Origin of the sequence: Sneathiella glossodoripedis JCM 23214, from assembly GCF_000616095.1 — a bacterium.
Classification (GTDB): Bacteria; Pseudomonadota; Alphaproteobacteria; order Sneathiellales; family Sneathiellaceae; genus Sneathiella; species Sneathiella glossodoripedis.
The window spans coordinates 1-57,394 of sequence record NZ_BAMS01000003.1 but is presented as its reverse complement, the minus strand read 5'-3'; the positions used below and the strand labels follow the sequence as shown (position 1 = coordinate 57,394).

Sequence of the window (57,394 nt, the reverse complement as noted above, 5' to 3'; positions counted from 1 at the left end):
TTTGTGAGCAATCCGGCGCCAATTGGTTGGTTGCGCAGTAAGCTCCTGTCCGGTGAGATACTGCTCTGAAAACACATCATACAAGCGAAATTGCACTTTGATCTGTCCATCTGGCAATGCCTGAACACGCCCAATAGCCAAGCCTTGCGCATCAATTTTTCGCCAGTTCGAAAAGACGGGAATAGCGTTAATGTCAGATGTTTTTTCAAGAAAGGCCTTCGGATTTATGGGCTTGAACAAGCCTGACCGCTCAAGATCGGCCCGAATGACATCGGAAATTTTCTGCCCGACAATGGTTGCAACCTCTGTTTCGCTATAGAAATTGGTAATTGCAATCGGAAGCGGCTGAATATTGCCTTGCGTAATATCGATAACAAGCTCGGATCTGGCGGGGCCTGTCGCCATCACCACCAGAAGAACTGCCATAACCCAAAATCTTGCAGTCATGGCCAGATCGCTTATCCGTCGTTTCATTGTCCAAACATCTCCCTTGGATCAAAGTTTAATGTTATCTCGCGCCAACGATCATATTTGTCAATCGGCAAGCTGTAGGACTGACACTGCAGCACTGCCCGAACCGCACTCTCAGCCGCAATTTTTTCAAACCGTGTCCTGAAGGATGTTGGCCTTATGACCTCGGGTGTCCCCTGCACCTTACCTTCACGGTTCAATTCGATTTTCACCGTCACAATCAGATCCTCTGCATTGACACTGCCCGTTGGCGGGTTCCAGCATTTCTGAACCTGACGCTTGAACGCATCTTTTTCACTCAAGCTCAAAGGAAGCGACAAATCCCCCCCTCTGGTCGACGAGTTCGGCACTTTCTCAGCAGATTGAGACTTTTTTGTGTCACTCTGCTCAGGCGCCTTTGGTGCAGCTTCCTTCTTTTTCTTGTCCAACAGCGCGGAAATCCGGCTCAAGTCGAATTTTTTCTCTTCTTTCTTGGGCTTTTCTACAACCTTCTTCTCCGGCTTTGGCTCCGGCTTGGGTGCAGGTTTGGGTTTTGGCTTCAAGCGCGGCGTTGGGACCTCACTTGGCTTATCCTCTACTTTTGGAGCTGGCTCCGGTTCCGGTTCTGGCTCCGGAGCAGGTTCAGGCTCTGGTTCAGGTTCGGGCTCTGGTGGCGGCGGTGGTGTCGGGGCTGGCTCTGGCTTGGGCGGCTCTGGTGGTGTTGGCGCGGGCTCCGGTTTAGGCTCTGGCTCTGGCTTTGGCTCTGGCTTGGGTTCCGGTTCAGGCTCCGGTTTTTTCTCTTCTTCAGGCTCAGGCGCAGGTTTCGGAAGATTGGTGATATCCGCGATCTCGACAATATCAACTTCAATGATGGTGCTCTCTTCAAGGATCTCAGGATCCCTGAAAATTGGCAAACCGGTATACATCAGGATCATTATGATCAGATGTATGGCTGCTGATATGAGCGCGGAAACCTTCATGTGCAAACTGCTTCCTGCCTATTTGCTCTGCTCTTTTGGCGTATATTTCGGCAAGCCTGCGGAAACCATTGCAACACGGGTAAAGCCGGCGTCATGGATTTCCCCCATAACCTGCAACACCCGGCCATAATTGACATCCCTGTCACCGCGCACAAAAATGCGCTGGTCCTGCTTGGCTCCCGTTACGGCTTGTAATTTCTCAACAAGTCCATCAACACCAATCTCAACATCTTCCAGATAAACACGCCCCTCGCGATCCACACTGATAACAAGCGGTTCGTCATTTCCCTGTACGGTTTTGGATTTTGTCTCGGGCAGTTCCAGTGGCACACCGACCGTCAAAAGCGGCGCTGTCACCATAAACACAATCAACAGCACCAGCATCACATCGACAAATGGCGTCACATTGATTTCCGACATGGACTGATGACGCCGCTTGCGGCCCTTACCCGTAAAAGCGTTGTAATCGTTGCTATTCATGACGATTACCCAAGGTCCAGTTGCCGGGACAGGATCGCGGAAAATTCGCCTGCAAATCCTTCAAGGCGGGTAATGATCCGCTGCAGATCATTGGTGAACTTGTTATAGGCAATCACAGCCGGAATAGCAGCGACCAGCCCCAATGCGGTCGCAAACAGTGCCTCAGCAATACCCGGGGCAACGACAGCCAGGCTGGTGTCTTTGGTCGCGGCAATCGCCTGGAAACTGTTCATGATCCCCCAGACAGTTCCAAACAGCCCCAAAAACGTGGCCGTTGAACCCACTGTCGCCAAAAACCCCATATATTTTTCCAAACGCTCGACCTCACGATCAATGGCAACGCGCATCACCTGATGAATGCGGGCCTGCAAACCGGTGTGAGCGTGAACATCAATGCCGTTTTCAGTTGATCTTAGCCACTCGCGCATGGCTGTCGAAAACAGCATTGCAAGCGGGTTGTCCGGGCTAGAGCCAACACGCTTGTACAAATCTTCAAGATTGCCACCCGACCAGAAATCCTGCTCGAAATCATCTGAATCAGCAGTTACGCGCCGGAAGCGAATGATTTTGTCGATAATAATGGCCCAGCTCCAGAATGACGCCAGAATAAGCGTGATCATAACAAGCTGTACAACAATGTCCGCCTGCAGGAAGAGATCAAACATCGACAAATCGTGACTTAAGGCTCCCAGTTGTCCACCAACAGTTACTGCGTTTTCTTCCATTCTTACACCGTTGCTCCTGACCTGTTCACTAGTGAGGCAAAACTATCTTTGATTTGAGGCAAAAAACGGGCAGGTCGTCCGTTTTTCTGCAAGCACGCGACACGCACCCTGCTTTTTATCAGCAACTCTTCCCCTCTGAAGATATCCTGCTGCAATCGCAAGGAAGCGGATTTGAGCTCCAGCAAAGTTGTGCGAACCCGAAGGGTCTCGTCCAGATGGGCGGGTTTTAAAAATTCGATCGCACTATCGCGAACCACAAAATTCTGACCATGCTCCGTCATCATTTTCGGCTGATCAATGCCGATCCCGCGCAGCAGATCACTTCGCGCACGTTCCGTAAATTTCAGATAATTGGCGTGATAAACAATTCCGCCCGCGTCCGTATCTTCCCAATAAATCTGCACAGGAAAAACATGGCAAGTCTCGCCCTCTTCGGTCACATCAAAGTGACCCAGCATGTGCTGCTTATTCGTCACCCGGCAACCCTTTCATCATATCCAGTTGCCGGGAAATTTCCTTGGGAAAGAAAAGGCCCAGATGATCAAATGCCGCTTTGGTGAGCAAGCGCCCGCGCGGCGTCCGTTGCAACAACCCCTGCTGAATAAGATAGGGCTCGATAATATCCTCAATGGCGTCGCGTGGCTCTGACAGGGATGCTGAAAGCGTCTCCACTCCGACAGGCCCGCCTGAAAAATCCTCGGCAATTTTGCGAAGATAGCGCCGATCCATGGCATCCAACCCCCGCGCATCCACTTCCAGACGGTTAAGCGCCCTGTCCGCTTCACGCGCTGTAACCACCGCATGGCCTTCTACCGCGGAAAAATCCCGAACCCGCCGAAGCAACCTTCCTGCCACCCTTGGCGTGCCACGGCTACGCCGCGCAATTTCTGCCGCACCGTCTTCACTAAGCTCGAATCCCAGCACGCGCGCACCGCGAGAGACAATCAGTTGTAATTCGTCCGGCTCATAGAAATTCATCCGAAGCGGAATACCAAAGCGTTCGCGAAGTGGTGTTGTGATTAACCCCGAACGTGTTGTCGCCCCAACCAGAGTAAAGGGGGGCAGATCGATCCGCACGGATCTCGCCGCTGGTCCCTCCCCGATGATCAGATCAAGATGAAAATCCTCCATCGCCGGGTATAGAATTTCTTCTACCGCCGGTGACAGACGATGAATTTCATCAATAAACAGAACATCATTTTCTTCAAGATTTGTGAGCAAGGCTGCAAGATCACCCGCCTTGGTGATCACAGGCCCCGCGGTCGCCCTGAAATTCACGCCAAGTTCGCGCGCAACAATCTGCGATAGGGTCGTCTTACCAAGCCCGGTGGTCCGAAAAACATAACATGATCCAACGCATCCCCACGCGCTTTCGCAGCCTGAATAAAAACGTTCAGATTTTCACGCACCTGTCGCTGCCCGATGAAATCACCCAAGACCTGAGGGCGCAAATGACGCTCGTTATCATCCAGATCCTGCTGCAACGACGATACAAGTCTGTCTTCTGTCATGCGGCCAGCTCCTTAAGGCCTTCAGTAATCAACTGCTCAACCGTTGCCTCTGCTCCCAGCTTTCGTCCCGCCGTCGCAACGGCCCCAAAAGCATCAGCGCGATTATATCCCAAATTCACAAGTGCGGACACCGCATCCCCGGCTGCTCCATGATTTGGGGATGCCTGTGCTTTCGCGCTACTCTTTGCGGCACCCTCGGTAAAGGCAGCCGCTCCCAGATCCATTTTGGCAACCTTGTCTTTAAGCTCCGCTGTGATCCGCCCGGCAACCTTGGGGCCGATCCCGCTGACACGGGTGAGCGCGGTCTTATCGGCCGACGCAACGATCTGTGTCAGTTCCTCTCCAGAATAAATGGACAGAATGGCCAGGGCGACTTTGGCACCTACGCCCTGTACGGTCTGCAAAAGTGTGAACCAGGCTTTCTCTGAAGACGTCTGAAAACCATAAAGGTGAATATGATCTTCGCGCACATGGGTCTCAACCTGAACGGAGACGGCCTCCCCTGTCGCTGGCAGATTTCTCAGCATCCGTGCCGAGGCATATATCAAATACCCCACACCGCCCACATCCAGAATGAACCAGTCTTCTCCGGCACTGTCGAGTATTCCGCTCAGTTTTGCAATCAATGAGACCCCCCGGCCATAAATGTGGCCCCCTTTAAAGCCCGATTGGATCCTGCATAATGGGCGTGACAAATCGCAACGGCCAGCGCATCAGCGGCATGCTCATTACTGATTTTGCATTTGGGCAGCAGCATGCCAACCATAACATGGATTTGTTCTTTGCCCGCATGCCCTGCACCAACAACAGATTTCTTGATTTTATTGGGTGCATATTCTGTAACCGGCAGGTTATGAAGCGCCGGTACCAGCAACGAAACCCCGCGCGCCTGCCCAAGCTTCAGGGTAGAAACCGGGTTTTTATTGACGAACGTCTCTTCAACAGCCGCCTCATCAGGTTGCCAGTCACCAATGACCTTCTCCAACCCTTCATATAGCTGAACCAACCGCTTTGACAGATCGAGGGATGCATCCGACGTTATGGCACCATTGGCAAGATGGCGAAGAGAATTTCCCTCCGCCTCAATTATGCCCCAACCCGTATTTCTCAGCCCGGGATCCAGGCCCAACAAACGCATCCTGGCTACCCTTTACTCTCTTAATCGCCCAGTTTTTCCATCACATCATCTGGAATATCAAAATTGGCGAATACCCGCTGCACATCATCATTATCTTCAAGCGCGTCCACCAGCTTGAAAACGGATGAGGCCTTGTCCTCGGTCTCAACTTCTACCGTCACATTTGGCTTCCAGACGATACCGGCTTCCTGCGGAGTGCCAAACTGTTCTTCAAGTGAGCTCTGCACATCGTTAAAATCCTCGCGTGAGCAAGTGATCTCGTGAGCATCATCGCTACTTTCTACATTTTCCGCACCGGCTTCCAGCGCCGCTTCAAAAATTGCATCCGCTTCAATTTCTTCTGCGGTGTAGATGATCTGGCCGACCTGATCAAACATGAACCCAACAGCACCCGTTTCCGCCAGCGATCCGCCGGATTTTGAAAACGCGGCTCTCACCTCAGCAGCTGTCCGGTTTTTGTTATCTGTCAGCGCTTCCACAATCATTGCAACGCCGCCGGGGCCATATCCCTCATAACGGATTTCGTCATAATTGCCGCCTTCTGTATCACCTGCGGCCCGCTTGATTGCCCGGTCGATATTGTCTTTGGGCATATTGTCTGATCGCGCTGCTGCGATAGCAGTTCTCAAGCGAGGGTTCATATCCGGATCAGGCAATCCAGTTTTCGCCGCAACTGTCAGCTCGCGAATATGCTTGGCGAAAATCTTCGCTCTTTTTTTATCCTGCGCACCCTTGCGGTGCATAATGTTCTTAAACTGTGAATGTCCAGCCATAGTCTTCTCTTAAACACTGGGGCAACTCGCGCCCCTCCTCGTCACCGGCTTTCCCAAACAGGGAAAGATCAGCGCTACAAAACGATCCAGCACCATATTTAGCGCATAGTTAACGCTTGCCCAAGCCCTGAATGACAATCCGGCAAATTAATTGAATGTTAAACGCTTTGACTAACAGGAAGTGAGCTATCTGTCTATTCTTGTCCGTTGCAACAGCTCTGTGAATTCTTTCAGCACACTGGCATTTCCAGCCCCACCGCCTGCCTGCTCCTTTAGTGCCGCCATGAAATCCACCGACATAATGGATGATTTGGCAAAGGCACGCAGTCGGTTTGTCACTTCGGGCTCACTGAATGCGCCCTCCATTACCAGACGCAGAAGCTGCAAACCTCGTTCTATCTGGTTTGGCACATCCCGAACAAATTGCCCCTCCAGACCTTTTCCCTCATAAATCTGCAAGCCAATTTCATCCAGTTGCAGTGCCATTCGGCTCGCGAAGAAATCCTGAAATCCCGCCCGGCGAATTTTCCGCTGTAAAGACGACAGCTTCTTTAAAGTCAGCACATTGTCCGCACCGCTATCAATTATCTGCTGCACACTATAAGGCGCCTCGATTATCGGCAGTATGTAATTGGCGATTGTCCGCATATTGGCGTTACCGATTAGCCTGACGCGATATCGGCAAGTCGGTCCACCCGATCCAGCGGCTCATCAAAACCCGCCAGAAACTCCGCGATGCTGGTACTGCCGGTCAGCCGCTCGCACCTGACTTTAAGCGCATCAGCGATTTCCTGCCCACCGATGTGAGAGCCATCTTTAAGCGTCATCCGTTCCAGTATCCGTTTATGATACATAACGCTCTTGAACGGGTCATTTCGAACAAAAGAGGCATTCCCCTTGATGGTGGTTGTCACTTTGTGAACCAAAGCCTGTTGCGTCTGCGCTAACTGCCGCCGTTTGAGCAGCTCAACAATCCGCGGTAATTTGGGATGGCTATCTGCGGTCGGCTTCGCTTCACCCAGCGCCACATCCAGAATACGCAATATCCCCTCACCAAGATTTTCACTGTCGCCTGTCAAAGTCTTGACGCGATCAGTTCCGTGCAGGAAATCGGCCAGAAATTTGTCCAAAAAACCCAACACATCCGGATCATCATTATCCTCGATAAGCTGCAGAATTTTTTCAAATTTCTCATCCAGCGATTTCAGGGGGTGAAGGTAGCGGCAAAAGGCGGTCATAAAGGCGCCTTCTATATCTTTTGTCTCTTTCGCCGCTTCAAACAGCTCCTCAAGATTGTCATCCTCAATGATAATGAAATCATCTTTCTGACGCTGATTTTTCAGCTCTTTGAGCACCTCATTTACATAGGAATACAGCTCAAGCACTCGCTCATTTACTTTTTGGCCGGTTTTGGGAATCTGTGAAATGGCAACTTTTTGTACAGCCCCTTGCAAAATCTGCCCTGCATCATTCAGGCGTTGCAAATTCTCGGCATGATATAAAAGTTCAAGCGGCAATATCCTCCAGCCACCGAGCGGGTTCTTTAACAGATTATACATCGCCCGTCGGGATCGCAGTCGGTACAGATCTGATGCCTGTTTGCAGATGGGTTGAATCAGCTCAATGTCTGAATTGCCAGATTTTTGGCGGGTTACGCTCCCCGTCAAAATACACTTCCTTATCCTTGAACCCCGGCTCCTCGCCCTCATAGGACACTTCCAGAACCTTCACAGCTTTCAGGGATAATTCTTTAAAAAGGCTGGATGCGCTATCGATTGCACTTTGCTTATCGTCGCAGACACGTTGCACAGTCCAGGAACTGGACTGCCGACCGAGGACTTCATAATGTGAGCCTGACTGGGGCAAAATTCTCTCCGGTGGAGTACATAATACTATAGGTTTAAGAATTTTATAGGTCAGTACCGTTAAAAAAATACAAACAAGATATACTAATTTAGATAAAATTTATTGTAATTTTGTTCGGGTTTGATGCAAACGCCCCCCGACCCGCACAGGCTCAATCCGCTTCGCAAGGCCAGTATTGTCGTCACTTTCAATAAAAATACCGCATAATGTTCCCGGCCCCAGCGCAGGGTTAAAGCGGCTTGACGAAATTTTTTTGGTAAAGCGGCGCAAGGGCTCTTCTTTATCCATACCGATGACCGAATTGTAATCCCCGCACATGCCTGCATCCGTCTGATAAGCAGTGCCGCCGGGAAGGATCATCGCATCCGCTGTCGGCACATGCTGATGGCTCCCCACAACGGCTGTGGCCCTGCCGTCGCAATAATGCCCCATGGCCATTTTCTCTGACGTCGCTTCCGCGTGAATATCAACCAGAATAAAATCGTATTTCTGACCCAGCTTGCCAGAATTGAGCATTCTGTCGACACCGCTAAAGGGATCATCCAGCGGGTCCATGAACACACGCCCCATCACCTGCACAATCAAGATTGTCTTGCCCGCCGGCGTTTTATAAACCGCGGCGCCGCGTCCTGGTGTTCCCTCAGGATAATTGACCGGCCGGACAATCCGTTTGTCCTCGGCCATGAATGTCATGATCTCTTTCTGATCGAAGCTGTGATTACCCAAAACGATACAATCAACACCGGCCTCAAAAAAACCCTCACAGATTTTTTCCGTAATCCCAAATCCGGACGCCGCATTTTCACCATTTACCACAACAAAATCCAGCGCCATGGATTTTCGCAGCAAAGGCACCTGCTCCATGACAACTTCTCTGCCAGAGCGACCAACCACATCACCGCAATACAGAACTCTCACGTAAACTTCCTCACTTTTTCTTCTGTGATGACACAGTCCAGTCTTTGATCATGCTGATCTGTCACGACTTCTTCCACTCTTTGCCCTTCATAGGCATAACCGATGGCGATGCAGGTTTTGAGTTGCCGCAATTTTTCGAGGGTCCGGTCATAAAATCCCCCGCCATATCCCATACGGAAGCCCTGCTCATCGAATGCAAGCAGGGGCGTAACCACAATATCGGGCAAAAGCTCCCCGCGATTTGCCAGCGGGACCCGCGTTCCAAAACCGCCTGCCTCTAGTGGGTCACCACATGAAAAGGCCCGAAATATCAATGCCTGATCTTGTTTGAGAATAACCGGAAGCGCGCAAGTCGCTCCTATTGCTTCAAGTTTGCGAAACAGCGGCCCTGTTCTGATTTCGCTGCCAATGGGCAGATAGACGGACACAACCATTGAAGAGGTCACTGCAATGGCATCACAGAAATTTTGCGCGGCCATCTCTGCCGCCTCTGCGGGCGACAATCCGTTACGCGTCTCAAGGGCTGCCCGTCGCTGCGCCTGCTTTCTGTCATCAATTGTCTGCAAGCTCACCTCGCATCATAAAGTGCTGAACCACTATAAGCCGTCGATCGTATGAAATCTCTGTGGCCTGACAAGTCAGGTGGGAGCCGATGTGATAGAACCACGGTTCAGTCAGGGATTAGCCCCCTGGATTTCGTTATTGGCCCCAGGATATCTAAGATCTGACGCGCCGAGCAGAACAGCGACGTTTACTTAAGCCTTTTCAAGTCGATCTGCAATAGCTTCAAGCTGCTTTGCAAGATTTTCTCCATCAATTGACAATCCGCCCGGTGCGTCCTTGGCGCCATCCTTGCCTTCTCTGAGCTCGTCTATCGTCTCATAGGCCTGCGACAGATCATCGGCAATCAACAAAGAGGCCATCAACAGAAGCTGTGCTTCGTTGGCGCTTCCCGCCATACCGCTTAGCTCTTTGACCTTCTTGTCCACATACTCTGACAGATACAGCAGGTGATCTTCTTCACCGTCATCGCAAATAATCGGATAGGGGCGCCCGTTTATCTTGACCGTAACACTTGCCATTCTCTATTGCTCCAGCATGCCGCTAATATCTGCAATGGTCTTGTCAAGGCGGGACGATGCCGCATCTGTTGCCTGTTTGAGTCCATTATAGGACGCAGTCAGCTCAAGCAATTCCTGACGCAGCAACTGGTTTTCAACCCGCAAACTGTCCATTTCCGCTTTCAACACAGGATCGTCACCCGCAATCAGACTCGTCTGCGCAGGTCGTTCACTAAGCGCAGTGGACAGATTATGCAATCGTTGCAATGCAGCCTCAATTCGTGATTCGGTATTTTCGTCTTTACTCATGCCAATATAGCCCCAATTGCTGATTAAGACGTCATTTGCTTCTCTTACGGACAATAAGACCAGCACACAATATGCGTCAACCGAAATGCAAAACGGGAATTTATGTGAATTATCGCATTTGTGACCACTAAGATGTTGACGTCTCGACTATTGGACGGCATCTTCCGTCCCGATTTCAGTGCTCGTCAACAGCTTGCATTCGGGTTTGATACCCAAAACACAGTCACAAAGGCTTTCGCCCGGTATGTGTGTGCCTGTTGAAGAGCGGTTACGTTTGATACCCACTGGGGCACCAGCACGAGGCACCGTATCTGTACAGAAATGTACCCGGTTTTAAACGGTCCAGACAGTATCGCTGGTGGATAGCAAAGAGTCGAATATGAGCGAAAATGGCGCAGACAAATCGCCTGTCAATTCCAAACACACAGATATGGCAAATGCAATCCGTGCATTATCAATGGATGCAGTCCAGCAGGCAAATTCCGGTCACCCCGGCATGCCAATGGGCATGGCAGATGTCGCAACCGTCCTGTTCTCAAAATTTTTAAAATTTGATCCGTCAAAACCAAACTGGCCTGATCGGGACCGGTTTGTGCTTTCTGCCGGTCATGGCTCCATGCTGCTGTACTCCCTTCTGTATCTCACCGGATACAAGGATATGACGATCGAACAGATCCGCAACTTCCGTCAACTGGGTGCAATCACAGCTGGACATCCTGAATACGGACATGCCTCCGGTATCGAAACAACGACCGGCCCTCTGGGTCAGGGTCTGGCGACAGCCGTTGGTATGGCACTTGCCGAACGTATGCACAGCGAACGCTTTAAAAATCTAGTGGATCACTACACCTACGTTATTGCTGGTGATGGCTGCCTGATGGAAGGCATCAGTCACGAAGCTGCATCCTTTGCCGGCCATCTGGGTCTTGGTAAACTGATCGTCCTTTGGGATGACAATGAAATCAGCATCGACGGCAAGACTGACCTTTCCGTTTCTGATAACCAGCTCAAACGTTTTGAAGCCATGGGTTGGGATACCTTCTCAGCAGATGGACACGACCCTGAAGCCATCGAAAAAGCGATTGAAGCGGCCCGCAAGACCAATAAACCATCTCTGATTGCCTGCAAGACAACAATTGGTTTTGGCGCACCTAACAAACAAGGAACATCCGGTGTTCACGGTGCACCACTCGGGGACGAAGAAATCGCGCTTGCCCGCAAAGAACTTGGCTGGCCACACGCGCCATTTGAAGTGCCTGCAACCATCCTTGACCGTTGGCGCACCGTTGGCACCAAGGGTGCCCGCCTTTCAGCGGAATGGGAAAAGACGCTGGCCTCTGCTGATGCTGACGAGAAGGCTGCATTTGAAGCATCGCTTTCAGGTGAATTGCCCTCAACACTCGACGAAGCTTTGAAAAACTACCGCAAAAAGCTGACCGAAGATGCCCCTGCTTGGGCAACCCGTAAGTCAAGTCAGGAAGCGCTCAAAGTCATTAACGAAATTGTCCCCAACACGGTGGGTGGCTCAGCCGATCTGACTGGCTCCAACCTGACGAAGACCGATCATACTCTGCCCATTGGCAAAGGAGATTTCTCGGGTCGCTACGTCTATTACGGGGTTCGTGAATTTGGCATGGCTGCCATTATGAACGGGATTGCTCTGCACAAAGGATTTATCCCCTATGGCGGCACATTCATGGTCTTTACCGACTATGCGCGCGCTGCAATTCGCCTCTCCGCACTGATGGAACAGCGTGTCATCTATGTGATGACACATGATTCAATCGGGCTGGGCGAAGATGGACCAACCCACCAACCGGTTGAACATCTTGCCTCACTTCGGGCAATGCCGAACGTTAATGTATTCCGCCCCGCAGATGCGGTTGAAACAGCAGAATGCTGGGAACTCGCGCTGAAAGCCAGAAAAACACCGTCTGTCCTCTCCCTCAGCCGTCAGGGATTGCCAACAGTGCGCACTGAACAGAGCGAGGAAAACAAATCCGCTCGCGGTGCTTATGAACTCTCCGCCGCCAGTAGCGATGCGCAGGTCACAGTGTTCGCTACCGGATCGGAAGTGGCCATCGCACTGGAAGCACAGAAAATGCTGGAAAGCGAAGGCATTGGAACCCGTGTCGTCTCAGTCCCTTGCTGGGAACTGTTTGCGAAACAGGATAGCAGCTACCGCAAGGAAATTATTGGGGCAAAAACCGCCCGTGTCGCGATTGAGGCTGCCTGCTCTTTTGGCTGGCAGAGATTCATTGGCGAAAAAGGAAGGTTTGTTGGCCTCGACAGTTTTGGCGCATCTGCACCTGCTGACGAGCTATACACGCATTTTGGTATCACAAGTGAAGCCGTCGTCGCAGCGGCTAAAAAACAGCTTTAATACAGCGATATAAATTACTGGACAGTGAGGGTCCCCCTCCTGCAAGAGTTATAGGAGCATAAAGAAGATGACAGTTCGTGTTGCAATTAACGGGTTTGGTCGCATTGGCCGTAATGTTTTGAGGTCAATTTACGAATCCGGCCGTACAGATGTGAAAGTCGTCGGCATCAACGATCTGGGTTCCGTAGAAGCCAACGCACATCTGCTGAAATATGACAGCGTTCATGGTCCCTTTCCTGGTGATGTCAAAACAACGGAAAATGCGATCATTGTAAATGGTGATGCCATTCGCGTAACTGCAGAACGCAACCCTGCAGACCTGCCATGGGGCGAACTGGAAGTAGACATCGCCTATGAATGTACAGGTATTTTCACGCATGCTGACAAAGCAAAAGCACATATCGATGCAGGCGCTAAAAAAGTTCTGATTTCCGCTCCTGGAACAGAAGTTGACCTGACTGTCGTTTATGGTGTGAACCATGACAAGCTCGAAGCTGGACATAAAATCGTATCAAACGCGTCCTGCACAACAAACTGCCTGGCACCCGTTGCGCAGGTTCTCAATGAAGCGATTGGTCTGGAACATGGCTTCATGACAACTGTCCATGCGTATACAGGCGATCAGCCGGTACTGGATACCCTGCACAAAGACCTGCGCCGCGCACGTGCAGCAGCAACGTCAATCATCCCGACATCTACCGGTGCCGCCAAGGCCGTTGGCCTGGTTCTGCCTGAACTCGCTGGCAAACTTGACGGAACTTCCGTTCGTGTGCCGACACCGAATGTCTCCATGATCGATCTGACATTTGTTGCCAGCCGTGCAACAACTGCCGAAGAAGTCAATGCTGCAATTGTTGAGGCAGCAAACGGTCGTCTCAAAGGTGTCCTTGCTGTTTGTGACGAACCTCTCGTTTCCATCGACTTCAACCACAACCCGGCAAGTTCCACATTTGATGTTACTCAGACACAGGTCGTGGAAGGTACATTCGTTCGCGTTCTTAGCTGGTACGACAACGAATGGGGCTTCTCAAACCGCATGAGCGACACTGCTGTTGCAATGGCAAACCTTGGCTAACCCCTGATCGGAGAGACATACGAATGGCTGGGTACAAAAATCTGGATGCTTTAGAGGCAAAAGATAAAACTGTTTTGGTACGGGTGGATCTAAACGTTCCCATGAAAGATGGAAACGTCTCCGACTTTACCCGAATTCAAAGAGTGGCTCCCACCATTCGTGAACTCTCCAAATCCGGCGCCAAAGTGGTGCTTTTGAGTCACTTTGGCCGCCCCAAGGGTCAGATCGTCCCTGAAATGTCTCTGGAACCGGTCGCCAATGCGCTGGCTTCCGAACTTGCAATGGATGTCGCCTTTGCCAGTGACTGCATCGGAAGCGGTGCCGCTGATACAATCTCATCCCTTGAAGGCGGTGACGTTGCATTGCTTGAAAATGTGCGTTTTCACGCCGGCGAAGAAAAAAACGATCCTGAATTTGCAGCAGAGCTTGCCAAACTGGGTGACATTTACGTCAATGACGCCTTTTCATGCTCTCATCGCGCTCATGCCTCAACAGAGGCACTGGCCCGCCTGCTGCCTGCTTATGCCGGTCGTAATATGGAAGCTGAATTAAGTGCCCTTGAAGCGGCCCTTGGCGCTCCAAAACGTCCAGTGATGGCAATTGTTGGTGGGGCAAAGATCTCTACTAAACTTGATCTTCTTTTCAACCTGATCGAAAAAGTCGATACACTCGTCATCGGTGGTGGTATGGCAAATACCTTCCTGAATGCGCGTGGAATTGATGTCGGCGCCTCCCTTTGTGAACATGATCTGGCTGATACGGCCCGTGAAATCCTGAGCAAGGCAGAACGGGTTGGCTGTGAAGTCCTGCTGCAGGAAGACGCGGTTCTCGCCAAAGAATTCAAAGCTGATGCCGAAAATCGCACCGCTCCGGTCACGGATGTTGCCAGCGATGAAATGATGCTCGATATCGGTGCCAAATCTGCGGCGCAACTAAAAGAAAAACTTGCGACCTGTAAGACACTGATCTGGAACGGGCCACTCGGCGCTTTTGAAATCTCTCCCTTCGGCGAAGGTACATTCAGCGTAGCGCGTGAAGCTGCCCAATTGACCAAATCAGGTGCTCTGATTACTGTAGCGGGGGGCGGTGATACGGTTGCCGCGCTTGCCAATGCCGGTGTCAGCGAAGAATTCACGTATATTTCGACTGCTGGCGGTGCGTTTCTGGAATGGATGGAAGGCAAGGAACTACCCGGCGTAAAAGCATTAACAACTTGAAGACCACCAGTAAGGGCCTGAACCGATGAGCGAAATTTCCATGGAACAAATTGCGAGCCAGCTCGTAGCCAAAGGCAAAGGCATTCTGGCAGCTGACGAAAGTACTGGCACGATTACCAAACGCTTTGATTCCATTGGTGTTCAAAGTACCGAGGAAACAAGACGCGACTATCGGGAACTGCTCTTCACCGCTGATGGAATTTCCAATTATATCAGCGGTGTTATTTTATATGATGAAACCATCCGGCAAACCGCATCCAACGGAATTACGCTTGCGCAAATCCTGACCGATCAGGGAATCATCCCCGGGATCAAGGTGGACAAAGGCGCCAAAGCACTCGCCTTTTCAGAAGGGGAGTTGGTAACCGAAGGACTGGATGGCCTGCGCGAAAGACTGGCTGAATACAGATCTCTCGGCGCCCGCTTTGCAAAATGGCGCGCTGTTATCAGGATCGGCGATGCCGCGCCCAGCCAGTATTGCATCGATACAAATGCCCATGCCCTGGCGCGCTACGCAGCGCTTTGTCAGGAAGCGGACATTGTCCCCATAGTAGAGCCTGAGGTTCTTATGGATGGTGATCATACCATTGACGAATGTTACGCGGTTACTGAAACAACACTTAAAACCGTGTTTGATGAGCTCTACAAGCAACGTGTGGTCCTGGAGCAGATGCTGCTTAAACCGAACATGGTTGTCTCTGGTATGGATTGTCCGGAACAGGCTGGCCCGGATGAGGTTGCAGCGAAAACCATTTATTGTTTTGAACAGACGGTTCCACTGGCAGTCCCTGGTATCGCCTTCTTATCAGGCGGACAGAGTGAAGCTCAGGCGACGCTTAATCTCAACACCATGAATGATGGCCATTCTCACCCATGGGAGCTGACCTATTCCTTTGGCCGTGCCTTGCAGGCATCAGCCTTGCGGGCATGGGGAGGCAAAGCGGACAACAAAAAGGCTGCGCAGGACGCCTTTATCCGCCGTGCACGTCTGACCAGCGAAGCCAGAGACGGAAATTACTCTGCGCTTGACGAAAACAGCTAAGTACAAGAGATACCTTATCCATGACCGGGGCTACCGAAGCAGAAAAATACCGCACCCGCCTGTATCTGATTTCTCCGCCGCGCATTGAGACCAGTTTTAAAGACGATGTTCTCAAAGCACTCGATGGCGGCGATGTTGCCTGTTTTCAGCTCCGTCTGAAAGACCTGCCACGTGATGACATCATGCGGGCCTGTGAGTTGTTAATGCCCTCTGTTCAGGATCGTGGCGTTGCCTTTATTGTAAACGATGACCCTCAAATCGCCCGCGAGGTTGGCGCCGATGGCGTGCATGTGGGACAGGATGACACTCCCTATAAAGAGGCCCGCGCAATTGTCGGGGATGATGCCATCGTTGGCGTGACCTGCCATAACTCCAGGCATCTGGCGATGGTCGCGGCTGAAAATGGCGCTGACTATGTCGCTTTCGGCGCGTTCTACCCGACAAGCACGAAGGATGCAAAAACCTCCGCTGAGCCGGAATTGCTGCAATGGTGGAGCTCTCTTGCCGAGACACCTGTGGTCGCAATTGGCGGGATAACAGTTGACAATGCCGCACTACTGGTTAAAAGCGGTGCAGACTTTTTAGCCGTATCCGCTGGCGTATGGAAATACGAAGGGGGCCCGGTTCTTGCGGTGAAAGAGCTAAACAAGGTCATTGATATGACCATGGCAAGCTGATAGGTTCCGCCAACCATATTTTGATATTCGAATAGACGATGGATAGCCATGAAGATTAACGGCAATGCAATTCGCCCCGGCAATGTGATCGAACACAAGAACGGCCTGTGGGTCGCAGTGAAAATTCAGCACACCCAACCCGGTAAAGGCGGTGCCTATCTGCAGGTGGAACTGAAAAACCTGCGCGATGGAACAAAGCTGAATGAACGCTTCCGCTCTTCTGAAACAGTGGAACGCGCCCGCCTTGAACAGAAACCCTATCAATTCCTGTTCGAAGATGGCGAACTTCTGACCTTTATGGATACAGAAACCTATGAGCAGGTCTCCCTCTCCAAGGATCTGGTCGGAGACAAAGCCGCTTTTCTGAAAGATGGCATGGATCTGGAAATCGAATTTTACGAAGAAGAACCTCTGAACCTGCTCCTGCCCGAACATGTTACCTTCGAAATCACCGAAACTGAACCGACTGTAAAAGGTCAGACCGCCGCATCTTCCTACAAGCCTGCAATTTTGGAAAATGGGATGCGCATCATGGTGCCACCCTTTTGCAATACCGGCGAGAAAATCGTGGTCAACACCGAAACATCTGAATATGCAAAGCGGGCTGAATAGTCCGCTGCCAGCTCCCCCAACTCAAGTAATCAGGTAAAAAACATGGCCCGCAAATCCGCACTCATCAATGTAATGGAAACAGCCGCTCGAAAGGCTGCCCGCAAGCTCGTCCGCGACTTTAACGAGGTTGAGCAGCTTCAGGTCTCTCGCAAGGGGCCCGCTGATTTCGTCAGCAACGCGGATTTGAGTGCGGAAAAGACACTGCGCGAAGAACTGAGCCGCGCCCGCCCCAATTTCGGCTTCAAGCTCGAAGAAGGCGGTGTGGTTCCTGCGCAGGATGGCAGTCATTACTGGGTCATCGATCCGCTTGATGGAACGACAAACTTTCTGCATGGGCTGCCGCATTTTGCCATTTCGATTGCACTGATGGAAGGCGACAGCATTATCGCCGGTCTTATTCTCGACCCGTTAAAGGACGAGTTATTCTGGGCCAGCCGCGGTGAAGGCGCCTTTGTCAATGACCACCGCCTGCGCGTCTCTAACCGCAACAGGCTTGCCGATTGTGTCTTTGCAACAGGCATTCCCTTTGTTGGAAAGCCCGGCCACGAACAGTTTCTCAAAGAAGCAAACGAGGTTATGGCCGTCTCCGCAGGTATTCGTCGCTTTGGCGCGGCCTCTCTGGATCTGGCATATGTGGCTGCGGGCCGCTATGACGGCTATTGGGAGCGGGGTCTGTCTGAATGGGACTTGGCCGCCGGTATCATCATCGTGCGTGAAGCTGGTGGATTTGTCAGCCAGATCGATGGCGGAGAGAAAATCCTTGAAAAAGGCGATGTTCTGGCAACCAATTCAAACATTAACCAGCAATTATCGGAAGTTTTGCGCAAAGCTCGCCGCAAGCGCGACTGAGGACAAACTCTTAAATCCTTGATTTACACTAAAAACTTGTTGCATCCCCCCTGCTAAGTTATTCTTTTGCGGACATGGTTTCGGCTGCCATTTTTATGCCCGGTTTGCGGCTCAATAATGGTTCAGCTAAAACCTGTTTGAAAATGCTGATGCCTGCATTACATCAGTGCATTAGCTGACAACCACGCAAGTCTGGTTCAAGTGGGGGGTAAGAGTAATGGCACGGAATAAACAGCGAATTCGAACGACTGACCGTCAGAGGATCGGATCGGCAATCGCCCTGTCCCTGGCGCTTACATCTTTCAGCCCAATGGCATTTTCACAAACTGTTATCGTCGGCGGTGGAAATGCTGCACCGGTTACGGTCAATATGAACGGCGTGAACAACATGCAGCAATATGTGCTGCATCCGCGTCAGTCTCCCTTTACCAAAAGTGCTACGCCCGCCCAGCCACAGGCGAGCGTTGATTATAGCAAACCTGCTGAAATCCGGTATGGGGATGAAGTCATTAAGCTGGTTCCCCCGGGCAGCCAGCCCAAAAGACAGGCGGCTCCAGCCCCAGCGAAACCCAAGGTAACAAAACCCAAACCTGCGATTGCCGCAACACCAGAGCCTAAAAAAATAACCGCTGAAAAACAGCCCTCCCCTGTAACAGAGGCACCCAAGGAGAACAAAGCCGCACAGAAGGCTGAGGCCCCTGCGCCCGCTCCTGCACCCGCTCCGGCCGCCCCCACTGCTGCAAAAGCCGCAGAAAAAACAGCTACGGAATCTGCGAAAAATGTCGCCGCCGCGCCCAGCACTCCAGCACCGGCCAAATCAGCAGCAAAACCTAAAGAGGCTGCAAAACCACAAACTACTGCCGCTCCCGCAGCAGCGCCAAAACCAGCCCCTAAAGAAGAGCCTGCCTCCGCTGCAGCTTCCACAAAGCCAGCGGAGACAGCCTCAAATGCCGCTGCTCCGGCAGAGTTGAAACCTGCGGAAAAAGCGCAGAAAGAAACCGCAAAAGAAGAAACGGCTCCTCGTGAAAAAGATATGCAGGTTGCTGCCCTGCCCAAAGAGCAAACCACTAAACCCGCAGCTAAAAAGCCGGTCATAGAGCCAATTGCGAAAGCTGATGACAACACCATCAACCGCATCCTCTTTGACGAGGGAGAGACACAACTTCCCTCATCTGCGGTGGCAAAACTGGAAACTATCGCCAAATCCATGAATACCGACAGCGATCGCATTCAACTGGTGGCCTATGCCAATGCCAGCAGTAATGGCACCGCACGGCGACTGTCACTCGGGCGGGCTCTCATGATCCGCTCGAAATTGATGGAAATGGGGGTTCCCAACAATAAAATCGAGGTCAGGGCCCTTGGCCGGCCCGAAGATGACTCACCTGCCGATCGCGTAGACCTTAAACTGGTGGCCAGATAATCATGACAACACTTCCCGGTATTTCAACCAATAGCGGGCTTGATGCCCCAAAGATCAAAAAACCTCGGCGGCACCTGATCAGAATGGTCATATTTCTGGCTATCGTCGCTGGCATCGCAGCTTTTCTGTTTCAGCCAGCACGGTCCGCCTTTGAAGCAAACCCGTATCTCAATGGTCTGATCCTCGCGGTTCTGCTGTTTGGTATCGTATTTATCTTCCGTCAGGTTTTCATGCTGAATGCGGAAATCGACTGGACAGAAAATCTCAAACGCAATGAAAGCGGCATTTCCCTCCAGTCCGGTCCCAACCTGCTCTCGCCACTGGCAACAATCATTCGCGACAGCAACGGTCCGCTGCGGATGACCGCCATTACCATGAACACCATTCTCGACAGCATCAGCGCGCGGCTGGACGAAGGGCGGGACATTTCACGCTATCTGATCAATGTCCTCGTATTCCTGGGGCTGCTTGGAACCTTCTGGGGCCTGCTCGAAACCGTAGGCTCTGTTGGCGATGCTATCACCACTCTGAATGTGGGCAGCAGCGATTTCTCAAAAGTTTTTGATGAACTGAAAGTCGGTCTGGAAAAACCTCTGGCGGGTATGGCTGTTGCCTTTTCATCCTCCCTGTTCGGTCTGTCAGGCTCTTTGATACTGGGTTTTCTGGATATGCAGGCCGCCCAGTCCCAGAACCGATTTTATACGGATCTGGAAGAGTGGCTGACATCCGTAACCAAATTCACCACTGCTGGCCCCGCAGCCATTTCTGATGGCGAACAGAGCGTTCCAGCCTATGTCAGTGCCTTGCTGGAGCAAACAGCGGAAAGTCTCGATTCCCTCCAGCGGACCCTCTCGCGCAACGAAGAGCGACGCCATAGCGGGGAAAGCGCCATGATCAGTGTCAGTGAGAAGCTCGCTGCACTGACCGACCAGATGCGGGCGGAGCAGGATCTGATGGTCAAGCTTGTCGAAGGTCAGATGGAGCTGAAACCGGTACTGCAACGCATGGCTCAGGTTCAGGAACAGGGCGGCCTTGATCAGGCATCGCGGAACCACCTGCGTAATCTGGATGTGTATTTGGCTCGTCTGCTCGAAGACGTGGCAGATGGCCGAAATCAGGTCATTCAGGAAATTCGCAGTGACATCAAACTGCTCACGCGTACCATCGCAACCATTGCCGAAGAAGACCGGCGCAAGTAACTGACGGCTTAAGGGGTAGAGCATGGCACGCAAACGCAGTGGACAGCGCGCAGGGTACGAAATCTGGCCGGGTTTTGTGGATGCGCTCACGACCTTGCTGCTGGTAATCATCTTTTTGCTTGTCGTTTTTGTGCTGGCTCAGTTTTTCCTCTCACAAGCTCTCTCAGGCAGGGATGCGGCTCTTGAAAAGCTCAATGCCCAGGTTGAGGAACTGGCGGACCTTCTCGCCCTTGAAAAACAGTCCAATACGGAATTGCGTCAGGATATTGTCAATCTCACGGCTTCCTTACAGGAATCCAACAAGGAACGCGATACCGCCATTATTCAGCTCGATACCTTGACCACTCGCGCACAAGAGGCGGAGAACGAGCGTGACGAACTTGTTCTGCTCCTTCGCAAGCAGGAGGAAAAAACCGCCGCCAGCGAAGAGGCACTGAAAGCCGCAGAAGAAAAAATCAAGACAGAACAGGATAAAATCGCTGTCAATCTCAAGGAAATTGAAAGCCTGAAACGCGACATCGAAGCGCTCAAGAAAGTCCGCGAGGAACTGGAGGCAGAGGTTGGCACTCTCGCCAGCAAGTTGGAAGATAAAGACACCCAGATCGGGGACTTGCGCGATCGCAGCAAGGAGCTGGAAGCAAAACTCTCAGAGCAGGAGGAGAGAACCTCCCTCGCGCAAAAGGACATCGAAGAGCGTGATATCCAGCTCTCGGAGCTACAGGCCCTGTATCTGCAAACACAGGATCAATTAACCGCTGAGGAAAAAATCTCGGCGGAGGCCAAAGCACAGGTTGCGGCGTTGAACGCGCAACTATCCGCATTGCGTCTTCAACTGGCTCGTATCGAAGAAGCTCTCGAAATTTCCGAAGCCAAGGACAAAGAACAGAAGGCCCAGATCGCCGATCTCGGTAGGCGCCTCAATCAGGCCCTCGCTCAAAAAGTACAGGAACTTCAGCAATACAGGTCAGACTTTTTTGGGCAGCTTCGCGAAGTCCTGAAAGACAAGCCCGGTATCAGCATTGTCGGGGATCGATTTGTTTTCCAATCTGAAGTCCTCTTCGGTCTGGGCGAAGCTGAGCTTGGCAAACAGGGCCGTGAAAGCATGCAGGCCTTCGCTCAAACCCTGCTTGATATCGCAAAAGATATTCCCGATGAAATCGATTGGGTATTGCGTGTCGATGGTCATACCGACAAACAGCCCATTAATACAGCCCGCTTCCCATCAAACTGGGAACTATCCATGGCGCGGGCGTTATCGGTTACCAAATACCTGATTGCCCGTGGCATCCCCCCGCACAGGCTGGCCCCCACCGGGTTTGGAGAGTTCCAGCCGCTGGACCCACGGGACGATGAGATTGCCTACCTGCGCAATCGACGAATTGAACTCAAACTGACGGAAAAATAGAGCCTGGGGGCGCACGCCCCTAGCGACTGCAATCAAGGATTTTATTCTCAAAGGGTGCACCGACTAGAAACCGATCGCCTATCGGGGCCACAACAGATGCGCCAGAAATCAAATCCCCCGCATCGCGCATCAGATCCTTGATCACATATTGCTGCGCAGCCCCGCGCTCCAGCGTCATCAGATAGCTGGGTGACAGCTTGCCCGCATCACCGCGATGCCCATACAGGCTCAATAGTTGTGGATGCCCAGCTATCCATAGCTGGCCCTCTTCATCCACATTGATATTATCCGGTGCCGCCTGCAGCGGAATTTCACCTTGCAATGTCAATTCACCATTTTCGCTGTTTCGCTCAAAAACCGAAATCTGACGCGATAACGTTTCAGCGACAAAAACCAGATTTCCATCTCGCGAACGTGCAATGCCATTGGCAAAGGCAAGACCGCTTGCCACCGCCCGATAATCCTGCCCGTCAAAATACCCGACTTCCGATACAGGTAACGCCAGAATTTTTTGTAAGTCCGCCCCTATCCCGCCAGCAAAAGCGAAATCATTGGTCACATAAAACTGCGCCGGGCCGGTCGCCACGATATTGCTCGGGCTGATACCAACCTCCACGGTCTTGATCTGATCAAGCGCACCCTGTTCCCACCGATAAATGATCACCTTTGCCGGTTTTTCATCAAAGGGAACATCATGCGTTCTGTTAATCACAAACAGAAATCCCGATCCATTTTCATCTGGATAGTAGGATAGCCCGGCGGGCCGAAAATCTGCACTCGCGTGAGGTGTTAAATTGACCGGCTCCAGTGCCGGATTTTTCAAATCATACAGATAAATGGCACCGCGCCCCTGCCTGTCACCTTCTGTCGTCATTCGGCGCTGAACAGATGAGATGAAAGCAACACTCGATTGCGGATCAATAATAATATCTTCCGCCCCTGCCAAGCCTTCAATGGCAACACAATGTCCTGTAAAGCCCACTTCAAAAGTATCGAACTGCCCGGTTGAGACAAGCACATAAACTGCGAAGCCAACGCCGACAAACAGAAGGGCCATAAATGTAAAAAACAGACGCTGTATCAAGTTCATCTATGCCCACCCTGTTTTATCAGGACACCGCCAATGCCTCGCGGCCCGTATCGAATTGCAGTTTCGCTAGTTTTGCATACAAGCTGTCTTCCTGCATCAGCTCTTCATGTGTACCTTGGGCAACAATCTTGCCATTATCAATAACGATGATGCGATCCGCGCTCAATACGGTGGCGAGACGATGGGCAATCACAAGTGTCGTCCGGCCTTTCATCAAATTGACAAGCGCGCCTTGCACCGCATGTTCACTTTCCGCATCCAGCGCAGATGTTGCCTCATCCAGCAGCAGAATTTGGGGGTCCCGCAAAATTGCCCGCGCAATGGCGATCCGTTGTTTTTGCCCCCCCGACAAGGTTATCCCACGCTCGCCAAACTGGGTATCAAGCCCATGTGGCAATTGCTCGATGAAATCCATTGCCGCCGCTGATTTTGCCGCCTCTATAACCTCAGCCTCTGTGGCGTCTGGCCGCCCATACAGAATATTGTTACGTGCCGTATCCGCAAAAATAACAGGATCCTGTGGCACCAGTCCCGTCAGAGCTCGTACCTCAGTAGGGCTCGCTTTCGCAATATCCACACCGTTGATTTCAATATGTCCGCTTTGGGGATCATAAAACCGCAACAGCAACTGAAACACCGTGGTCTTTCCTGCCCCGCTGGGTCCCACAAGGGCCACCGTCTCCCCGGGAGCTATATCAAGCGTAAATTCCTCAAGCGCAGGTAAATTCTCCCGCGTGGGATAGTGAAAGCCGACATTTTTAAAAGCAATCCCACTGACCAGTTTAGTGCCGACAACTTGCGGATTTTCAGGCGCCGTAATCTGTGGTTTCTGGTTAAGCAGCTCCATCAAGCGCTCTGATGCGCCCGCTGCGCGTTGCAGCTCACCCCAGATTTCACTCAGGCTGCCCATGGATCCCGCCACAACGATCGCGTAAAACACAAACGATCCAAGTGTTCCGGGTGACATCTTGCCATTGACCACATCTGTTGCCCCGCTCCAGAGGACAAAATCAATGGCACCAAACACCAGAAGAATCACAATGGCCGTCAACCAGGCCCGCGCCCGAATGCGTTTGATGGCAATGCGAAAACTCTCTTCCACACTTTCGCTGAAGGTTTTTCGGTCCAGCTCTTCATGAGTATATGCCTGACTTGTCTGAATTGCGCGAAGCGTCTCGTCCGCGGTTGAGCTGACCCGTGCGATACTGTCCTGATTAACGGTGCTCAGCTTTCGCACCTTGCGGCCAAAAACAATGATGGGCAATACGATAAAGGGCACGACCAGCAGGACCATACCAGCCAGTTTCGGACTGGTATAAATAAGCAGCGCCAGCCCCCCTACGAAAGAGAGAATATTTCGCAGCGCAACTGAAACGGATGATCCGATCACTGTCTGGATCAGTGTGGTATCCGTTGTCAGGCGCGATAGAACCTCGCCCGTGCGCGTCATTTCAAAAAAGGCAGGATTAAGTTTTAGAATATGACTGAACACCGCTGAGCGAATATCCGATATGACCCGCTCGCCAATCCAGGAAACAAGATAATATCGGGCGAAAGAAGCAAAGGCGAGCCCGACAACGACGACCATCAATCCCAGAAAATACTGATTCAGATTTTCCGACCCCGCTGAAAATCCATGATCCAGAAGAAGGCGGATCGCCTGCCCGATCAGCAACAGACTGGCGGATGCGATAACCAGCGCTATCATCGCCCCTGCAAACTGCAGTTTATAGGGCTTTACGAATCGATACAGGTCCAGAAGTCTGGTAAAGTCAGGCTTTTCCTTGCCTTTTCTCTCCTGCGATGGTTCTTTATCAAGCTGCGTATCAGTCACTCTATTACTTTCAACACGAATTCTTCTGCCCCCGGTTTTAAGGAAATTCATGCTTTCTACAAGAAAATTCGCAAAAAACTATATCTTTGCTTGCCATGGGGGCGATCCTTTAATATAAGGCCCGCTTAGTGAATTCCAGCATCCCCGAGAGGGTAGAGGCGACTATGAAAAAAGATATACATCCAAATTACGACATCCTCACTGTTGAACTGACAGATGGATCAACATTTGAAACACGCTCTACATATGAAGGCGACGTTCTGAAGCTGGACATTGACGTGAAAACACACCCCGCATGGACAGGTGGTACGCAGCGTATTCGTGAAGACGGTCGTGTTGCCAAGTTTAACAAGCGTTTCTCAAACTTTGGCCTGAAATAAGCCAGTTTGACTTGAACGATATCAGGCGCTCTTTCGGGGCGCCTTTTTCATGCGTGATTTTCAAGAGCAGGGCTGACCTCAAACTCCCCGCGCATCCTTAGCCGGCACGGTATTTTTCTATCGCCAGCTGATCCAGCCTTAAAATACGCCGATACAGGGATTCGCTTCTCTCCAGCAACGAGACAAGACCCGGCGGCAACAACTCCAGATTACTGACCTGCTCATCAGGCAGACAGGTTTCCTGAAACTGTAAATGGCATTCCTCTGCCTGTGCTTCTTCAGCGGTAATTTCGCCCTCTGTGACGGCTCTTTGAAACATCAACCATGACATGCATTCGGTCAATCGTGTCGTAAGACGGAGCGATTCTGTCGCATAGCAGAAGCTGGCTTCGCTGGGCAGCTTGCGAACGGCGGCCTTTCCCGGCCCCAACAGATATTCTCTTGCCTCGACCACCATTAACAGGGCCTCGTCATAGGTTCTGGAGAAAAAAATCGCTCCCTCGACGTTGGCTTCTTGCTCACTTCGCCCTGTACTCATAGCCATCCTTCTGTTGTTCATTGTTCTAAATAATCTAAAATTGTTAATTTTCTCTCATAGCAACTTGAAAGCTTTTTTGCACTTCTTACATATGGCGTATCGAAGGCCTGCAATTGGCTTCGATATCACATGGTTCGGCCCGAAAACGGGGGAACCCACAGATATATTGCTCTGAAGGAGGATATTAAAATGCGTACTTTTGATTTTACACCCGTATTGCGTCCAACGATTGGTTACGGCACATTTGGCCGTCTCTTCAACGAATTGGAACGCGCTTCAACAGATTCAAGCCAACCCAGCTATGACGTGAAGAAATCCGCGGACGATAAATATGAGATCGTGATCGCGGCTCCGGGTTTTGGCGAAGATGACATTGAAATCACTTTGACCCAGAACACCCTCGCCATCACAGCCAAATCCGAAGCTGAGGACAGCTCAGAAAATGGCAATGTGGAATATCTGCATCGCGGATTGACAAACCTGTCACTGGATTACCGCTTTGATCTGAGCGACAACATCAAGGTGATGGGCGCTGAAATGGATAAGGGCCTTCTGAAAATTTCTCTTCAAAAAGAAATTCCCGAAGCCCTGAAACCCCAAACAATCAAGATTGGCAAACCAGGCAATCTGATCGAAGGCAAAGCTGCCTGATCACGCCATTACCTCGCTCAAGGCCTTAAAAAGGCCCCACAACCCCCGCTCCCCCCAGCGGGGGTTGTTTTATGTGCACATGGCAGCCTTATGATTATGCCTGATAGGCGGTAATCATCTTGCGGATGCTGTCCGGGACGCTATGTGTTTTATGGGTGCTTTGATGGGTATTCACCCACACGATTTCACCGGTCGCATAGCGGGTTTCTGACGCTTTATCGAATATGGCCAGCTCAAACGTCAGCGAACTGTTCCCTAATTTGGCGCATCTGCAGCCAACCTCAAATTCGGTATCGAACAGCAGCGGTTTTTCATAATTGACCAGGGATTTAACCAGGTGGAAATCACAGCCGGTCTCACGCGGATAGGCCACATAATCGAACCCCATATCGCGAAAATATTCCGTGATCGCCACATCGAAATAGGTGAGATAATGGGCATTGAAGACAACCCCCTGCCCGTCAATTTCCGCATATCTCACCCGAAATCCAAACAGAAAGGGAAAATCAGCTTTTGTTGTCATTATTCTTATCCTTTTTTCTGATGTAACTCGGCCCGCCAGTCAGGTTGGTCAATTGCAAATACCCGTTTGATCCTGTCGCAGTTCAGTCGTGAATTAGCCGGTCTTTTTGCGGGGACCGGATAGGCGGATGTGGGAATGGGCAAGAGTTCTACGGCTTCATCTTTCAAAATTTCACAGGCAAATTCATACCAGGATACAAAGGGCGCGCCCGTAAAATGATAAATACCATATTCGTTGAAATCGGGCGTCTGCAGCTTTTGAGCAATTGTCAGCAGGGCTGATGCAATATGCCGCGCAGGTGTCGGGCCGCCCACCTGATCGTCCACAACAGAAATCTGCGATCTCTCCTTCGCCAGACGGCGCATAGTCGCAGCGAAATTAGTCTTTCCGCCGAACACCCAAGCGGTGCGCAAAATAATGTGCCGAGCCCAAAGCTGCGCGATGGCAACCTCCCCGCCACGTTTGCTTTTTCCGTAAACGCTTAAAGGGGCGCAAGGATCGCTTTCCACATATGGCTCACTCTTTTGGCCATCAAAGACAAAATCCGTCGAAATATGAATAAGCGGAATATCAGCCTTTGCGGCTGCACCGGCCAGATACCCGCACGCCTTCGCATTGATTGCCTCGGCCAGCAAAACGTCTTCCTCCGCCCGGTCAACGGCTGTATAGGCCGCCGCATTGACGATACAGTGCGGCTCATGCTGCTCTATCTGCCGCTCGATGCTCGCCTTATCAGTAATATCAAGCTGGGCGCGATCACAGGCGATCACCTCTATTCCCTCAGTGCTTTTGGCGGCGCGCACGACTTCCTGCCCGACCTGCCCGCCGGCACCTGTCAATAAAATCCTCAAGTGTCGTCTCCGCTCAATCCGCGGCGATCCAGTGCGGCGCCCTTGCCAACCGCATCTACCCAGTCCAGATTTTCCAGATACCAGCTCACTGTCTTTTTGAGCCCCTCCTCCAGAGTGACAGACTGCCGCCAACCCAGCTCATTCTCGATTTTGCTGCAATCCACGGCATAGCGCGCATCATGACCGGGGCGATCCGTCACATATTCGATCAGCCGCTCATGCGGTGCTTTTTTCGGAAATGCTTCATCCAGTATCCGGCAAACAGCCTTGACCATATAAATATTGGTCTGCTCGGCGCGACCACCGATCATATAAGTCTCACCAACGCGTCCTTTTTCCACCACCATTTGCAGTGCCCGGGCATGGTCATCCACATATAACCAGTCCCGCACATTAAGCCCGTTTCCATAAACGGGAAGTGCCCGCCCCTGAAGGGCATTGAGGATAATCACCGGAAGCAGCTTTTCTGGAAACTGGTAGGGCCCGTAATTATTCGAACAATTAGTGACCAGTACCGGAAGCCCATAGGTGCGCTGCCACGCCCGCGCCAGATGGTCCGATCCCGCCTTGCTGGCCGAGTAAGGTGAGCTTGGCTCATACGGGCTTGTTTCGCTGAACAGTCCCTCGCTACCCAACTCTCCGTACACTTCGTCGGTTGAAATATGTAAAAACCGAAACGCATCCTTGGCTGTTGGCTCCAGATCCCGCCAGAATTCCAATGCCGCCTGCAGCATGGTAAAGGTCCCGACCAGATTGGTCTGAATGAAGTCAGCCGGCCCGTCGATGGAGCGATCCACATGGCTCTCCGCCGCCAGATGGTAGACGGCGCGCGGCCTGTAGGTGCTGAACAGCGCGGTAACTGCCGCCATATCGCAAATATCCACCTGTTCAAACACATGATTGCCTGCGCCCTTGATCACGTTCAGATTTTCAAGACTGCCCGCGTAAGTGAGCTTGTCGATGGTCACCACCCGCTCATCCGTATTTTGCACCAGATCGCGCACCAGCGCCGATCCAATAAACCCGGCACCTCCTGTTACAAAAACAGTCATGAATTGTCTCCATAGTCAAATAGCTGATGCTGATCTTTCAGCCGTGGCAAAACCTTATCCTTGTCAGACAGCTTGGCTTCCTCGGCTGTGATTTTCCAGTCGATTTGCAAATCCGGATCGTTCCAGATAATGCCGGCTTCATGGGCGGGGCTATAGTCATTATCCACCTTGTAGAGGAATTCCACATCCGCGCTTAATGTCACGTACCCATGGGCAAATCCGGCAGGAACCCACAATTGTCGCCAGTTTTCTGCAGAAAGTTCCACAGCCACATGCTGCCCAAAAGTGGGCGAGCCGCGACGAATATCCACCGCCACGTCCAGAACAGCACCCCGGGTCACCCGCACCAGCTTGCCTTGCGCATATTCACCGCATTGATAATGCAATCCGCGAACGGTTCCGCGTGCCGCGCTAAAGGCATGATTGTCCTGCACGAAATCGGCAGCGATCCCCGCCTCCGCCAGCGCCTTTTTGTTCCAGGTTTCCGAAAAAAAACCCCGGTGATCCCCAAACTTGCCCGGCTCCATGATCTTTACATCCTTGATTGCCGTCTCAATAACCTCAACCATTCAAATTCAACCCCTCAATTGCCTGCATCAAGTCGCCTTTTGCAGCTCAGGCCGGCGCGCCTTCCACGGCATTGACCGCTCCAACTCGCTGGCTATGGTATATAACGCCCATTCGTTACCAAATTCTGCAGCAAACTGCACACCAATTGGTAAACCTGCTTCATTCCAGTGCAGGGGAAGGGAAATGGCTGGCTGTCCCGTTTGATTGAAAAGCTGCGTATTGGGCGTCGCCGCCAATGCCTCTTCCGCCAAACTGTCCAGCGCCTTGTTAAGCAATACTTTCGCGGGCAGGAACTTGAGCAACTTCAACGCGGCCTCATCCTTACCATGCGGGTAAAGCTCCCCAATTTTCGCCGGCGGCTGCGCGGTGGTGGCTGTCAGGAGCAGATCATATTTTTCATGAAACCGGCCCATCAGGCGCGCAGCCTCATGATTGGCATGCACCGCATCAGCCAGATCCAGCATACTGTTCTTTTCGCCCACCTGCCCCATGATCCAGCTCGTCAGCTCAAAATCATCCGAAACCAAAGGCCGCCCAGCCATACTGGCACTTTGCCGCAACTCCCAGGCAACCCACGCGCACACAATCAGCAGATAGGATCTGGCCAGCTTATGCCGATTGATCCGGGGCCGATCTTCAACCACCTCATGACCAAGCTCTCTCAAATGATCAGCAACTTTCTGCACCGCTTCGCGGCAATCGGAATGCGCCTCCTGCCCATATAATGGCTCGAGGCTGTAAGCGACCTTGAAACGCTGCTTGCTTGGCTCGCACGCCTTCAAAAATGGCACCGCCGATCCATTCGGTGCGCCGTATGGTGCGCCCGCATCGACCCCCCTTAAGCAATCAAGCATGGCTGCACTGTCGCGAACACTCCGGCTGATAACATGTTCACGGGCAAGACCTCCCCACGCCTCCCCCATGGTAGGGCCAAGGGGATTACGTCCCCGGCTTGGCAAAAGCCCGACTGTTCCGCAATGAGAAGACGGAATTCGGATCGATCCGCCGCCATCACCCCCATGAGCCATTGGCACCAGTCCCGCGGCGACCGCCGCAGCGGACCCGCCACTGGACCCACCGGTAGAGCGCTCCTGATCCCACGGATTACGGCTTGCGCCGCGTAATTTGGGCTCCGTGATCCCCATAATTCCAAATTCCGGGGTATTGGTTTTCCCAAAAATGACAACGCCCGCCTTCTTCAAGCGCTTAACCAGTTCACTATCTTCATCAGCCGCCACATCCTGCAATATCTTGCAACTGCCACTCGTCGGCGTTCCCTTGTAGGTCGCGATCAGGTCTTTAAGCAGAAAGGGAACACCTGAAAACGGACCTTCTGTCGGCAGCTCTTGGCGCACATAGCGGCGCGCCTCCTCATACATCCGATACACCACCGCATTGAGCGCAGGGTTCAACATCTCGGTTCGGGCAATGGCACTTTCCAAAAGCTCGGGCGCACTGACCTCTTTGCGCCGAACCAGCTCTGCAAGCCCCAACCCGTCATACTGATCATAGTCCTCAAACATTATCAGTCTCCCCTTTTCCCAACAGACTACAGGGCTTGCAATCAAGCCTCAATCAGGGAGTTGCCAAAATCCTCTAAATCTGATCTGCCACTGTTAATAATAGTTGTGAAAATCATTATTAAGTTATTGATTTTATTGTATTTTTATCAAAATTGAGTTGCCAGATCGGCGTTTGTGTTTTATACAGTTTTCACTCAAGAACGAGCGCTGCCTCTAACCGTGGGAGGATCCCAATGAAGGGCGATAAAAAAGTCATTAACGGGCTCAATGCCATTCTGGGCTTTGAACTGATCTCCATCAACCAGACGTTTCTGCATTCCCGGATGCTCAAGGACTGGGGTATCTCTGAATTCGGTGAAAAAGAATATAAAAAATCCATCAAGGACATGAAGCAGGCGGACAAGTTAATCGAACGCATTCTTTTCCTTGAAGGATTGCCAAACCTCCAAAGTCTGGGTCGGCTGCGCATCGGTGAAAATGCCGAAGAAATCCTCGGCTGTGAAATGGACCTCACGCTGGAGCAGATCAAGGAACTTCGGGATATCATCGCCCTGTGTGAGGATACATCCGATTATGTCTCTCGCGATCTTCTGGAAGATATTCTGGAAGATGAAGAAGAATTTGTCGACTGGCTGGAAACCCAGCAAGGCCTGATTGCCAAAATGGGGCTGTCCAACTTTATTCAATCCATGTCGTAAGGAGCGAAGTCATGAAGGGAAATAAAAAAGTAATCGATACACTGAACGCGCTTCTCACACATGAAATGAGTGCTGCGGACCAGTATTTCATCCACTCCAGAATGTATCAGGACTGGGGCCTGGAAGAACTTTACGAACGCCTCAAGCATGAGCAGGAAGAGGAACTGGAACATGCTGCCCAACTGGTGGAACGCATCCTGTTTCTGGAAGGCAACCCCGATGTCGCCGCACGGGCCAAGCTCAACATCGGAAAAGACGTCCCATCCATGATGAAAAACGACCTCGCTTACGAGCTGAGCGTTGTTAAAGAGCTGAAATCAGCCATTGCCATTTGCGAAAAGGAGCAGGACTACATCTCCCGCGAGATCTTATTGGGACTGCTTAAAGATACCGAAGAAGATCATACTCACTGGCTGGAACAGCAGCTCGGTCTGATCGACAAAATGGGATTGGAAAATTACATACAGTCCAAAACATCCTGAAAAATCAAATCCTCCTGAACACAAAAAACCGGCTCCCAAACAGCCGGTTTTTTCATTCAATCCCTGCCGGGAATGGTTCAGCTAATAGTTACTCTTACCTACTCTGCAGCCATCAATGTCTCGCGCGGGATCAACTCATCTTCCAGAATTTCACGGACATTTGAAACACAGGTTGCACAGTTCAGTTTGCAATCAAGGCTCTTGAAGACCTGCCCGACAGTACCGGCCCCGCATCTCGCAGCCTCGCGCACTTCACTATCTTTCAAACCATTACAAATACAAGCGTACATGAGAATCTTTCCTAACTGATATTTCTATAGTTATGCAATTAAGAATGATTGTCAATAGTAAGTGAAAAAGAAGGGCGGAAATCCTGTTCCGCCCTTCACTGTCTGATCCTATCGGCTGATCGGTTTATATTTGATCCGCGTTGGCTCTACAGATTGTGCTCCCAAACGGCGCTTTTTATCTTCTTCATAGGCTTCAAAGTTCCCCTCGAACCACTCCACATGACTATCCCCCTCATAGGCGAGAATATGTGTCGCAATCCGGTCAAGGAACCAGCGATCATGGCTGATCACAACCGCGCAGCCTGCGAAATCCAGTAACGCCTCTTCCAGCGCCCGAAGTGTATCCACATCCAGATCGTTGGTCGGCTCGTCAAGCAGCAGCATATTGGCGCCGGATTTCAGCATCTTTGCCAGATTGACCCGGTTCCGCTCACCGCCTGACAGTTGCCCGACTTTCTTCTGTTGGTCCGAGCCTTTGAAATTAAACCCGGACACATAAGCCCGGCTGTTAATTTCTTTTTTGCCAAGATAAATAATCTCGTTGCCTTCGGAAATTTCTTCCCAAACTGTCTTGTTGGGATCCAGCGTGTCACGGTCCTGATCCACATAACCAAGGTTCACTGTCGGCCCAACCTTAAACGTTCCGCTATCTGGCTCTTCCTTGCCGGTTAGCAATTTGAACAAAGTTGTCTTACCGGCACCGTTCGGACCGATAACACCGACAATGGCACCGGGTGGCAATTTGAAAGACAGATCATCAATCAACAGGCGGTCACCAAATCCTTTGGAAATGCCATCCGCTTCCACAACCAGATCGCCAAGGCGTGGTCCGGGCGGAATGGTAATCTGCATCTCTTCAATCTTGGCACCGGTATCCTGATTGAGCATTTCCTCATAGGCGGCAAGACGGGCCTTGGATTTACTCTGTCGTCCCTTGGCACCCTGACGAACCCATTCCAATTCATTCTTAAGCGTTTTACGGCGGGAATCTTCTGCTTTTCCTTCCTGCTCAAGACGCTTTTCTTTCTGTTCCAGCCAACTGGAATAGTTCCCCTCCCACGGAATACCGGTTCCGCGATCTAGCTCAAGAATCCAGCCAGCGACATTATCAAGGAAATAACGATCATGGGTAACGGCAACAACAGTACCGGTATAATCATGCAAGAAGCGCTCAAGCCACGCGACACTTTCCGCATCCAGATGGTTGGTCGGCTCGTCAAGCAGCAGCATGTCCGGCTTGGACAGCAAAAGGCGACACAGCGCAACACGGCGACGTTCACCGCCCGATAGCTTGGTCACATCCGCATCACCCGGCGGGCAGCGCAGCGCATCCATGGCAATCTCAACCTCCCGGTCCAGATCCCATAAATTCTGGGCGTCAATCTGCTCCTGCAACTCACCCTGTTCCGCGATCAGATTATTCATCTCATCATCGGTCAGCTCTTCCGCGAAACGCGCGGAAATTTCGTTGAATTTATCCAGCAGTGCTTTCTTTTCACCAACGCCATCCATGACATTGCCCAGCACATCCTTTGCCGGGTCCAGCTCAGGCTCCTGCGCCAGATACCCAACCTTGACCCCATCGGCGGCCCAGGCTTCACCTGTAAATTCGGTTTCAATACCCGCCATGATTTTCAGAAGCGTCGATTTACCGGCACCGTTCAGGCCAAGCACACCAATCTTGGCACCGGGGAAGAAACTCAAGCGAATGTCTTTCAAAACCTGCTTGCCACCCGGATAGGTTTTCCCAAGACCGTTCATGACGTAAATATATTGATAGGAAGCCATAAGTCTCTACTTCTCCAAAATCTGAAATGCGTTTGGCAACTTGTACATGTTTGGCCGTCCTTTCGCAACGACCAACGCGGCGGATGCGCTATTTACCGACAAACAGGTCTGCAGGCAAATATCCCGATGTAATCAGGAACAAAAGGCCACTAACTGTTAAAATAGACGTCACCGTCGTCAACAGGATCGCTGCTGATGCCCGCTCGATCCAGACACCATATTGCTGGGCAAGGACATATACATTGGTCGCTGTTGGCAGAGCTGCAAGAAGCACCGCCGTATAAACCCAGACCGGGTCAAAATCACCGGCCCAACTTAAGCCCAGATACATCAATAACGGATGCAACAGAAGATTGGCCGGCACCACATAACCAAGCTCTAGCGGCACCTTGCGAAGGGGCCGTAGGGCAAGGCTCACTCCCATGGCAAACAGGGCGCAGGGCGCTGCGGCCTGAGCCAGATAATCGATTAGTCCCGCTACAGGCCTCGGCGGCTCAAACTGAATAATGGCGGCGCCCACACCGATAATCGTGGCAATAATAAAAGGGTGAAAAAACACCCGTTTGAGAATTTCCTGAATAAGGGAGGGGATATTTCGCTTTTCCCGTCCGGAAAAGGCCATCATTGTCGGCGCAACCGTAAAATGCATGACATTTTCAAAACAGAAAATCAGGGCCACAGGAACCGCCGCAATTTCCCCAAAGGTAAGGATGGCAAGCGCTGGCCCCATATAGCCGATATTGCCATAAGCGGCTGCCAATCCCTGAATGGTCCCCTCGGCAATACCTGCGCGCATGATCAACAGCGCGATCAGCAACACAATCACAAATACCGTGAAGGTCACCAACAGGTTGGCTGCGATAAAATCCCAGCTTGCCAACTGCTCCACAGGTGTGCGGGATAATAATTTGAAAAACAGGGCAGGAAGCGCTGCATAAATGATGAAAGTGTTAAGCCATCCCATCGCCGCTTCGGGCTGCCGGGTGATCCGTGCAATCACATAGCCCAGAAATATCAGCCCAAAAAGCGGAAGAACCAGCGCTGCAATCTCTGTCATGTAATTTTGCCTTTCTGTTAGGATTTATCTCCTAATCGCTAACCGGCAAAAGGTCAATTGCAGTCTATTCCACCAAATGAAAAAGCCCCGGCAAATCCGGGGCTTTAATATTCAGTCAATCTCAATGATCAGGATTTTTTTCTGCGCCATCCCAAAAAGCCGAGGATCGCAACGCCCGCCGCATAAAGCGGAAATGCCGCTGGCAACGGAACAGCCGTCAGGGAACTGTTGGAATAAAAAAGCGACATATGGGACAGATCCTTGCCGCCCCCACGTTTTGTGGGAAACAGGGCTGCGGTTGTCCATTCGCCAGAAGTCTCGGTCGTATCCAAAAGAAAAGCGGCAAACCCGTTGCCTGATTTTATGGTGAGGAACACATTTGTATAACCGCCAAAGCTGTCAACGGACCAGCTTCCCAGATATTCCTCGCTATCCGACAGGGTAACCGTCAGGTCGATAACGCCGTTTCCGCCGCCATCGCTTTTATCGGCCAGAACCCAGTCATCAATTCCAAAAGGGTTAAGCTCGGGAATGTCATTTTTAGCGTTGTCATTGGTATGCGTATACAACATGCAGCCGATACTGTTTGTCAGACCGGCCCCCGAACGATTGTCACTGTCATACAGGGATGAACCAAAACTACAGGATGTGCTACTGGGACTTTTTCTGGCAGCATCCGCGTAATTCGGAGCCACAAGAGTTGACACTACAAACAGGGCAAACAACAAAAAACCAGACGCAACCATTCGGGGCATAATCGTTTCCAAAAATTAAGCGAAAGCAACTTTAATGGATTTGATTATGCCCCGGTTTCTTTAAAAATTGGTTTAGTATTACCTAAATTTGTAGCTATTTCTGTTTTTGGCTCAGCGCCCCTTGAAAACCGGCTTTTCTTTATTCACGAAGGCTTTGGCAGCGCCCTTGTGATCCTCGGTTTCAAAGGCTGTGATCATATGAATTGCTTCCCAGTCGAGAAGCTCGTTCAAATCTTCATGCAGCGCCTTGTTCAGATTTTTCTTCATGAAGCCAAGGGCAATTGTAGGTCTGCTGGCAACCGCCTTGGCCATTTCTTTGACAGCGGCCTCGAAACCTTCTGCAGGGACTGCCTTGTTGACAATACCCTCCTCGGCTGCTTCCTTCCCTGTCAGAACGGTAGACATAAAATACATCTCCCGCGCTTTTGCCGTGCCCACCAGCTTGGTGAGGAAATAGGACCCGCCAAAATCACCGGTCAGCCCCACATTTCCAAAGGCGCTTGTAATTTTTGCGGTATCAACGGCAATTCTCATATCGCAGGCGAGGGCGAGCGAAAATCCAGCCCCCGCAGCAGGCCCGGGGATTGCAGCAATAATCGGCTTGGGTGATTCATGGATAAGCCGGGTAACTTCCATCCGTCCGCGCAGCTCTTCCACCTTCTGATTAAAATCATATGCACCTGCCCCTCCTGAATTTGCACGGGCAGCAAATCCTTTCACATCGCCACCTGCGCAAAAAGCACCGCCAGCTCCGGTCAGGACAATCACACGCACTTTGGGGTCCGATCCCAGCCGAGGCAGCGCCTCAAGCAGATGTTCGAACATGCCCGGTGTCATGGCATTACGCGCTTCGGGACGGTTAAAGGTGAGCGTTGCAACGCCGTCTTCGAATGATTCCAGAATATCTTGTGACATGTTTTCTTCCTTTTTTATTATTGTTCAAACAAGCTTATTGCGCTCCGGCGAGCCGATCAACAGATTTTGCAAACCGGCCTTCCAATCCGGATTATTGCGCCGCTTTAACCTCATTATCTCCGTTTCTGAAACGCTCCAGCAGGTTCAGATATTCTGCTGCCGCAGCCTGCATGTGACGCTCCTTCACATGACCATAGCCGCGAATATGCTCGGGCACCTGAGCTATCTCCACGGCAAGTGAATGGTTCGCGGCAGACAGATTTTGTAAAATCTCTTCAATGGTCTGCTCATACTCCGAAATCAGGGCAACTTCCTTGCGCCGCTCTTCGGTTTTACCAAACGGATCCAGCGATGTTCCGCGCAGGAAGCGCAATTTGGCAAGCACCGCAAAGCCACGCAGCATCCACGGACCATATTCCTGTTTCTGCAGATGGCCGCTTTGCGGGTCACGCTTTGCCAGAATTGGTGGTGCCAGATGATATTTGATGCGGTAATCGCCTTCAAACTGCTCGCGAATTTTGGCTTCAAACGCCCCATTTGAATAGAGGCGGGCCACTTCATACTCATCTTTATACGCCATCAGCTTGTAGGCGTAGCGCGCCACAGCTCGGTAAGAGCCAGCGGCTGAAGTCCCAACTCCTGCTCTTTTGCCTGAACGCGTCTCACCAGTTTCAAATAGCGCTCTGCATAGCGCCGGCTCTGGTAGGCTGTCAGCTCTTCGACGCGCAGATCAATTTTCTCCTCAAGCGACAGAGGCTTCTCTATCTGCGCCGTCTGCGAGGCTGGATGGGCAATCTGCGTCACTTGCGCCAGATCGACAGCCGCGCGGCGTCCCCAGGCGAAGCTGCGCTTGTTAGCCTCGATGGCGACCCCGTTCAGTTCGATCGCCTGTTCAATGGCTGCTGCACTGAGCGGAATTGTGCCCTTCTGATAGGCATAGCCCAAGAGGAACAGATTGGCGGCGATTGAATCGCCCATGATCGCCGTCGCAAGATCCGTGCTACTGACAAATTCCGCAGCTTCACGGCCGATACTTTGCGCAACCAGTGTAGTCAGCTTATCCCGGTCCATCGCCAGATCAGGGGCCAGCGTGAAGGCGGCAACCGGTGCCAGATAATCGTTGATGATGGCCTTTGTCCTGCCCAGCCCATAGCTCATGAGGGCATCTTTGCCCGCAGCTACCACCAGATCACAGCCCAGAACAAGGTCTGCCTGGCGGTTGGGAATGCGAGTTCCCCCCAAATCTGCTGTGCTGTTGGTCAGGCGCACATGCTCATCACGGCCCCGTTTTTCTGTGCAAGACCTGTCTGATCCAGAATGGAAGCACCCTTGCCCTCCAGATGCGCAGCCATTCCCAGCAGCGCACCGATGGTCACAACACCGGTCCCGCCGATGCCGGTTACCAGAATGTTATAGGATCCGCTGATGGCGGGCAGAACAGGATCGGCTATCCCTTTGGCCGGATCGCTCGTATCAATCTGATCCGAAGAGACTTCGGCCCGTTGTGCCTTTTTAAGGCTCCCCCCTTCAATGGTAACAAAGCTTGGGCAAAAACCCTTCACGCAGGAGAAATCCTTGTTGCAGCTTGATTGATCAATTTCCCGCTTACGCCCGAACTCTGTCTCCAGCGGCTTGACCGACACACAGTTGGAGGCAATACCGCAATCGCCGCACCCCTCACAAACAGCTTCATTGATAAAGGCGCGCTTGGCAGGATCGGGGAAAGTTCCCCGTTTGCGCCGGCGGCGTTTTTCCGCTGCGCAGGTCTGATCATAAATGATCGCGGTTACCCCACTGACCTCGCGCAATTCCCGCTGAACCGCATCCAGCTCATCCCGGTGGTGGATTGTCACTCCCGGCGCCCAGTTGGTATCGGCGGCGTATTTTTCCGGCTCATCGGTCACCACACAGATTTTGCCAACCCCTTCCGAATGGATCTGGTGGCTGATTTGCCAGGGGCTGAGCGGTCCATCAAAGGGTTGCCCGCCCGTCATCGCAACCGCGTCATTGAACAGAATTTTATAGGTGATGTTCACATTAGCGGCAGCCGCCGCACGAATGGCCATCAGGCCCGAATGATAATAGGTTCCATCGCCCAGATTCTGGAATATGTGTGTCTCGGCCGTAAACGGGGCCTGCCCGATCCAGTTCGCCCCCTCTGCTCCCATATGGGTATAGGTCTGTGTGCGGCGGTTGGGCATATAGACGGCCATCGTGTGACAGCCAATTCCCGCCATCGCCCGGCTTCCCTCCGGCACATTTGTTGACGAGTTATGCGGACATCCCGAACAGAACCACGGAGAGCGACTGACCGGAGCTGCGGGCATCACATTGCCGCTATCGTTCGCTTCTGCCAGTGCAATCCCATCCACAACCTCTTTTGGCAGATCGCGAAGGCGTAATCTTGATGCGATTGCCGCCGCGACCAGACGCGGTGTCAGCTCCCCATCCGAGGCAGAAGCATGCCGCCTTTTTCATCCTGTTTACCGACCAGTCGCGGGCGATCTTCCAGATCATATAAAATACGGGCGGCCTGCTCTTCGATGAGGCTTCTTTTCTCTTCAATAACCAGAATTTCATCATGGCCCGCTGCAAATTCGCGAAGTCCTTCGCTCTCCAGCGGCCAGGTACAGCCCACCTTGTAAACAGACAGGCCAATCTCTTCGGCAAGACTTTCACTGATGCCCAGATCCGCCAATGCCTGCACGGTATCAAGCCATGATTTTCCTGTGGTTACGATCCCAAAAGATTTTCGCGAACTGCTTTGCGTCACCCGGTCCAGCCCGTTTGCCCGCACATAAGCCTGCACCCGCGGCAGTTTATAGCGAACAAGCCTTTCCTCCTGCTCGTTGGCATTGTCAGGCCAGCGCAGATAAATACCGCCCTGTGGTTCGGGCAGACCTTCTGGCTCAACCACCTTCACACGATCGGGTCCCACATCAACAGTTGCCGAACTTTCGACCGTATCAGTCAGACATTTCATGCCAACCCAGCAACCGCTATACCGGCTGAGCGCAATCGCATGCAGTCCAAAATCCAGATACTCCTGAACAGTGGCCGGGTTCAAAACCGGGATCATGGCCGCCACCAGCGCCTGCTCGCTTTGATGCGCAACGGTGGAGGATTTGGCCGTATGATCATCCCCCATCAGAACCAGCACGCCGCCATGGCGCGTTGTGCCCGCCATATTGCCATGCTTGAACACATCACCGGAGCGATCAACCCCCGGCCCCTTGCCATACCAGATGCCAAAAACCCCGTCATAATCAGACTGGCCCGACAAATGAATTTGCTGCGTCCCCCAGATACTGGTCGCCGCCAGATCCTCATTCACGCCCGGCTGGAAATGAATGTCATTATTTTTCAAAAAGGGCTTGGCCTTCCAAAGGCTTTGGTCATACAGCCCAAGTGGTGATCCCCGATAACCTGAAATAAACGCACCGGTTTTCAGATTTTCAGCTGCATCACGCTGGCGCTGCATGATCGGCAATCTGACAAGTGCCTGCGTTCCCGTGATGAAAACCTGCCCATCGCGCAGTTCATACTTATCGTCCAGTGTCACATTTGACTGAATGTTACTCATTGAATTCCCTAGCCCTGTCTTACAGTTTGCTTGAACACAAACAGTATTTTTCCCCATACTACTCTACTCAGCGCCCAGTTACAAACACGAAGGGCGGCTGGAAAGCCCGTGACTTTCCTCGCCGCCCCTCGATTTTTCAACCGCAATATAGCTTAAACTTCAAGCCATTCCTTACGGATTTTCTCATTAGCCTTCAGCTCGTCTGGCGTGCCCTCATAAACCATATGGCCATGCCCCATCACATATAAGCGGTGGGAAATTTTCAGTGCAATCGCCAGTTTCTGCTCGACCAGCAGGATGGAAACACCCCGCCTCGCAATTTCAGACAGCAACTCACCAACCTGTTCCACAATCTTGGGGGCCAACCCTTCCGTTGGCTCATCGATCATGATCAGATCCGGATCTCCCATCAAGGTCCGGCACATGGTCAGCATCTGCTGCTCCCCGCCTGAAAGCACGCCCGCATCCACATCCGCACGCTGTTTCAGATTAGGAACATGTCGAACATGTCTTCCATTTTCCAGCGGCCCTGACGTTTCATGTCCTTGATCCCCAGGATCAGGTTCTGCCGCACGGTCAGTCCGGCAAACACATCCCGATTTTCAGGCACATAGCCAAGCCCGCGAAGAGCCACTTCATGCTCTTTCAGTCCCGCAATTTCCTCCCCGCGAAACTCGATGGAGCCATGAGGCGGAACCTCTCCCATAATGGATTTAATGGTCGTGGACCTGCCCACACCATTACGCCCAAGCAAGGAGACAATCTCACCTTCATTGACATGAAAATTCACACCCTGAAGGATATGGCTTTTGCATAATAGGCGTTTAGATCTCTAACCTTAAGCATGCTCCGCCTCCGCTCCAAGATAGGCTTCCTGAACGGCCTTGTTGTTTCGGATATTTTCCGGTGTATCGGTGGCAATTATTTCGCCATACACCAGCACGGAAATCCGGTCTGCCACATCAAACACAACACCCATGTCATGCTCCACCATCACAAGCGTCTTGCCATCGGTGATTTTACGGATCAGTGCAATCGCCTGATCTGTCTCCGAATGGCTCATGCCCGCAGTTGGCTCATCCAGCATGATGACATCCGCACCGCCGGCTGCGGCAATACCGATTTCCAGCGCGCGTTGCTCCGCATATGTGAGCACACCTGCCGGTACATGCTGACGGGATGTCAGGCCAATTTCCTCCAGCACCTCTGCGGTTCTGTGGTTCAGCTTCTTCTCCCGATCAACCAGATGCCAGAAGGAATATTTATATTCCTGAGACCACATCAAACCGCAGCGAACATTTTCAAAAACGCTCATCCTTGGAAAGATGTTTGTCACCTGAAAGCTCCGTGACAGACCTTTCCGGTAAATCTCGTATGGCGGCAGATTACTAATATCTTCCCCGTTTAGCTCCACACTACCCGCAGACAGATTGTACCGCCCGCTCACCAGATGGAATAACGTGGATTTACCGGCACCATTAGGACCAATAATGGCATGGCGCTCACCTTGTCTGATATCCAGATCAACCCCGCGAATAATCTCGGTAGGGCCGAAACTCTTGCGGACACCTGTCAGTTTAATTGCTGATGTCATCAAGCTGCTCCCTCATCTGAACCAAGGGGCGCGTGCGCCCGCTCCCATGCCTCTTTTAGCTGCGGTAACTGTGTCTTGGTGAAATACCCACCCACAGCGACAAGTACGGCAACAATAATCCATGGCATGACCGTATGCGTATCAAACCCGATACCGATCAGGGACATTTCCGTGTCGCCAACACTGGCCGCACGAACGTGGTGAATCATTTCAAGGAAACCGACAACACCCGCCAGACAGAATGCCAGTGGTATACCGGTGCGAATATACGGAACAACCAGACTACCAAGCCTGTTAATCTGGTAGATGGGAATATGCATTGCCAGAATACCTGTCAGTCCCTGCGGCACATACATAACCGTCAGAACAAACAGCACACCCACATATAGTTGCCAGATTTCAGTATAAATACTCAGCAGCGTCTGCAGCAATGTGAACAATACCGCCCCGACAATCGGGCCAATAAAGAAACCCACACCGCCAATATAAGCCATCAGCAACACCACACCGGATGTCAGTGCGTTCAGGTTTTCTTCTGTTACAATCTCAAAGTTGATCGCAAACAGACCGCCGGCAATCCCGGCAAAAAATCCTGACGCGCAGAAGGAAATGAACCGCACTTTACGTTGACTGTAGCCCACGAATTCAGTCCGCTCGTCATTGTCGCGGACAGCATTTGCCATCCGCCCCATTGGCGTTCTGGAAAACAGATACATCAACGCAATTGTGATAAAGGCCCAAAATGCGATGAGTGAATAAACCTCGATATCCTGAGCAAAATCCATCCCGAAGACTTCAGCCCATGGTGCGATCCCCGCTCACACCTTCCTCGCCGCCAAAGAAGGCCACGAAGATGAGCGAACTTGCCGCCACCAATTCACCAATTCCCAGCGAAATCATCGCGAAAACCGTACCGGCACGACGGGTTGAAAAACTGCCGATTATGATGGCAAAAATCAGTCCGATAATACCGCCAAACACTGGCACGAAAACCATCGGCAGCATCAGACCATCATATTCAATGTAGTTCATGAAATGAACGGACATAAATCCGCCAAGTCCGAAATACACCGCATGACCAAAAGACAGCATCCCCCCTTGCCCCAGCAACATATTGTAGCTCAAGGCAAAGATGATGAAGATTCCCATCAGGTTCATGATATAGATCGCTGAGTTGCTGCTGAAAATAAAGGGCAGCACAATCAGACCAATAATCAGACCAATCCAGGGGACGAAACGCTTGAGCAGCGAGCTTGAACCGCCTGCTGACTGTGTATTTGCAATATCACTCATGTCTCACGCTTCCCAAATAAGCCAGTTGGACGGAAAATCAGGATCAGCACCAGCAACAGATACGGCAAAATTGGCGCAATCTGCGGCAGGGACAGGGTCCACAAATCCCGAAGCGCACTATCAACATCGGTTGTGATATTGAAGACCTGCAACAGATCATTGACTGAATAATCAAGCGCAATCGCAAATGTTTGCAAAAGCCCGATGAGCAGGGATGCGACAAATGCACCGATCAGGGAACCAAGTCCGCCAACCACCACAATCACAAACACGATACTGCCAAGCACAACGGCCATTCCCGGAAAAGTACCCAGCGCCGGACCGGCAATCACACCTGCAACACCGGCAAGCGCACAACCCACACCAAAGACACTCATGAATACCAGCGGCACATTATGGCCAAGCATTGCAGTCATGTTGGGTTTGGTGATCGCAGCCTGAATGATCAGACCCACGCGGGATTTCGTCAAAATCAGCAGCAACCCGATAAAGATCGCAATTGAAATGAACAGCATGAACGCTTTGTAGGCCGGGAAGTCCTGACCGAAAAACGTGAAGAGCGGAAACTGCAAAATTTCAGGTTCATGATACGCTTTGGTATCTTTCCCCCAGATAAACTGGACAACTTCCTCGATAAGAAATGCCAGACCGAATGTAAAAATCAGTTCGGCAACATGGCCCCAGCGGTGAACATACCGAAGTCCGTATCGTTCCACCATGGCGCCAAGAAGCCCCACAAGTATGGGCGCAACAAGCAGCCCCACCCAGAAGCCCAGATACAAGCTTATCGTATAGGCAAGATATGCACCCAGCATATAAAAGCTGGCGTGCGCGAAGTTCAGGACTCCCATCATGGAAAAAATAAGCGTCAAACCGCTTGCAAGCATGAAGAGTAGAAGCCCCGTGACAATCCCGTTTAACAGGGAGAAGAATATCAATTCAAACATTGATTGAATCTCTTATGTACACAATGAAGGCAGGCACAGATCTAACGTCTGCTTAGGAAAGCGGGCTGCCCGTTTCGAACGAGCAGGGCAGCCCCAAAATGTTACTATCCTTAGTTAGGACGTTTCATTTTACAGGTTGTTGGCAGCTCAGTGTCTGCAGCAGCGATTGTGTTTTCAACCACCAGGCCAAAACCGGAGTTATCAGCGTCAAACACGATATTTTCATCGGTGTGAACTGAAATGTGGATTGGCTGGATCAACTGGTGATCAGACGCACGCATCATCAGCTTTTCACCGTGCAGTGATGTGAACTCCATACCTTCAAGTGCAGCAGCTACATCAATTGGCTTGTCTGAACCTGCTTTTTCCATCGCAGCGGCCAGCATCTGAACAGCGTTTGCAATACGGTACTGTGTAATATCCTTATCAGGATTTTTCGCTTTAAAGCCTTCGTGGTAAGCTTTGTAAGCATCTGTGCTGACAGGGTTCAGGACACCTTCGTGAACAAGACGGATCTTGTCTTTACCAGACGCACCAATTGTTTTGGTGATACCGTCATTGGCTGCATAATATGTAAAGATCGGCACATCCAGACCAGTTTCGCCAATGGCTTTACCAAGTCCGACCATATCCGCACCCCAGTTACCAGTGATAACCGCATCCGCGCCAGATGCCCGGATTTTCGTTGCATATGGTGTAAAGTCTTTCACTTTCCCGATTGGGTGAAGCTCGTTACCAACAATGGTGATATCTGGACGTTTCTCTTTCAGGAACTTAACCGCTGCCGCAGCAACCGCTTTACCAAATGAATAGTCCTGACCGATGATGTATACGCTCTTGATGTTATCATTTGTTTTAATAACATCTGTCATTGCGTTCATTTTCATGTCCGCATTGGCGTCGAAACGGAAATGCCAGTAGTTACATTTCTCGTTAGTCAGCGCAGGATCAACAGCTGAATAGTTGAGGAACAGAACCCGATCGTCCGGATTACGTCTGTTATGTTTTTTGATCGCATCTGTCAGCGCGTTAGCAACACCAGAGCTGTTACCCTGGAAAATATAGCGAACGCCCTCACCGATTGCTCTTTTCAACTGAACAAGGCTTTCTTTGGGCTGATTTTGTTGTCGTAAGGAACGACTTCAAATTTTCTGCCGCCCAGCACACCACCTTTTTCGTTAACCAGAACGTCAGCTGCATATTCCAGCTGCTTCAAACCACCTGTTCCGGTTGCCGCGAACGGTCCGGATAGCGGATCAATAAAGCCAAGTTTGATTGAATCTGCGGCTTGAGCAGAGAATGCTGATACAGCAGCAAACACGGCACTCGTAATAATAGCGGATTTTAGTTTCAATTTTTCCTCCCATTAGGGTTGTTACACCATCAAACTACCCGGTCTATTATCGTTATTATGCGGGGTGTATTGTGCAGCCAAAAAAGTCTTTTCAGATCAGGAATTTGATGACTCTGATAAGGGTCTTTTATTGATTGCGTTTTTGTTTTCCCCTGTTAGCGACCTAAGCTGATATGAGTATAATTTTCAAAAGATATATAATTCAACACAAAAAATCCGGCGCACCCATATTGAGCGAAAACTAATATTTGTTTTATGCAAAACAATATAGATTACTAACTTATTGAAAATAAATATCTAATTAAATTATGCGCAAGCTAACTATTGGGCAATTGCACAATTATTAATCATAAAAATAAATATGAATATACGCCATTGACAAAATATCAAAACTACATATGCGATACTATACACAACAATAAACTCGCATTTGGAGCATTTCGAGAAATTTAATTATTGTGAAACCCATATTGCGTTAGAATTATTTCGCTGCAACTGGTATGAAGCGGCATCGATAAAGCAGGAAAAATGCAGTCCAAAACCAAAAAAATCATATTGATGGCCATCGGCTGGCTCTTTGTCCTTATTGGGGCGATCGGGGTTGTGGTGCCAGTGCTTCCAACAACGCCGTTCCTGCTGATTTCTCTATGGGCTTTTTCGCAATCCTCTGACCGCTTTCATGCATGGCTCTATAACCACCGATTTTTCGGCCCCCCGTTACGTGACTGGGAAGCTCACGGCATCATCCCGCTTCGGGCCAAAACCATCGCCCTTGCCACCATGGCAATCAGCGCCATTCTGGTGATCACGCTCACCCAAACACCTTGGTATGGTATAACCGGAATGCTGCTGCTTATGGGGGTAGGAGCGGGTTTTATCCTCACCCGCCCAAGCAAACGCAAATGTGAAAGCCGGATTTCCTAAAGCCGGCCAAGGCGCTCCGTCAGTAATTGGAAAAACCGTTCGTGATCCAGATCATCACAGACGAAGGCATTGGGCTCCCTCTCCATGATATTCCACCAATCCGCCAGTGTCTGGCCCATGGTTAGCTCTGAAGAGGTCTCAATGTCCAAATGCACTTCACGGCCTTTGAAAATATCACTGTCGATCAGATAGGCAATGACGCAAGGATCGTGAAGCGGGCCACCGTCAAATCCGTAGCGGCTCATGTCAAAACGGTTGAAGTAATCCAGCATGCCCCCGCACACATCCCCCACCGGCGAATTCAGATCCTTGAACCGCTGCAGTCGTTCTGGCGTGACCAGCGCTTTATGCGTGACATCAAGGGGCATCATGACAAAATCCACACCAGAGTTCAGAACAACTTTCGCGGCCTGCGGGTCCACATAGATGTTGAACTCGGCGGCTGGTGTCGTGTTGCCAAACTCTTTGATTGCGCCGCCCATGCACACGACCTGTTTGATTTTTGGAATGATTTGCGGGGCCTGCATCATGGCAAGCGCCACATTCGTCATCGGGCCGATGGGGCAGATGGTAATGGAATTGTCTTCGGCCTCAAGGCAGGTTTGCACAATGAAATTAACGGCATGCTCTTCCTGCAGCGGCATTGTGGGCTCTGGCAGGTCGGAACCATCCAATCCTGTTTTTCCGTGAATCCATTCCGCTGTTACCAGATCACGCATCAATGGCCTGCTCGCTCCTGCAAATACGCGCACATCGCGCCGCCCTGCAAGCTCGCATATTCGCCGGGCATTGCTTTGCGTCAGCTCAAGCGGAACGTTGCCGGCAACCGTGGTAATACCCAGCAGATTTATTTCCTCTGGCGATGCCAGTGCAAGCAGAATGGCAACCGCATCATCCTGCCCGGGATCACAATCAAGAATGACATTTGATTTTTGCATAGCGCAAAATCCTCGTAATTCCCGGTACTGTCAAGCTAGGAAATCACAGTCGGTGTCTCAAGGGATCTCAGAATTTCGGCCAGGATCATCAGGCAAGCTCCAACCGGTCACTATTGGGCACAGCCATCAGGCACACCCGAACATAATGATCATCAAGCGACTTGCTCATGGCGAAGCGATCTCCGCCCATGACATTCACCTTTTTATCACGGGCCAGCGAAATGAACTCGCTGGGTGTGGTGGTGCCGGGCATCCGGATCCAAACATGTGGCAGGAACCCCGGAATTTGATGGTGAACCGGATTGATCCAGCTCCCCAAAATGTCCAGCGCCATTGTAAATCGCCGGTTTCCCTCCTGAATAAGATACCGCTTGTGCCGGGATATGACCCCCTGCGTCACCAGATCCGCGACCAGATCAAGGGGAATGGTGGAGCTTGTCCAGCTGATTGCTCTGGATACTGATATCAGTTTGGGGATCAGATCTTCAGGTGCGATCATGTAGCCAACACGCAAAGCAGGCTGAACACCTTGGAAAAGCTGGTAATATAGATACTGACATCGCCCGCAAGTTCCACAAAGCTTTTGCTCGGCTCCACCTGAAACGGGGCATAAACCGCATCTTCGACAATGATGACATTATGCTTTCGGGCAATGACGGTAATCTCTTCGCGCCGCTCCAGCGGCAGGGTCGTTCCCGTCGGATTATGATCAGTGGGATTGGTGACCAGCAGTTTAATATCGTGACGCTCGCACAGCGCCGCAAAAGACTCCGGTCGCATCCCGTAGTCATCCATCTCCACCGCCTGAATTTTCAGGTTCGCCTCCAACGCTGCGGCTTTGATGCCCGGATAGCCGAACGCTTCGGTTGCTATTGTGTCACCGGGGGAGGTTAGCGCCTTCATCGCAAGAAAAAGCCCCCCTTGCCCCCCTTGCGTAATCATCAGTTTGTCCAGCGACCAATACCCGCCGAGAATCTCTTCAAGCCAGGATTGCGCCACCTCCAAATCCTGATAGCGCCCACGGGTGTCGTTATAGTTGCTGTAATCGGCGTAGGGTTCGCGCTTGGCAATGCGCCTCATCGCAAAACTCATCGCCTGATCCGTTTCCGCGTGATAAAACTGGTTCAGGGACAAATCGACCCCAACTCCCCCATGACCAAAATCAGTGGCAAAGGAAGACAGTGGGCTCAAGCGCTGCTCCAGATCACTTTGCTCGGCGACAAAAGTTCCCCGGCCCACTTCACCGTAAGTCAGTCCCAGCCGTTCCAACTCCGCATAGGCGCGGGTCACCGTTCCCAGACTGCATTTGAATTCCCATGCCATATCCCGCTGGGTCGGCAATTTGTCACCGGGGCGCAAATGACCGGTTTTGATCTGCAGTCGCAATTCGTAAACTATCTCGCTCGAGCGCATGCTGATTTTATTGTACTTAGTACAATTCTCCAATTTACGGATACAATATTGATACAATATAAAATTATATCGATACAATCCAGAGATTTCCCAATGACAATAGATACAATCGTTATAATCATATTTTTTGCTGTCTCCATGATCGGCTCCCCCGGTCCGGCCAACATGGCCTTGATGGCGGCAGGTGCCCGTTATGGGTATCGCGCGTCCCTGCCCTTTGTTCTGGGAACGTCATCGGGATTTCTGCTGGTCGGAATAGGCGTCGCTGCAGGCCTTGGCACTCTGTTCGAGATTTTCCCTGCCTTGCGGATAACCTTCCTGATCCTGTCAGCCGCCTATATTCTTTATCTCGCGTGGAAAATCGCTTTCTCGCCGGTCAAGAAAGCCGGAAATGACGCCAGAAGTGGCTATTTTGCGGGTCTTTTCGTTCATCCGCTCAACCCCAAAGCCTGGGCCATGCTGATTGCCGCCTATTCGCAGTTTTCAAGTCCCGAGCTATCCCCCCTGATGAACTTTCTGGTGATCCAGATCATTTTCCAGATTATCGGGATTACCCTCAATTCCCTATGGTGCGCAGGCGGCGACATGCTGGCGCGCATTGTCCAGTCCCCCGCGACATTACAGCGGATCAATCAGGGGCTTGCCGCCCTGATGCTGGTTGTGGTGTCACTTTCCGTCTGGCAAAGCGGTCTGATCTAATAGTGATTTTGGAAACTTCAGCCGGTTTGCTGCAACTTGCGCACGCGTTCGGGTGGGAAGCTGACCGAGCAGGTGGTACCCTGCCCTTCAACGCTTTCGATGGTAAATTCAGCCTGATGCAAATCAGCAATCAGTTGCACCAGAGTCAAACCCAGACCCGTTCCTTCATTGGTGCGGGCATAACTTCCCTGCACCTGACCAAAGCGCGAAAGAACGGTTTCAATATCCTTCTCGGCAATCCCAATACCGGTATCACGCACCTGCAGGATCAACCCTCCTTCGCTGGTTTCAGCAGCACTCACAAAAATGGTACCACCCGTATCCGTAAATTTGACCGCATTTGACAGCAGGTTCACCAGAATCTGTTTCAGACGGGTTTCATCCGCAAAAAGAACCGGTAACTCCGATGGGATATTCTCAGTAATCGTCACCCCAGCCTTGATCGCGCGAACAGATAGCATGCGAACACTGGAATCCACCAGATTTGCCAGATTGATTTCCCGTTCCGACAGCTCCAGCCGGCCCGCTTCGATCTTCGCCACATCCAGAATATCATTGATCACTTTAAGCAAATGACCACCAGCGGAATGAATATCGCTCGCATATTCCTTGTAGTTCTCATGCCCAAGACTGCCAAAAGCCTCGGTCCGCAGAATTTCAGCAAATCCGATGATGGCATTAAGGGGCGTGCGTAACTCGTGGCTCATATTTGCCAGAAATTCCGATTTTGCCCGATTGGCAAGCTCCGCCGTCTCTTTCGCTTTTCGAAGTTCCAGCTCCGCATTGACGCGGTCATTCATGTCAGTGAGGGTCCCTTCGATATATAAAGGGTCCCCGTTGATATCAAAAACCGGGTAAGCGTTTACAACGGCCCAGAATGTGGAGCCATCTTTATGGTTCCAGCGCAGAACATCATTTACAAGTTTCTGCCCCTTCGCCAATATCAGCAAATGGCGCTCCGCATCCTCCCTGTCACAATATAATTGCTGTGCATTATAAGTTACCTCGGACTTAAGATTTTCCAGCGTCCCATAGCCAAACATCTCGGCCATCGCCGGATTGCAGGTGATGAGCTTTCCGTTAAAATCTATACGGAAAATACCTTCGGTAACATTCTCAAAAAGGCGGCGCATTTGCCGTTCGCTATCTACCAGTGCCCGGTTCGTCTCCCGCCGGCGCATCAGCGCATATCCCAACAGCACGGTTAGCACCACACTACTGCTGATCGCCGCGATCAATTCATTGCGAAAGGTATAAAGCGCGTCTTTTTGGGAGGCAATCCGTTCCAGACTGACATAATCAAGCCGATCGCGCAGTTCCTGAAAACTTTCGCGGATCTTATGCAGTTGCCGCAAGACCACCACATAAATTTCCCTTTGCGGCCGGGTTCCGGCTTGCGCCAACGCATCAACAGCAACATCCACTTCATGAAGGAAGGTTTCAAAAAACGCGTTATGACTGAGAACAGTGCTTTGCATGGACTGCAGCGTGCTGAAGTTGCTTGAAAAATCCGCCTGAATGGATTTCAGCGTCACCACGGATTTGCGAACCACAACGGCAGATTTATCCGGCTCCACTTCCCCCATTTCCACAATGGCATCGGCGGTTCGGATGATGTAATCATCAATCATCCCGGCCTGCATGATACTTTGATCGGGCAATATTTCCGCCACGTTAGAGAGGGTATCCTGGGTGCGATACAAAAAGGAGAAAACAATCGCCAATAGAAGAATGACGATTGCCACAAAACTCAGAAACCAGAAATCCTTTTTCTTTGCGACGGTTACGACTTTAATCAACGTATTTTTCGACCTTCAGTTCCGCATGGGCTTAATGCGTTCAAACAAGGTTTCATGATAGATCGAAAACATTAACAAAGAATAATCCTGCGCCCGATTTGGGCATTTTGAACATTTTGAGCACAGGGCCCGCCCGCAGTGATCCACTTAATTTTTGATGATGTTATGCGCTGGCCCGTAGGGAAAGGCCGTAATGTTTCGCGCGCCGGTATCTTCAATCACCAGAATGTCATGTTCTCGATACCCGCCGGCACCGGGCTGGCCATCAGGATCATGATCATAGGTTCCATGGAGACCACCATTCCCGGCTGCAGAACTGTGTCAATATCCTCACGCAATTCCACACCGGCTTCGCGCCCGTAATAATGACTGAGAACACCGAAGGAGTGACCATACCCAAAGGAGCGGTATTTGAGCAGATCCCAACTGCGATACATTTCATTAAGCTCAGCCGCAATATCACAGCATCGGGCCCCCGGGCGGATCAATTCCAGACCGCGTTCGTGAACAGCGACGTTCTTCTGCCAAAGATCAAGCGATGCATCATCAACGAAATCGCAAAATAAAGTGCGCTCCAGCGCGGTGTAATAGCCAAAGATCATGGGAAAACAGTTCAGGCTGAGAATATCGCCAGATCGGATTTTTCGGTTTGTCACCGGATTATGAGCACCATCCGTATTCAGACCCGACTGGAACCAGGTCCAGCTATCCATCAATTCCACATATGGATAAAGGGATGCAATTTCACGCAGCATGGCCGACGTTGAGGCGATTACCACTTCATGTTCAGGAACACCGGCTTTGATGGCAGCCGCGCAAGCCTCCCCGCCGATATCAGCGACGCGCGCGCCTTGTTCGATGAGCTGAATTTCCTCGCTCGACTTGAGGGTTCGCATCCACATGCTGGGCTGACTTACATCAACAAATTCCACACCGGGCAAAGCATCGCTGAGCTGGCGCTTGAAATCCAGAGTGACATGGTCAAATTCAATGCCTATTCGGCGTACGCCCTGCATAAGCTGCTGCACGGCATGAAAATAGTTGTCCTTTTGCCAGTCCGTATAGGTAATGTTGCCTCCAAAAGTCCGCCGCCACGGGTGCCCGCCATCAATTCCGGCGGAAATGCTGGTAGCGGCATCCTGATCAATAACGAAACCGTATTTGCGACCAAAAGCACAATAGAGAAACCCCGCATAATAATTGATGCAGTGATAGGAGGTCAGCAGACAGGCATCCACATCCTGCTCGCTCATCCAGTTTCGCAACTGGTCTTGCCGCCGGTTCATTTCTCTATCGGAAAAGGGGGAAAATGCTTTCTCGCCATTATGCCAGGTCAATACACGGTCCATGCCGCGCGAGCTGTCGTTTGACATCGCTTGCTCCTTCATCTGTTGCAATTCGACGCCATCGAGTCGCGAAAAAATGAGTGAGGCCCCGGGGCAGATAAAATCAAATCGAAGCGGGAGCCGGCGTACAGCGCGCTTCAAACACCACCAAAGGCATACCCTCATTAGCAAGTTGTAAATTAGCGGTCAATGCAAATCGATGGGGAGCAGAAGGAGACACCACCAGATCAACTATCGGGAAAGTTAAAATACGGGGTCAGTCATGTGGAGAGAAATGGTGGGCCCGGCAGGACTCGAACCTGCGACCAGACCGTTATGAGCGGTCGGCTCTAACCAACTGAGCTACAGGCCCACATGTTTCAGACGTCTGCAATTTACAGACATGAAACAGAAGTGGAGACTATTTAGCCTGTTCGATCAAAAGAAGCAAACCCCGAAATCAAATTTCTTTCATTTTTGAAAGCGAAGCTGCCTGCAGGGTAAAAAAGAGGCGGAAACTTCAAGCGGGCACCGTTCTTATACAGCTTATCGAAATTGACAGGGCGATTGTTTTTTGTGGCCAATGGCGCGCAGGTGATTTACTTGTATGAAAACTAAAATACTTCAACTGGAGTGAGAAAATTGCGCCTTATTCTTTTCAGTATTCTTTTCATAGTCACGGTATCCGCGGGTGCTCAGGCCGCGGACCCAACGCGTATTCATAAAGATGATTATCTGTCATTTTGCATTTCAAAAAAGGATTCCGAAGCCTTTTGCCGTTGTTCACTGGACATTGTGGATGCGGAAGTTGCCAAGCGAAAAGGGTTTATGGAGCGGGATCTGCATAGTGCGCAGGTAAAGATCAAAAAGAAATATGAAGGGGTCATCAAACTCGCAATCCGCAAACGGATTGTAAAGGATGAGGCCGAAATTCAGGCAGATTGCGACATCATGCGGGGCCATGCGGAAGGGGAAGTTTCAGATGCCAAATTTGAAGAAACTTTTTCGGGCCACAAAGCAGGATTTTATGTGGATCGGCTGAAAAACCGTGTTTGCTTTGCTGACCTGGCCAGCCAATCAAAAACCGCCGAGCTGTATGAAAAAAAAGATTATGAATATATCAATGCCAGCTATGTGATAGGCGCGGCGGTGGAATGCCGCCGGACGCATTTGAAATAGACACAAAAAAGGGCGGAGAATTTCCGCCCTTTTTGAATTTCATCCCGATCAGGTATCGAGGAAGCTGCGCAGTTTGCGTGAACGGCTTGGATGCTTGAGTTTACGCAAAGCCTTGGCTTCAATCTGACGGATACGTTCACGCGTAACCGAGAATTGCTGCCCGACTTCTTCGAGTGTGTGGTCCGTATTCATACCGATACCAAAGCGCATCCGCAGGACACGTTCCTCACGCGGGGTCAAGGATGCGAGAACCCGTGTTGTGGTTTCACGCAAATTCGACTGGATAGCGGCATCAAGAGGCTGAACCGCATTTTCATCCTGAATGAAATCACCCAGATGACTGTCTTCCTCGTCACCGATCGGTGTTTCAAGGCTGATCGGCTCTTTGGCGATTTTCATCACTTTGCGCACTTTTTCAAGTGGCATACCCAGCTTGACCGCCAGTTCTTCGGGTGTCGGTTCACGGCCAATTTCATGCAACATCTGACGAGACGTTCTCACCAGTTTGTTGATGGTTTCGATCATATGAACCGGAATACGAATGGTGCGCGCCTGATCCGCAATAGAGCGGGTAATCGCCTGACGGATCCACCATGTTGCATAGGTGGAGAATTTGTAACCGCGGCGATATTCAAACTTATCCACCGCTTTCATCAGGCCGATATTCCCTTCCTGAATGAGATCAAGGAATTGCAGACCGCGGTTGGTGTATTTTTTGGCGATTGAAATAACGAGACGCAGGTTTGCCTCAACCATTTCTTTCTTGGCACGGCTCGCTTCACGTTCACCAGTTTGAACCGAGCTCACGATGCGACGGAATTCCGTCATGGGCATTCCAAATTCAGAGGAAATTTTAATGATTTCACTGCGAATTTCATTAATGCCGCTGGTTTCCGTATCAACGAAATCTTTCCAGCCTTTGGCTTTCAGCTTGGAAACTTTTTCCATCCAGCCCGGATCCAGCTCTGAGCCGAAATAGTTTTCAAGGAAGCTTGCGCGGGAGACCTTGTGCTTCTCAGCCAGACGCAACAGCTTGCCTTCAAGGCTCATCAAACGGCGATTGATGCCATAGAGCTGATCAACAAGGGCTTCAATGCGGTTGTTTGTCAGATGAACATCGTCCATCAATTTAACAAGTTCGCCTTTCAGCTTTTCATATTTCTTTTCCTGCGCTTTTGGAATGGAGTCATTTTCCAGCGCAGCAGTCAGGCGAGCTTCCTGCAGTTTATGAAGCTTCTTGTAGGTCTTTGCGATTTCATCAAAGCGTTCAAACACCTGAGGCTTGAGAGTTTCCTCAAGCGCGGCCAGTGACATTGTGTTTTCTTCGGCCTCATCCTCATCATCGTCTTCACGACGTGAGATCGGATTGCCGTCCTCATCACTTCTTCCTCGTCAGAGTCAGAATCACTGTCATCGTCATCGGAATCCAGTCCGGCCGCTGGCAGATCGTCGTCGCTATCCTCATCGAAGCCTTCCTGCAGTGCTTTTTCAGCAGCAGCCCCGGCCCCGTAAGTTGCATCCAGATCAATCACGTCCCGCAGCAACAACTGTTCCTGCAGCATCAATTCACGCCAGTTCAGGATCGCCCGAATGGTCAGCGGGCTTTCGCAGATGGCGCCAATCATTTTGCCGCGACCGGCCTCGATCCGCTTGGCGATGGCAATCTCACCTTCGCGCGAAAGAAGTTCCACGGTGCCCATTTCACGCAGATACATGCGCACAGGGTCATCGGTTCGATCACCGGTCGTGGTGGTTTTTTCCGGTGTTTTTTCAACAGCGGTTTCTTCTGCTTCTTCGTCGGCATCGTCCGCAGCGGCGTTTTCTTCGCCGGCTTCGTCATTTTCAACAACGTTGATGCCCATTTCAGAAAGCAGGGACATGGTGTCTTCAATCTGTTCTGAAGACATCTGATCCTGAGGCAATACCTCGTTCAGTTCATCAAATGTTACAAAGCCCTTTTCCTTGGCCTTTGCGAGCATTTTTTTAACTGCAGCCTGGGAGGCATCAATCAAGGGGCTGTCCGGTGCATCTTCGCGTTGATCCTGGACTTCTGCCGCCTCTGCGCTTTTTGTCGCCATATAGAATTTACTCCTGAATGCCAACTATTGCCGGACCTGATCGGCAAGATGTTGGGCATCTCATATTAAAACCCAGTGTTTCGTCCGGAAGCGACACCGAAGCCGTCAAGATCCACCTCATTTCCTTCAGCATTCTGAAGCGCCTCTTTGGCATTCTTTAGGCGGTCGAGGTTTTCGCGCGTTGCTTCCTCACCAAAAATTTTCTCGGCTGCCTTGACTTCGCGCTCCAGCTCCTCTCGCTTTTGCCGTGCCAAAAGGTGCAGCCACCCTTTTATCGCATCTTCCAGTGCAGCGCCCCGCGCTATGAACCAGTCCAACGATCCGTCCGAGGACTGTTCCAGCCGTGCGACCACTTCAGACAGACCACGGATGCTTAATTGGTGCTTCAAACGCTCATAGTCAAGGTCTGATTCGGAAGCTGCAATTTCTATGATTGCAGCATGTACCCTGTCAAGGTGCGCCGCCTTGATCTTGAGGGCGGCAAAAATATCGAAGTAATTATCCAGTATTTCCGGGTGGTTGAGCACCGTGAGGATCAATAATTTTTCCCCGCGACCCCAGCTTTCCGCTGAGAGAGCAAGTGGTTTTCGATCTCTTTTTTGATCGAATCGGCCTTTTTGATTCGCGAATCTGCCGAATCGATCCTTCGCTGGCTGCTTTTTCTGTCCCCCGGTCCACCCCCCCGAGCGGTAACTGTTATTTTCCCGGTTCCATTCAAACAGGCGGTTTTTGAAATACTGACGATAGTATCCCCGAACCGTGGGCTCCTGCATTTCTTCAAGGGTTCGCTCCAGCGCTTTTTCAAAAGCTGCTTTCTGCTCTGGTGTCTCCAGCTGGCGCCCCTCGATCTCTTTGCGCCACAGAAGTTCAGAAAGGGGAAGAGACTGATCCAGCAATGTGCGCATGGCATCGGGGCCATCGCGCCGCACCAGATCATCGGGATCAACGCCTTCGGGCAGCAGGCAAAACCGCAATGAATATCCGGGCTTGAGCAGAGGCAAGGCCCGCTCAGCCGCCCTCAAAGCTGCGCGCCAGCCCGCGGCATCCCCGTCCAGACACATGATAGGCTCGGCCGCCATTTTCCAGAGAATTTGCAACTGCTCCTCGGTCACGGCGGTGCCAAGGGGGGCGACAGAGTTCATAAATCCTGCCTGCGAGAGGGCTATGACATCCATATA

54 protein-coding genes, 1 tRNA gene and 6 pseudogenes (1 of these 61 cut by a window edge) are annotated in these 57,394 nt (G+C 51.3%); 17 read left to right on the top strand and 44 right to left on the bottom strand.

Annotated features, from left to right (window positions below):
• From tolB to JCM23214_RS12455, 16 genes and pseudogenes are all read right to left on the bottom strand, one after another.
• Window positions 1-474, bottom strand: partial view of a Tol-Pal system beta propeller repeat protein TolB gene (gene tolB, locus JCM23214_RS12530; RefSeq protein WP_025899241.1) — the beginning only. The gene continues 879 nt to the left of window position 1, outside the view; the window shows 474 of its 1,353 coding nt (coding positions 1-474); its start codon is at window positions 472-474; its stop codon lies off the left edge, out of view.
• A complete protein-coding gene (gene tolA / locus JCM23214_RS12525; protein ID WP_025899240.1) occupies window positions 471-1,430 on the bottom strand; it encodes a cell envelope integrity protein TolA in 960 nt (319 codons plus the stop codon). Before tolA ends, tolB begins: the two co-directional genes overlap by 4 nt.
• Before the next feature lie 18 nt (window positions 1,431-1,448).
• Window positions 1,449-1,910, bottom strand: a complete 462-nt coding sequence (gene tolR / locus JCM23214_RS12520) for a protein TolR (protein ID WP_025899239.1) — start codon at window positions 1,908-1,910, stop codon at window positions 1,449-1,451.
• 5 nt (window positions 1,911-1,915) lie between these two features.
• Window positions 1,916-2,635, bottom strand: coding sequence for a protein TolQ (gene tolQ / locus JCM23214_RS12515; RefSeq protein WP_025899238.1), 720 nt, complete (start codon window positions 2,633-2,635; stop codon window positions 1,916-1,918).
• A gap of 2 nt (window positions 2,636-2,637) precedes the next feature.
• Entirely contained in the window at window positions 2,638-3,111 is a 474-nt protein-coding gene (ybgC, locus tag JCM23214_RS12510; RefSeq protein ID WP_025899237.1) for a tol-pal system-associated acyl-CoA thioesterase, read from the bottom strand.
• Window positions 3,101-4,146, bottom strand: a pseudogene (ruvB, locus tag JCM23214_RS20625) (Holliday junction branch migration DNA helicase RuvB). The gene ybgC and the pseudogene ruvB overlap by 11 nt, the downstream one beginning before the upstream one ends.
• A complete protein-coding gene (gene ruvA / locus JCM23214_RS12500) occupies window positions 4,143-4,772 on the bottom strand; it encodes a Holliday junction branch migration protein RuvA (protein WP_025899236.1) in 630 nt (209 codons plus the stop codon). Before ruvA ends, ruvB begins: the two are co-directional and overlap by 4 nt.
• Window positions 4,769-5,284, bottom strand: a complete 516-nt coding sequence (gene ruvC, locus JCM23214_RS12495; RefSeq protein WP_025899235.1) for a crossover junction endodeoxyribonuclease RuvC — start codon at window positions 5,282-5,284, stop codon at window positions 4,769-4,771. The genes ruvA and ruvC overlap by 4 nt, the downstream gene beginning before the upstream one ends.
• 20 nt (window positions 5,285-5,304) lie before the next feature.
• Window positions 5,305-6,057: a YebC/PmpR family DNA-binding transcriptional regulator gene (locus JCM23214_RS12490; protein WP_025899234.1), complete on the bottom strand. Its 753-nt coding sequence runs from the start codon at window positions 6,055-6,057 to the stop codon at window positions 5,305-5,307.
• 186 nt (window positions 6,058-6,243) lie between these two features.
• The gene (locus JCM23214_RS12485; RefSeq protein ID WP_025899233.1) at window positions 6,244-6,705 is read right to left on the bottom strand and encodes a hypothetical protein; all 462 of its coding nucleotides are present in this window, start codon (window positions 6,703-6,705) and stop codon (window positions 6,244-6,246) included.
• Window positions 6,706-6,719: 14 nt separating this feature from the next.
• Window positions 6,720-7,724, bottom strand: coding sequence for a hypothetical protein (locus tag JCM23214_RS12480; protein ID WP_148301878.1), 1,005 nt, complete (start codon window positions 7,722-7,724; stop codon window positions 6,720-6,722).
• Window positions 7,678-7,923, bottom strand: a complete 246-nt coding sequence (locus tag JCM23214_RS12475; RefSeq protein WP_025899231.1) for a hypothetical protein — start codon at window positions 7,921-7,923, stop codon at window positions 7,678-7,680. Before JCM23214_RS12475 ends, JCM23214_RS12480 begins: the two co-directional genes overlap by 47 nt.
• A 99-nt stretch (window positions 7,924-8,022) precedes the next feature.
• Window positions 8,023-8,841 (bottom strand): TIGR00282 family metallophosphoesterase, encoded by an 819-nt coding sequence (locus JCM23214_RS12470; protein ID WP_025899230.1) that lies wholly within the window; start codon window positions 8,839-8,841, stop codon window positions 8,023-8,025.
• On the bottom strand, window positions 8,838-9,407 hold the full coding sequence (locus JCM23214_RS12465) for a 5-formyltetrahydrofolate cyclo-ligase (RefSeq protein ID WP_037493581.1): 570 nt from the start codon (window positions 9,405-9,407) through the stop codon (window positions 8,838-8,840). The genes JCM23214_RS12470 and JCM23214_RS12465 overlap by 4 nt, the downstream gene beginning before the upstream one ends.
• A gap of 189 nt (window positions 9,408-9,596) precedes the next feature.
• Window positions 9,597-9,923 (bottom strand): cell division protein ZapA, encoded by a 327-nt coding sequence (locus JCM23214_RS12460; RefSeq protein WP_025899228.1) that lies wholly within the window; start codon window positions 9,921-9,923, stop codon window positions 9,597-9,599.
• Between the two features lie 3 nt (window positions 9,924-9,926).
• Window positions 9,927-10,211 carry a hypothetical protein gene (locus tag JCM23214_RS12455; protein WP_025899227.1) on the bottom strand — a complete coding sequence of 95 codons (285 nt, stop codon included), beginning with the start codon at window positions 10,209-10,211 and terminating at the stop codon, window positions 9,927-9,929.
• A gap of 379 nt (window positions 10,212-10,590) precedes the next feature.
• On the opposite strand from JCM23214_RS12455, the gene tkt reads away from it, so the two are divergent.
• From tkt to JCM23214_RS12405, 10 genes are all read left to right on the top strand, one after another.
• Window positions 10,591-12,594, top strand: a complete 2,004-nt coding sequence (gene tkt, locus JCM23214_RS12450) for a transketolase (protein ID WP_025899226.1) — start codon at window positions 10,591-10,593, stop codon at window positions 12,592-12,594.
• A 67-nt stretch (window positions 12,595-12,661) separates the two neighbouring features.
• The gene (gene gap / locus JCM23214_RS12445; RefSeq protein ID WP_025899225.1) at window positions 12,662-13,669 is read left to right on the top strand and encodes a type I glyceraldehyde-3-phosphate dehydrogenase; all 1,008 of its coding nucleotides are present in this window, start codon (window positions 12,662-12,664) and stop codon (window positions 13,667-13,669) included.
• A 23-nt stretch (window positions 13,670-13,692) separates the two neighbouring features.
• Window positions 13,693-14,886: a phosphoglycerate kinase gene (locus JCM23214_RS12440; RefSeq protein WP_025899224.1), complete on the top strand. Its 1,194-nt coding sequence runs from the start codon at window positions 13,693-13,695 to the stop codon at window positions 14,884-14,886.
• Window positions 14,887-14,911: 25 nt separating this feature from the next.
• The gene (locus JCM23214_RS12435; RefSeq protein WP_025899223.1) at window positions 14,912-15,928 is read left to right on the top strand and encodes a class I fructose-bisphosphate aldolase; all 1,017 of its coding nucleotides are present in this window, start codon (window positions 14,912-14,914) and stop codon (window positions 15,926-15,928) included.
• A gap of 20 nt (window positions 15,929-15,948) precedes the next feature.
• Window positions 15,949-16,605, top strand: a complete 657-nt coding sequence (thiE, locus tag JCM23214_RS12430; RefSeq protein ID WP_025899222.1) for a thiamine phosphate synthase — start codon at window positions 15,949-15,951, stop codon at window positions 16,603-16,605.
• A 48-nt stretch (window positions 16,606-16,653) separates the two neighbouring features.
• Window positions 16,654-17,217, top strand: a complete 564-nt coding sequence (gene efp, locus JCM23214_RS12425) for an elongation factor P (RefSeq protein ID WP_025899221.1) — start codon at window positions 16,654-16,656, stop codon at window positions 17,215-17,217.
• A gap of 42 nt (window positions 17,218-17,259) precedes the next feature.
• Window positions 17,260-18,066 carry an inositol monophosphatase family protein gene (locus tag JCM23214_RS12420; protein ID WP_025899220.1) on the top strand — a complete coding sequence of 269 codons (807 nt, stop codon included), beginning with the start codon at window positions 17,260-17,262 and terminating at the stop codon, window positions 18,064-18,066.
• 217 nt (window positions 18,067-18,283) lie between these two features.
• Window positions 18,284-19,489, top strand: a complete 1,206-nt coding sequence (locus JCM23214_RS22570) for an OmpA family protein (RefSeq protein WP_025899219.1) — start codon at window positions 18,284-18,286, stop codon at window positions 19,487-19,489.
• Window positions 19,490-19,491: 2 nt separating this feature from the next.
• Window positions 19,492-20,688, top strand: a complete 1,197-nt coding sequence (locus tag JCM23214_RS12410; RefSeq protein ID WP_051548162.1) for a MotA/TolQ/ExbB proton channel family protein — start codon at window positions 19,492-19,494, stop codon at window positions 20,686-20,688.
• Between the two features lie 22 nt (window positions 20,689-20,710).
• On the top strand, window positions 20,711-22,093 hold the full coding sequence (locus JCM23214_RS12405; protein ID WP_025899217.1) for a peptidoglycan -binding protein: 1,383 nt from the start codon (window positions 20,711-20,713) through the stop codon (window positions 22,091-22,093).
• Window positions 22,094-22,112: 19 nt separating this feature from the next.
• Here the strand turns inward: JCM23214_RS12405 and JCM23214_RS12400 are convergent, their stop codons facing one another.
• Both JCM23214_RS12400 and JCM23214_RS12395 read right to left on the bottom strand, forming a co-directional pair.
• On the bottom strand, window positions 22,113-23,183 hold the full coding sequence (locus JCM23214_RS12400; protein ID WP_025899216.1) for an SMP-30/gluconolactonase/LRE family protein: 1,071 nt from the start codon (window positions 23,181-23,183) through the stop codon (window positions 22,113-22,115).
• Between the two features lie 19 nt (window positions 23,184-23,202).
• Window positions 23,203-25,068 (bottom strand): ABC transporter transmembrane domain-containing protein, encoded by a 1,866-nt coding sequence (locus JCM23214_RS12395; RefSeq protein WP_025899215.1) that lies wholly within the window; start codon window positions 25,066-25,068, stop codon window positions 23,203-23,205.
• A gap of 113 nt (window positions 25,069-25,181) precedes the next feature.
• Here JCM23214_RS12395 and rpmE point away from each other — a divergent pair, with 113 nt between their 5' ends.
• Window positions 25,182-25,397 carry a 50S ribosomal protein L31 gene (gene rpmE, locus JCM23214_RS12390; protein ID WP_025899214.1) on the top strand — a complete coding sequence of 72 codons (216 nt, stop codon included), beginning with the start codon at window positions 25,182-25,184 and terminating at the stop codon, window positions 25,395-25,397.
• 97 nt (window positions 25,398-25,494) lie between these two features.
• On the opposite strand, the gene JCM23214_RS12385 is transcribed toward rpmE, so the two are convergent.
• Window positions 25,495-25,935 carry a DUF1465 family protein gene (locus JCM23214_RS12385; protein ID WP_025899213.1) on the bottom strand — a complete coding sequence of 147 codons (441 nt, stop codon included), beginning with the start codon at window positions 25,933-25,935 and terminating at the stop codon, window positions 25,495-25,497.
• Window positions 25,936-26,124: 189 nt separating this feature from the next.
• Between JCM23214_RS12385 and JCM23214_RS12380 the strand changes: the two genes are divergently transcribed.
• A complete protein-coding gene (locus JCM23214_RS12380; protein ID WP_025899212.1) occupies window positions 26,125-26,586 on the top strand; it encodes an Hsp20 family protein in 462 nt (153 codons plus the stop codon).
• A gap of 94 nt (window positions 26,587-26,680) precedes the next feature.
• Here JCM23214_RS12380 and JCM23214_RS12375 read toward each other — a convergent pair whose 3' ends face one another.
• Genes JCM23214_RS12375 through JCM23214_RS12355 form a run of 5 tightly spaced genes read right to left on the bottom strand, consistent with a single transcriptional unit; the run spans window position 26,681 to window position 31,105 of the window.
• On the bottom strand, window positions 26,681-27,109 hold the full coding sequence (locus JCM23214_RS12375) for an acyl-CoA thioesterase (protein WP_025899211.1): 429 nt from the start codon (window positions 27,107-27,109) through the stop codon (window positions 26,681-26,683).
• A gap of 5 nt (window positions 27,110-27,114) precedes the next feature.
• Complete coding sequence (gene rfbD, locus JCM23214_RS12370) at window positions 27,115-27,960, bottom strand: dTDP-4-dehydrorhamnose reductase (protein ID WP_025899210.1); 846 nt, start codon at window positions 27,958-27,960, stop codon at window positions 27,115-27,117.
• Entirely contained in the window at window positions 27,957-29,012 is a 1,056-nt protein-coding gene (gene rfbB / locus JCM23214_RS12365; RefSeq protein ID WP_025899209.1) for a dTDP-glucose 4,6-dehydratase, read from the bottom strand. The genes rfbD and rfbB overlap by 4 nt, the downstream gene beginning before the upstream one ends.
• Complete coding sequence (rfbC, locus tag JCM23214_RS12360; RefSeq protein WP_025899208.1) at window positions 29,009-29,581, bottom strand: dTDP-4-dehydrorhamnose 3,5-epimerase; 573 nt, start codon at window positions 29,579-29,581, stop codon at window positions 29,009-29,011. Before rfbC ends, rfbB begins: the two co-directional genes overlap by 4 nt.
• A 27-nt stretch (window positions 29,582-29,608) precedes the next feature.
• On the bottom strand, window positions 29,609-31,105 hold the full coding sequence (locus JCM23214_RS12355; protein ID WP_037493578.1) for an amidase: 1,497 nt from the start codon (window positions 31,103-31,105) through the stop codon (window positions 29,609-29,611).
• A 233-nt stretch (window positions 31,106-31,338) separates the two neighbouring features.
• On the opposite strand from JCM23214_RS12355, the gene bfr (JCM23214_RS12350) reads away from it, so the two are divergent.
• Both bfr (JCM23214_RS12350) and bfr (JCM23214_RS12345) read left to right on the top strand, forming a co-directional pair.
• A complete protein-coding gene (gene bfr / locus JCM23214_RS12350) occupies window positions 31,339-31,803 on the top strand; it encodes a bacterioferritin (RefSeq protein ID WP_025899206.1) in 465 nt (154 codons plus the stop codon).
• An 11-nt stretch (window positions 31,804-31,814) separates the two neighbouring features.
• Window positions 31,815-32,285 (top strand): bacterioferritin, encoded by a 471-nt coding sequence (gene bfr, locus JCM23214_RS12345; RefSeq protein WP_025899205.1) that lies wholly within the window; start codon window positions 31,815-31,817, stop codon window positions 32,283-32,285.
• Window positions 32,286-32,383: 98 nt separating this feature from the next.
• Here the strand turns inward: bfr (JCM23214_RS12345) and JCM23214_RS12340 are convergent, their stop codons facing one another.
• From JCM23214_RS12340 to JCM23214_RS20600, 12 genes and pseudogenes are all read right to left on the bottom strand, one after another.
• Window positions 32,384-32,575 (bottom strand): (2Fe-2S)-binding protein, encoded by a 192-nt coding sequence (locus JCM23214_RS12340; RefSeq protein ID WP_025899204.1) that lies wholly within the window; start codon window positions 32,573-32,575, stop codon window positions 32,384-32,386.
• A gap of 108 nt (window positions 32,576-32,683) precedes the next feature.
• Window positions 32,684-34,363, bottom strand: a complete 1,680-nt coding sequence (gene ettA / locus JCM23214_RS12335; protein WP_025899203.1) for an energy-dependent translational throttle protein EttA — start codon at window positions 34,361-34,363, stop codon at window positions 32,684-32,686.
• A gap of 88 nt (window positions 34,364-34,451) precedes the next feature.
• Window positions 34,452-35,420 (bottom strand): AEC family transporter, encoded by a 969-nt coding sequence (locus tag JCM23214_RS12330; protein ID WP_025899202.1) that lies wholly within the window; start codon window positions 35,418-35,420, stop codon window positions 34,452-34,454.
• 128 nt (window positions 35,421-35,548) lie between these two features.
• The gene (locus JCM23214_RS12325; RefSeq protein ID WP_025899201.1) at window positions 35,549-36,175 is read right to left on the bottom strand and encodes a hypothetical protein; all 627 of its coding nucleotides are present in this window, start codon (window positions 36,173-36,175) and stop codon (window positions 35,549-35,551) included.
• 111 nt (window positions 36,176-36,286) lie between these two features.
• Window positions 36,287-37,090, bottom strand: coding sequence for an enoyl-CoA hydratase-related protein (locus JCM23214_RS12320; RefSeq protein WP_025899200.1), 804 nt, complete (start codon window positions 37,088-37,090; stop codon window positions 36,287-36,289).
• Window positions 37,091-37,181: 91 nt separating this feature from the next.
• A pseudogene (locus JCM23214_RS26725) lies at window positions 37,182-40,673 on the bottom strand (indolepyruvate ferredoxin oxidoreductase family protein).
• Window positions 40,674-40,825: 152 nt separating this feature from the next.
• Window positions 40,826-41,519, bottom strand: a pseudogene (locus tag JCM23214_RS26720) (ABC transporter ATP-binding protein).
• On the bottom strand, window positions 41,512-42,267 hold the full coding sequence (locus JCM23214_RS12290) for an ABC transporter ATP-binding protein (RefSeq protein ID WP_084264793.1): 756 nt from the start codon (window positions 42,265-42,267) through the stop codon (window positions 41,512-41,514). Before JCM23214_RS12290 ends, JCM23214_RS26720 begins: the two are co-directional and overlap by 8 nt.
• On the bottom strand, window positions 42,267-43,052 hold the full coding sequence (locus JCM23214_RS22565) for a branched-chain amino acid ABC transporter permease (protein WP_051548160.1): 786 nt from the start codon (window positions 43,050-43,052) through the stop codon (window positions 42,267-42,269). Before JCM23214_RS22565 ends, JCM23214_RS12290 begins: the two co-directional genes overlap by 1 nt.
• A gap of 10 nt (window positions 43,053-43,062) precedes the next feature.
• Window positions 43,063-43,560: a branched-chain amino acid ABC transporter permease gene (locus JCM23214_RS22560; protein ID WP_051548159.1), complete on the bottom strand. Its 498-nt coding sequence runs from the start codon at window positions 43,558-43,560 to the stop codon at window positions 43,063-43,065.
• Window positions 43,557-44,507: a branched-chain amino acid ABC transporter permease gene (locus JCM23214_RS12280; protein WP_025899194.1), complete on the bottom strand. Its 951-nt coding sequence runs from the start codon at window positions 44,505-44,507 to the stop codon at window positions 43,557-43,559. The genes JCM23214_RS22560 and JCM23214_RS12280 overlap by 4 nt, the downstream gene beginning before the upstream one ends.
• A gap of 110 nt (window positions 44,508-44,617) precedes the next feature.
• A pseudogene (locus tag JCM23214_RS20600) lies at window positions 44,618-45,828 on the bottom strand (branched-chain amino acid ABC transporter substrate-binding protein).
• 561 nt (window positions 45,829-46,389) lie between these two features.
• Between JCM23214_RS20600 and JCM23214_RS12270 the strand changes: the two are divergent.
• On the top strand, window positions 46,390-46,785 hold the full coding sequence (locus JCM23214_RS12270) for a YbaN family protein (protein ID WP_025899193.1): 396 nt from the start codon (window positions 46,390-46,392) through the stop codon (window positions 46,783-46,785).
• On the opposite strand, the gene JCM23214_RS12265 is transcribed toward JCM23214_RS12270, so the two are convergent.
• The 3 genes from JCM23214_RS12265 to JCM23214_RS12255 form a co-directional block, all read right to left on the bottom strand.
• Window positions 46,782-47,723 (bottom strand): nucleoside hydrolase, encoded by a 942-nt coding sequence (locus JCM23214_RS12265; RefSeq protein ID WP_025899192.1) that lies wholly within the window; start codon window positions 47,721-47,723, stop codon window positions 46,782-46,784. The two genes, JCM23214_RS12270 and JCM23214_RS12265, sit on opposite strands and share 4 nt — an antisense overlap.
• Before the next feature lie 88 nt (window positions 47,724-47,811).
• Window positions 47,812-48,222: an aminotransferase-like domain-containing protein gene (locus JCM23214_RS12260; protein WP_025899191.1), complete on the bottom strand. Its 411-nt coding sequence runs from the start codon at window positions 48,220-48,222 to the stop codon at window positions 47,812-47,814.
• On the bottom strand, window positions 48,219-49,136 hold the full coding sequence (locus JCM23214_RS12255) for an aminotransferase-like domain-containing protein (RefSeq protein ID WP_084264791.1): 918 nt from the start codon (window positions 49,134-49,136) through the stop codon (window positions 48,219-48,221). The genes JCM23214_RS12260 and JCM23214_RS12255 overlap by 4 nt, the downstream gene beginning before the upstream one ends.
• Before the next feature lie 93 nt (window positions 49,137-49,229).
• Here JCM23214_RS12255 and JCM23214_RS22555 point away from each other — a divergent pair, with 93 nt between their 5' ends.
• The gene (locus tag JCM23214_RS22555; RefSeq protein WP_025899189.1) at window positions 49,230-49,835 is read left to right on the top strand and encodes a LysE family translocator; all 606 of its coding nucleotides are present in this window, start codon (window positions 49,230-49,232) and stop codon (window positions 49,833-49,835) included.
• A gap of 17 nt (window positions 49,836-49,852) precedes the next feature.
• On the opposite strand, the gene JCM23214_RS22550 is transcribed toward JCM23214_RS22555, so the two are convergent.
• The 3 genes and pseudogenes from JCM23214_RS22550 to JCM23214_RS12235 form a co-directional block, all read right to left on the bottom strand.
• Entirely contained in the window at window positions 49,853-51,634 is a 1,782-nt protein-coding gene (locus JCM23214_RS22550) for a PAS domain-containing sensor histidine kinase (protein ID WP_025899188.1), read from the bottom strand.
• 147 nt (window positions 51,635-51,781) lie between these two features.
• A pseudogene (locus JCM23214_RS20585) lies at window positions 51,782-53,007 on the bottom strand (M24 family metallopeptidase).
• Between the two features lie 248 nt (window positions 53,008-53,255).
• Window positions 53,256-53,332 (bottom strand) — tRNA-Ile (locus JCM23214_RS12235).
• 269 nt (window positions 53,333-53,601) lie between these two features.
• Between JCM23214_RS12235 and JCM23214_RS12225 the strand changes: the two genes are divergently transcribed.
• Window positions 53,602-54,138, top strand: a complete 537-nt coding sequence (locus JCM23214_RS12225; RefSeq protein ID WP_025899187.1) for a hypothetical protein — start codon at window positions 53,602-53,604, stop codon at window positions 54,136-54,138.
• Window positions 54,139-54,186: 48 nt separating this feature from the next.
• On the opposite strand, the pseudogene rpoD reads toward JCM23214_RS12225, so the two are convergent.
• Window positions 54,187-56,216, bottom strand: a pseudogene (gene rpoD / locus JCM23214_RS26715) (RNA polymerase sigma factor RpoD).
• A 65-nt stretch (window positions 56,217-56,281) separates the two neighbouring features.
• Window positions 56,282-57,394: toprim domain-containing protein (locus tag JCM23214_RS20575; protein ID WP_025899186.1), on the bottom strand; the 1,113-nt coding region annotated here is incomplete at its 5' end.

Bases quoted from the DNA above. Each gene is read 5' to 3' on its own strand.
- tolA (WP_025899240.1), bottom strand. From the start codon at position 1,430: ATGAAGGTTTCCGCGCTCATATCAGCAGCCATACATCTGATCATAATG.
- tolR (WP_025899239.1), bottom strand. From the start codon at position 1,910: ATGAATAGCAACGATTACAACGCTTTTACGGGTAAGGGCCGCAAGCGG.
- tolQ (WP_025899238.1), bottom strand. From the start codon at position 2,635: ATGGAAGAAAACGCAGTAACTGTTGGTGGACAACTGGGAGCCTTAAGT.
- ruvC (WP_025899235.1), bottom strand. From the start codon at position 5,284: ATGCGTTTGTTGGGCCTGGATCCCGGGCTGAGAAATACGGGTTGGGGC.
- JCM23214_RS12490 (WP_025899234.1), bottom strand. From the start codon at position 6,057: ATGGCTGGACATTCACAGTTTAAGAACATTATGCACCGCAAGGGTGCG.
- JCM23214_RS12485 (WP_025899233.1), bottom strand. From the start codon at position 6,705: ATGCGGACAATCGCCAATTACATACTGCCGATAATCGAGGCGCCTTAT.
- JCM23214_RS12460 (WP_025899228.1), bottom strand. From the start codon at position 9,923: ATGGCAAGTGTTACGGTCAAGATAAACGGGCGCCCCTATCCGATTATT.
- JCM23214_RS12455 (WP_025899227.1), bottom strand. From the start codon at position 10,211: ATGAGTAAAGACGAAAATACCGAATCACGAATTGAGGCTGCATTGCAA.
- tkt (WP_025899226.1), top strand. From the start codon at position 10,591: ATGAGCGAAAATGGCGCAGACAAATCGCCTGTCAATTCCAAACACACA.
- gap (WP_025899225.1), top strand. From the start codon at position 12,662: ATGACAGTTCGTGTTGCAATTAACGGGTTTGGTCGCATTGGCCGTAAT.
- JCM23214_RS12440 (WP_025899224.1), top strand. From the start codon at position 13,693: ATGGCTGGGTACAAAAATCTGGATGCTTTAGAGGCAAAAGATAAAACT.
- JCM23214_RS12435 (WP_025899223.1), top strand. From the start codon at position 14,912: ATGAGCGAAATTTCCATGGAACAAATTGCGAGCCAGCTCGTAGCCAAA.
- thiE (WP_025899222.1), top strand. From the start codon at position 15,949: ATGACCGGGGCTACCGAAGCAGAAAAATACCGCACCCGCCTGTATCTG.
- efp (WP_025899221.1), top strand. From the start codon at position 16,654: ATGAAGATTAACGGCAATGCAATTCGCCCCGGCAATGTGATCGAACAC.
- JCM23214_RS12420 (WP_025899220.1), top strand. From the start codon at position 17,260: ATGGCCCGCAAATCCGCACTCATCAATGTAATGGAAACAGCCGCTCGA.
- JCM23214_RS22570 (WP_025899219.1), top strand. From the start codon at position 18,284: ATGGCACGGAATAAACAGCGAATTCGAACGACTGACCGTCAGAGGATC.
- JCM23214_RS12410 (WP_051548162.1), top strand. From the start codon at position 19,492: ATGACAACACTTCCCGGTATTTCAACCAATAGCGGGCTTGATGCCCCA.
- JCM23214_RS12405 (WP_025899217.1), top strand. From the start codon at position 20,711: ATGGCACGCAAACGCAGTGGACAGCGCGCAGGGTACGAAATCTGGCCG.
- JCM23214_RS12400 (WP_025899216.1), bottom strand. From the start codon at position 23,183: ATGAACTTGATACAGCGTCTGTTTTTTACATTTATGGCCCTTCTGTTT.
- JCM23214_RS12395 (WP_025899215.1), bottom strand. From the start codon at position 25,068: ATGAATTTCCTTAAAACCGGGGGCAGAAGAATTCGTGTTGAAAGTAAT.
- rpmE (WP_025899214.1), top strand. From the start codon at position 25,182: ATGAAAAAAGATATACATCCAAATTACGACATCCTCACTGTTGAACTG.
- JCM23214_RS12385 (WP_025899213.1), bottom strand. From the start codon at position 25,935: ATGAGTACAGGGCGAAGTGAGCAAGAAGCCAACGTCGAGGGAGCGATT.
- JCM23214_RS12380 (WP_025899212.1), top strand. From the start codon at position 26,125: ATGCGTACTTTTGATTTTACACCCGTATTGCGTCCAACGATTGGTTAC.
- JCM23214_RS12375 (WP_025899211.1), bottom strand. From the start codon at position 27,109: ATGACAACAAAAGCTGATTTTCCCTTTCTGTTTGGATTTCGGGTGAGA.
- rfbB (WP_025899209.1), bottom strand. From the start codon at position 29,012: ATGACTGTTTTTGTAACAGGAGGTGCCGGGTTTATTGGATCGGCGCTG.
- rfbC (WP_025899208.1), bottom strand. From the start codon at position 29,581: ATGGTTGAGGTTATTGAGACGGCAATCAAGGATGTAAAGATCATGGAG.
- JCM23214_RS12355 (WP_037493578.1), bottom strand. From the start codon at position 31,105: ATGTTTGAGGACTATGATCAGTATGACGGGTTGGGGCTTGCAGAGCTG.
- bfr (WP_025899206.1), top strand. From the start codon at position 31,339: ATGAAGGGCGATAAAAAAGTCATTAACGGGCTCAATGCCATTCTGGGC.
- bfr (WP_025899205.1), top strand. From the start codon at position 31,815: ATGAAGGGAAATAAAAAAGTAATCGATACACTGAACGCGCTTCTCACA.
- JCM23214_RS12340 (WP_025899204.1), bottom strand. From the start codon at position 32,575: ATGTACGCTTGTATTTGTAATGGTTTGAAAGATAGTGAAGTGCGCGAG.
- ettA (WP_025899203.1), bottom strand. From the start codon at position 34,363: ATGGCTTCCTATCAATATATTTACGTCATGAACGGTCTTGGGAAAACC.
- JCM23214_RS12330 (WP_025899202.1), bottom strand. From the start codon at position 35,420: ATGACAGAGATTGCAGCGCTGGTTCTTCCGCTTTTTGGGCTGATATTT.
- JCM23214_RS12325 (WP_025899201.1), bottom strand. From the start codon at position 36,175: ATGCCCCGAATGGTTGCGTCTGGTTTTTTGTTGTTTGCCCTGTTTGTA.
- JCM23214_RS12320 (WP_025899200.1), bottom strand. From the start codon at position 37,090: ATGTCACAAGATATTCTGGAATCATTCGAAGACGGCGTTGCAACGCTC.
- JCM23214_RS12290 (WP_084264793.1), bottom strand. From the start codon at position 42,267: ATGACATCAGCAATTAAACTGACAGGTGTCCGCAAGAGTTTCGGCCCT.
- JCM23214_RS22565 (WP_051548160.1), bottom strand. From the start codon at position 43,052: ATGGATTTTGCTCAGGATATCGAGGTTTATTCACTCATCGCATTTTGG.
- JCM23214_RS22560 (WP_051548159.1), bottom strand. From the start codon at position 43,560: ATGAGTGATATTGCAAATACACAGTCAGCAGGCGGTTCAAGCTCGCTG.
- JCM23214_RS12280 (WP_025899194.1), bottom strand. From the start codon at position 44,507: ATGTTTGAATTGATATTCTTCTCCCTGTTAAACGGGATTGTCACGGGG.
- JCM23214_RS12270 (WP_025899193.1), top strand. From the start codon at position 46,390: ATGCAGTCCAAAACCAAAAAAATCATATTGATGGCCATCGGCTGGCTC.
- JCM23214_RS12265 (WP_025899192.1), bottom strand. From the start codon at position 47,723: ATGCAAAAATCAAATGTCATTCTTGATTGTGATCCCGGGCAGGATGAT.
- JCM23214_RS12260 (WP_025899191.1), bottom strand. From the start codon at position 48,222: ATGATCGCACCTGAAGATCTGATCCCCAAACTGATATCAGTATCCAGA.
- JCM23214_RS12255 (WP_084264791.1), bottom strand. From the start codon at position 49,136: ATGCGCTCGAGCGAGATAGTTTACGAATTGCGACTGCAGATCAAAACC.
- JCM23214_RS22555 (WP_025899189.1), top strand. From the start codon at position 49,230: ATGACAATAGATACAATCGTTATAATCATATTTTTTGCTGTCTCCATG.